Annotated in this window: 59 protein-coding genes (2 of these 59 running past the window's edge); 17 read left to right on the top strand and 42 right to left on the bottom strand. The window is 40.4% G+C overall.

Features of this window, described 5'->3' with window-relative positions; all coding sequences use genetic code 11:
* Positions 1-601, bottom strand: the 5' portion of a protein-coding gene (locus ACGHEH_RS00545) for a response regulator (RefSeq protein WP_390440805.1). It extends 404 nt beyond the left edge of the window; the window shows 601 of its 1005 coding nt (coding positions 1-601); the start codon lies at positions 599-601; the stop codon falls past the left edge of the window.
* Positions 602-794: 193 nt separating this feature from the next.
* Between ACGHEH_RS00545 and tpx the strand changes: the two genes are divergently transcribed.
* Positions 795-1412 (top strand): thiol peroxidase, encoded by a 618-nt coding sequence (tpx, locus tag ACGHEH_RS00550; protein ID WP_390440808.1) that lies wholly within the window; start codon positions 795-797, stop codon positions 1410-1412.
* A 54-nt stretch (positions 1413-1466) separates the two neighbouring features.
* Here tpx and adk read toward each other — a convergent pair whose 3' ends face one another.
* The 4 genes from adk to ACGHEH_RS00570 form a co-directional block, all read right to left on the bottom strand.
* Positions 1467-2111, bottom strand: coding sequence for an adenylate kinase (gene adk / locus ACGHEH_RS00555; RefSeq protein ID WP_390440810.1), 645 nt, complete (start codon positions 2109-2111; stop codon positions 1467-1469).
* A 153-nt stretch (positions 2112-2264) separates the two neighbouring features.
* Positions 2265-4178 carry a molecular chaperone HtpG gene (htpG, locus tag ACGHEH_RS00560; protein ID WP_390440812.1) on the bottom strand — a complete coding sequence of 638 codons (1914 nt, stop codon included), beginning with the start codon at positions 4176-4178 and terminating at the stop codon, positions 2265-2267.
* Between the two features lie 126 nt (positions 4179-4304).
* The gene (locus ACGHEH_RS00565) at positions 4305-5372 is read right to left on the bottom strand and encodes an AI-2E family transporter (protein ID WP_390440814.1); all 1068 of its coding nucleotides are present in this window, start codon (positions 5370-5372) and stop codon (positions 4305-4307) included.
* Position 5373: 1 nt separating this feature from the next.
* Positions 5374-5595, bottom strand: a complete 222-nt coding sequence (locus ACGHEH_RS00570) for a hypothetical protein (protein ID WP_390440815.1) — start codon at positions 5593-5595, stop codon at positions 5374-5376.
* Between the two features lie 127 nt (positions 5596-5722).
* Here ACGHEH_RS00570 and ACGHEH_RS00575 point away from each other — a divergent pair, with 127 nt between their 5' ends.
* Genes ACGHEH_RS00575 through ACGHEH_RS00595 form a run of 5 tightly spaced genes read left to right on the top strand, consistent with a single transcriptional unit; the run spans position 5723 to position 9234 of the window.
* The gene (locus ACGHEH_RS00575) at positions 5723-6394 is read left to right on the top strand and encodes a hypothetical protein (protein ID WP_390440817.1); all 672 of its coding nucleotides are present in this window, start codon (positions 5723-5725) and stop codon (positions 6392-6394) included.
* A 1-nt stretch (position 6395) separates the two neighbouring features.
* Complete coding sequence (locus ACGHEH_RS00580) at positions 6396-7844, top strand: M48 family metalloprotease (protein ID WP_390440819.1); 1449 nt, start codon at positions 6396-6398, stop codon at positions 7842-7844.
* Positions 7845-7895: 51 nt separating this feature from the next.
* Positions 7896-8243, top strand: a complete 348-nt coding sequence (gene arsC, locus ACGHEH_RS00585) for an arsenate reductase (glutaredoxin) (protein ID WP_390440821.1) — start codon at positions 7896-7898, stop codon at positions 8241-8243.
* On the top strand, positions 8243-8794 hold the full coding sequence (gene wrbA, locus ACGHEH_RS00590) for an NAD(P)H:quinone oxidoreductase (protein ID WP_390440823.1): 552 nt from the start codon (positions 8243-8245) through the stop codon (positions 8792-8794). Before arsC ends, wrbA begins: the two co-directional genes overlap by 1 nt.
* Positions 8791-9234 carry a DUF2069 domain-containing protein gene (locus ACGHEH_RS00595; RefSeq protein ID WP_390440825.1) on the top strand — a complete coding sequence of 148 codons (444 nt, stop codon included), beginning with the start codon at positions 8791-8793 and terminating at the stop codon, positions 9232-9234. The genes wrbA and ACGHEH_RS00595 overlap by 4 nt, the downstream gene beginning before the upstream one ends.
* 95 nt (positions 9235-9329) lie before the next feature.
* On the opposite strand, the gene ACGHEH_RS00600 is transcribed toward ACGHEH_RS00595, so the two are convergent.
* Positions 9330-10658, bottom strand: coding sequence for an ankyrin repeat domain-containing protein (locus ACGHEH_RS00600; RefSeq protein ID WP_390440827.1), 1329 nt, complete (start codon positions 10656-10658; stop codon positions 9330-9332).
* Between the two features lie 165 nt (positions 10659-10823).
* Between ACGHEH_RS00600 and ACGHEH_RS00605 the strand changes: the two genes are divergently transcribed.
* A complete protein-coding gene (locus ACGHEH_RS00605) occupies positions 10824-10985 on the top strand; it encodes a DUF2897 family protein (RefSeq protein ID WP_130256720.1) in 162 nt (53 codons plus the stop codon).
* A 30-nt stretch (positions 10986-11015) separates the two neighbouring features.
* Here the strand turns inward: ACGHEH_RS00605 and ACGHEH_RS00610 are convergent, their stop codons facing one another.
* Both ACGHEH_RS00610 and bamC read right to left on the bottom strand, forming a co-directional pair.
* Positions 11016-12386: a YjiH family protein gene (locus ACGHEH_RS00610; protein WP_390440830.1), complete on the bottom strand. Its 1371-nt coding sequence runs from the start codon at positions 12384-12386 to the stop codon at positions 11016-11018.
* 66 nt (positions 12387-12452) lie between these two features.
* Positions 12453-13514: an outer membrane protein assembly factor BamC gene (bamC, locus tag ACGHEH_RS00615; protein ID WP_390440833.1), complete on the bottom strand. Its 1062-nt coding sequence runs from the start codon at positions 13512-13514 to the stop codon at positions 12453-12455.
* A gap of 525 nt (positions 13515-14039) precedes the next feature.
* Between bamC and ACGHEH_RS00620 the strand changes: the two genes are divergently transcribed.
* On the top strand, positions 14040-14573 hold the full coding sequence (locus tag ACGHEH_RS00620; protein ID WP_390440835.1) for a glycine cleavage system protein R: 534 nt from the start codon (positions 14040-14042) through the stop codon (positions 14571-14573).
* Positions 14574-14581: 8 nt separating this feature from the next.
* The gene (gene bcp / locus ACGHEH_RS00625; RefSeq protein ID WP_390440837.1) at positions 14582-15055 is read left to right on the top strand and encodes a thioredoxin-dependent thiol peroxidase; all 474 of its coding nucleotides are present in this window, start codon (positions 14582-14584) and stop codon (positions 15053-15055) included.
* 56 nt (positions 15056-15111) lie between these two features.
* Here bcp and ACGHEH_RS00630 read toward each other — a convergent pair whose 3' ends face one another.
* A complete protein-coding gene (locus tag ACGHEH_RS00630; RefSeq protein ID WP_390440839.1) occupies positions 15112-15996 on the bottom strand; it encodes an NAD(P)-dependent oxidoreductase in 885 nt (294 codons plus the stop codon).
* A gap of 65 nt (positions 15997-16061) precedes the next feature.
* On the opposite strand from ACGHEH_RS00630, the gene ACGHEH_RS00635 reads away from it, so the two are divergent.
* Positions 16062-16646, top strand: coding sequence for a glutathione peroxidase (locus ACGHEH_RS00635; protein WP_390440842.1), 585 nt, complete (start codon positions 16062-16064; stop codon positions 16644-16646).
* A complete protein-coding gene (locus tag ACGHEH_RS00640) occupies positions 16612-17592 on the top strand; it encodes a 2-hydroxyacid dehydrogenase (RefSeq protein WP_390442371.1) in 981 nt (326 codons plus the stop codon). Before ACGHEH_RS00635 ends, ACGHEH_RS00640 begins: the two co-directional genes overlap by 35 nt.
* Positions 17593-17604: 12 nt before the next feature.
* Here the strand turns inward: ACGHEH_RS00640 and ACGHEH_RS00645 are convergent, their stop codons facing one another.
* From ACGHEH_RS00645 to rpoE, 11 genes are all read right to left on the bottom strand, one after another.
* Positions 17605-18444: a kinase gene (locus ACGHEH_RS00645; RefSeq protein ID WP_390440844.1), complete on the bottom strand. Its 840-nt coding sequence runs from the start codon at positions 18442-18444 to the stop codon at positions 17605-17607.
* A gap of 72 nt (positions 18445-18516) precedes the next feature.
* A complete protein-coding gene (pdxJ, locus tag ACGHEH_RS00650) occupies positions 18517-19251 on the bottom strand; it encodes a pyridoxine 5'-phosphate synthase (protein WP_390440847.1) in 735 nt (244 codons plus the stop codon).
* A gap of 4 nt (positions 19252-19255) precedes the next feature.
* On the bottom strand, positions 19256-19945 hold the full coding sequence (gene recO, locus ACGHEH_RS00655; protein WP_390440849.1) for a DNA repair protein RecO: 690 nt from the start codon (positions 19943-19945) through the stop codon (positions 19256-19258).
* Positions 19946-20845, bottom strand: coding sequence for a GTPase Era (era, locus tag ACGHEH_RS00660; RefSeq protein WP_390440851.1), 900 nt, complete (start codon positions 20843-20845; stop codon positions 19946-19948).
* A complete protein-coding gene (gene rnc, locus ACGHEH_RS00665) occupies positions 20835-21512 on the bottom strand; it encodes a ribonuclease III (protein WP_138482104.1) in 678 nt (225 codons plus the stop codon). Before rnc ends, era begins: the two co-directional genes overlap by 11 nt.
* 1 nt (position 21513) lies before the next feature.
* Positions 21514-22449: a signal peptidase I gene (gene lepB / locus ACGHEH_RS00670; protein ID WP_138482106.1), complete on the bottom strand. Its 936-nt coding sequence runs from the start codon at positions 22447-22449 to the stop codon at positions 21514-21516.
* Positions 22450-22461: 12 nt separating this feature from the next.
* Positions 22462-24249: a translation elongation factor 4 gene (gene lepA / locus ACGHEH_RS00675; protein WP_390440855.1), complete on the bottom strand. Its 1788-nt coding sequence runs from the start codon at positions 24247-24249 to the stop codon at positions 22462-22464.
* A gap of 69 nt (positions 24250-24318) precedes the next feature.
* Complete coding sequence (locus tag ACGHEH_RS00680; protein ID WP_390440857.1) at positions 24319-24768, bottom strand: SoxR reducing system RseC family protein; 450 nt, start codon at positions 24766-24768, stop codon at positions 24319-24321.
* A complete protein-coding gene (locus tag ACGHEH_RS00685) occupies positions 24765-25715 on the bottom strand; it encodes a MucB/RseB C-terminal domain-containing protein (protein ID WP_390440860.1) in 951 nt (316 codons plus the stop codon). Before ACGHEH_RS00685 ends, ACGHEH_RS00680 begins: the two co-directional genes overlap by 4 nt.
* The gene (locus ACGHEH_RS00690) at positions 25715-26320 is read right to left on the bottom strand and encodes a sigma-E factor negative regulatory protein (protein WP_390440862.1); all 606 of its coding nucleotides are present in this window, start codon (positions 26318-26320) and stop codon (positions 25715-25717) included. The genes ACGHEH_RS00685 and ACGHEH_RS00690 overlap by 1 nt, the downstream gene beginning before the upstream one ends.
* 2 nt (positions 26321-26322) lie before the next feature.
* Positions 26323-26904, bottom strand: a complete 582-nt coding sequence (gene rpoE, locus ACGHEH_RS00695) for an RNA polymerase sigma factor RpoE (RefSeq protein ID WP_058030117.1) — start codon at positions 26902-26904, stop codon at positions 26323-26325.
* 235 nt (positions 26905-27139) lie between these two features.
* Here rpoE and nadB point away from each other — a divergent pair, with 235 nt between their 5' ends.
* Positions 27140-28735 (top strand): L-aspartate oxidase, encoded by a 1596-nt coding sequence (gene nadB, locus ACGHEH_RS00700; protein WP_390440865.1) that lies wholly within the window; start codon positions 27140-27142, stop codon positions 28733-28735.
* Positions 28736-28771: 36 nt separating this feature from the next.
* Here the strand turns inward: nadB and ACGHEH_RS00705 are convergent, their stop codons facing one another.
* The 17 genes from ACGHEH_RS00705 to yceD form a co-directional block, all read right to left on the bottom strand.
* Positions 28772-29146, bottom strand: coding sequence for a hypothetical protein (locus ACGHEH_RS00705; protein ID WP_390440868.1), 375 nt, complete (start codon positions 29144-29146; stop codon positions 28772-28774).
* A gap of 49 nt (positions 29147-29195) precedes the next feature.
* Positions 29196-29447, bottom strand: coding sequence for a succinate dehydrogenase assembly factor 2 (locus ACGHEH_RS00710; protein ID WP_390440870.1), 252 nt, complete (start codon positions 29445-29447; stop codon positions 29196-29198).
* A 114-nt stretch (positions 29448-29561) separates the two neighbouring features.
* On the bottom strand, positions 29562-33185 hold the full coding sequence (locus ACGHEH_RS00715; RefSeq protein ID WP_390440873.1) for a two-component regulator propeller domain-containing protein: 3624 nt from the start codon (positions 33183-33185) through the stop codon (positions 29562-29564).
* Positions 33186-33260: 75 nt separating this feature from the next.
* The gene (locus ACGHEH_RS00720) at positions 33261-35117 is read right to left on the bottom strand and encodes a metallophosphatase (protein WP_390440874.1); all 1857 of its coding nucleotides are present in this window, start codon (positions 35115-35117) and stop codon (positions 33261-33263) included.
* Between the two features lie 5 nt (positions 35118-35122).
* Positions 35123-35902, bottom strand: a complete 780-nt coding sequence (locus ACGHEH_RS00725; protein WP_390440877.1) for a TatD family hydrolase — start codon at positions 35900-35902, stop codon at positions 35123-35125.
* 8 nt (positions 35903-35910) lie between these two features.
* Positions 35911-36237 (bottom strand): PilZ domain-containing protein, encoded by a 327-nt coding sequence (locus ACGHEH_RS00730; RefSeq protein WP_058030124.1) that lies wholly within the window; start codon positions 36235-36237, stop codon positions 35911-35913.
* A 9-nt stretch (positions 36238-36246) separates the two neighbouring features.
* The gene (gene holB / locus ACGHEH_RS00735; protein ID WP_390440881.1) at positions 36247-37146 is read right to left on the bottom strand and encodes a DNA polymerase III subunit delta'; all 900 of its coding nucleotides are present in this window, start codon (positions 37144-37146) and stop codon (positions 36247-36249) included.
* A complete protein-coding gene (gene tmk / locus ACGHEH_RS00740) occupies positions 37146-37775 on the bottom strand; it encodes a dTMP kinase (protein WP_390440883.1) in 630 nt (209 codons plus the stop codon). The genes holB and tmk overlap by 1 nt, the downstream gene beginning before the upstream one ends.
* On the bottom strand, positions 37765-38754 hold the full coding sequence (gene mltG / locus ACGHEH_RS00745; RefSeq protein ID WP_390440886.1) for an endolytic transglycosylase MltG: 990 nt from the start codon (positions 38752-38754) through the stop codon (positions 37765-37767). The genes tmk and mltG overlap by 11 nt, the downstream gene beginning before the upstream one ends.
* On the bottom strand, positions 38747-39538 hold the full coding sequence (gene pabC / locus ACGHEH_RS00750; RefSeq protein WP_390440888.1) for an aminodeoxychorismate lyase: 792 nt from the start codon (positions 39536-39538) through the stop codon (positions 38747-38749). Before pabC ends, mltG begins: the two co-directional genes overlap by 8 nt.
* A 64-nt stretch (positions 39539-39602) precedes the next feature.
* Complete coding sequence (gene fabF / locus ACGHEH_RS00755) at positions 39603-40841, bottom strand: beta-ketoacyl-ACP synthase II (protein WP_390440890.1); 1239 nt, start codon at positions 40839-40841, stop codon at positions 39603-39605.
* A gap of 86 nt (positions 40842-40927) precedes the next feature.
* On the bottom strand, positions 40928-41164 hold the full coding sequence (gene acpP, locus ACGHEH_RS00760; protein ID WP_058030130.1) for an acyl carrier protein: 237 nt from the start codon (positions 41162-41164) through the stop codon (positions 40928-40930).
* A gap of 220 nt (positions 41165-41384) precedes the next feature.
* A complete protein-coding gene (fabG, locus tag ACGHEH_RS00765; protein ID WP_390440892.1) occupies positions 41385-42131 on the bottom strand; it encodes a 3-oxoacyl-ACP reductase FabG in 747 nt (248 codons plus the stop codon).
* 13 nt (positions 42132-42144) lie between these two features.
* A complete protein-coding gene (gene fabD, locus ACGHEH_RS00770; protein ID WP_390440894.1) occupies positions 42145-43071 on the bottom strand; it encodes an ACP S-malonyltransferase in 927 nt (308 codons plus the stop codon).
* Positions 43072-43114: 43 nt separating this feature from the next.
* Entirely contained in the window at positions 43115-44170 is a 1056-nt protein-coding gene (plsX, locus tag ACGHEH_RS00775) for a phosphate acyltransferase PlsX (protein ID WP_390440897.1), read from the bottom strand.
* 12 nt (positions 44171-44182) lie between these two features.
* Complete coding sequence (rpmF, locus tag ACGHEH_RS00780; protein WP_058030134.1) at positions 44183-44353, bottom strand: 50S ribosomal protein L32; 171 nt, start codon at positions 44351-44353, stop codon at positions 44183-44185.
* Between the two features lie 10 nt (positions 44354-44363).
* Positions 44364-44888 (bottom strand): 23S rRNA accumulation protein YceD, encoded by a 525-nt coding sequence (gene yceD / locus ACGHEH_RS00785; RefSeq protein ID WP_390440899.1) that lies wholly within the window; start codon positions 44886-44888, stop codon positions 44364-44366.
* A 119-nt stretch (positions 44889-45007) separates the two neighbouring features.
* On the opposite strand from yceD, the gene ACGHEH_RS00790 reads away from it, so the two are divergent.
* A complete protein-coding gene (locus ACGHEH_RS00790; protein WP_390440902.1) occupies positions 45008-45619 on the top strand; it encodes a Maf family protein in 612 nt (203 codons plus the stop codon).
* Here the strand turns inward: ACGHEH_RS00790 and ACGHEH_RS00795 are convergent.
* Both ACGHEH_RS00795 and rluC read right to left on the bottom strand, forming a co-directional pair.
* The gene (locus ACGHEH_RS00795) at positions 45560-46231 is read right to left on the bottom strand and encodes an HAD-IA family hydrolase (protein WP_390440904.1); all 672 of its coding nucleotides are present in this window, start codon (positions 46229-46231) and stop codon (positions 45560-45562) included. The genes ACGHEH_RS00790 and ACGHEH_RS00795 overlap by 60 nt on opposite strands.
* On the bottom strand, positions 46231-47184 hold the full coding sequence (gene rluC / locus ACGHEH_RS00800; protein WP_390440906.1) for a 23S rRNA pseudouridine(955/2504/2580) synthase RluC: 954 nt from the start codon (positions 47182-47184) through the stop codon (positions 46231-46233). The genes ACGHEH_RS00795 and rluC overlap by 1 nt, the downstream gene beginning before the upstream one ends.
* A 500-nt stretch (positions 47185-47684) precedes the next feature.
* Between rluC and rne the strand changes: the two genes are divergently transcribed.
* Entirely contained in the window at positions 47685-50864 is a 3180-nt protein-coding gene (rne, locus tag ACGHEH_RS00805) for a ribonuclease E (protein WP_390440908.1), read from the top strand.
* Positions 50865-50921: 57 nt separating this feature from the next.
* Here rne and ACGHEH_RS00810 read toward each other — a convergent pair whose 3' ends face one another.
* Together ACGHEH_RS00810 and ACGHEH_RS00815 are read right to left on the bottom strand one after the other, a co-directional pair.
* A complete protein-coding gene (locus ACGHEH_RS00810; protein WP_390440911.1) occupies positions 50922-52268 on the bottom strand; it encodes a transglycosylase SLT domain-containing protein in 1347 nt (448 codons plus the stop codon).
* Positions 52269-52321: 53 nt separating this feature from the next.
* The gene (locus ACGHEH_RS00815) at positions 52322-52900 is read right to left on the bottom strand and encodes a hypothetical protein (protein ID WP_390440914.1); all 579 of its coding nucleotides are present in this window, start codon (positions 52898-52900) and stop codon (positions 52322-52324) included.
* 187 nt (positions 52901-53087) lie between these two features.
* Between ACGHEH_RS00815 and ACGHEH_RS00820 the strand changes: the two genes are divergently transcribed.
* Genes ACGHEH_RS00820 through ACGHEH_RS00830 form a run of 3 tightly spaced genes read left to right on the top strand, consistent with a single transcriptional unit; the run spans position 53088 to position 56379 of the window.
* A complete protein-coding gene (locus ACGHEH_RS00820) occupies positions 53088-54782 on the top strand; it encodes a hypothetical protein (RefSeq protein ID WP_390440916.1) in 1695 nt (564 codons plus the stop codon).
* A 12-nt stretch (positions 54783-54794) separates the two neighbouring features.
* Entirely contained in the window at positions 54795-55409 is a 615-nt protein-coding gene (locus ACGHEH_RS00825) for a penicillin-binding protein activator LpoB (protein WP_390440917.1), read from the top strand.
* Positions 55357-56379: a hypothetical protein gene (locus tag ACGHEH_RS00830; RefSeq protein WP_390440919.1), complete on the top strand. Its 1023-nt coding sequence runs from the start codon at positions 55357-55359 to the stop codon at positions 56377-56379. Before ACGHEH_RS00825 ends, ACGHEH_RS00830 begins: the two co-directional genes overlap by 53 nt.
* Before the next feature lie 15 nt (positions 56380-56394).
* On the opposite strand, the gene ACGHEH_RS00835 is transcribed toward ACGHEH_RS00830, so the two are convergent.
* On the bottom strand, positions 56395-57671 hold the 3' portion of the coding sequence (locus ACGHEH_RS00835) for a diguanylate cyclase (protein ID WP_390440922.1). It continues 211 nt past the right edge of the window; only the last 1277 of its 1488 coding nucleotides appear in the window; the start codon falls outside the window, past its right edge; it ends in the stop codon at positions 56395-56397.

Raw genomic sequence — 57671 nt, forward strand, 5'->3', positions numbered from 1 at the left:
GACATACGCCTGATGTCGATGCATTTGCATCGATAGCTTGAAGCGCCATGTGAAGCTCGCTCACTTCTAGCACATTAACATTTGGTATCGGTAATTCAACAAATACGTTTAGTAGTCGTGCAAGTAAATCACCAGCTTGTCCCATTGCTACGTTGGTTAACTCTTGATAAATATCTCGTAACTCAGAGTCGACTTGTTCACCTAGTTTATGAACTAGGCTTTCACGGATTGCTCTATCCCGAATGCCGTGTTGCTCAATAATTTCAATCAGCTTTTCTCTATCACAAGGCTTACGGATAAAATCAATTGCACCTAATGACATTACTCGTTCATGAGCATTTGGCTGAATATCACCAGACACCACTACAGTAAGCACATTTAATTGCTGTTCATTGATAGCCTGAAGTACTTCATAACCATCCATATGAGGCATGTTAAGATCTAAGAAGAGAATTTCTGGAGAGAACTGTTTGATTTTTTCAAGACAGTCTAAACCGTGCTCTGCGAATTCAACTTTTATATCCCAATCTTCTGGTAACGAACGGGCCAATTGCCGACGCGCAAGTTTGGAATCATCACAAATTAATACCAATGTTGACATAAAAGCTCTCTTCACTGTTGAACTACAATTTATCGTAATTCTCTTTTGATTATAATTATTTGAAGTGCAGAACGATTGCAAATGTTAATAAATTTGGCTTAGATTTACAACGCAATTATTCTTAGTAACATATCATCTGAATATAAGTATAATACAGTTAAAACAATTAAGTTAACCCAATAAGGAATACTTTATGCTGAAAAAAGTCATACTGGCATTGAGTTTAGCTTCATCAGCAACTCTTGCACTAGAAATTCAAGAAAATCAAATCGATAAAGGCAAGGTATTTGCGCAAGGTAAAGAGGTTACTTTATTGGGTAAAGGTGTAACTATCGGGCAAAAAGCGCCAAATTTCAAAGTAGTTGATGCACAGTTTAAAGCGGTTTCATTAAATGATTTTTCAGGCAAAGCGGTACTATTAAGTATAGTGCCTAGCCTTGATACAGGCGTATGTAGTTTACAAACTAAATTCTTTAATCAGGAAATAGCACAGAAATACAACAACATAGCAATGCTCACCATTAGTGCAGATCTTCCATTCGCGCAAAAACGCTTCTGTGCAGTTGAAGGCATAGATAAAATCCAAACGTTATCCGACTCTGTTTGGCGAGATTTTGGCAAACAATATGGGCTTTATATTAAAGACATGGGCCTTTTGAGCAGGGCTATTCTGGTTTTAAACGAAGAGCACAAAGTGACATATAAACAACTAGTGTCAAACCTTGCAACCGAACCAAATTACGAAGATGTTATCACACACCTCAATGAACTGTCTGGAAAAAAAACAGAGCCCAAAACTGACACAAAATAAAACGAAAAAGCCGCGAATGCGGCTTTTTTAATTACTGGCTAAAAAACAAATTAATTAACCTAGTAACTCACCTAACTGAGCGCTTACCGCTTCTACAGCCTGTGTACCATCTAAACGGTGGTACTGAGTGTTACCCTGCTCTGCTTCTACTTGGTAGTAATCAACTAGTGGCTTTGTTTGATCGTGGTAGATACCTAAACGCTTGCACACTGTTTCTTCAACGTCATCATCACGAATGATAAGGTCTTCACCCGTTACGTCATCTTTGCCTTCCACTTTAGGTGGATTGTAAACTACGTGGTAAACACGACCAGAACCAGGGTGAACACGACGACCGCCCATACGCTCAACAATGATCTCATCTGCAACGTCAAACTCAATAACGTGGTCAATAGCAATGCCATTTTCTTTCATTGCATCCGCTTGAGGAATTGTGCGTGGGAAACCATCTAGTAAGAAACCATTTTCACAATCAGCTTTAGCAATACGCTCTTTAACTAGACCAATGATGATTTCATCAGAAACTAGCTGACCTGCGTCCATTACTTTTTTAGCTTCAAGACCCAGAGGCGTGCCCTCTTTGATTGCAGCACGTAACATATCACCAGTTGAGATCTGTGGAATGCCGTATTTGTCCATTAAAAATTGAGCTTGAGTGCCTTTACCTGCACCCGGCGCGCCTAGAAGGATGATGCGCATAGTGTGTTCCTCTTATTCGGGAGTTTATTTGAAGTTGTTGGGATTTTTTCACAAGCTGCATGTTATCTCAAGCAACTTATACTAATTGCTGATTAACTGCACAAAAAAAGGGGCCAAAGTGATACTTTGGCCCCTTTAATATTCAAAAAGCGGTTACTTGCTTAAATCAAGCATTAGCTTATTAAGTTTCGCTACGAATGCAGCTGGGTCTTTTAAGCTACCGCGTTCTGCTAACAAGGCTTGATCTAGTAATACATCAGACCATTGTGCAAATTTATCTTCATCTTGCTCGACGTTTAAGTGTTTCACAAGTTGGTGCTCAGGGTTTAGTTCAAAGATTGGCTTCGCTTCTGGTACTGCTTGGCCTACTGACTCCATCAGCTTTTGCATTTGAGAGCTCATGTCATTGTCATCAACAACCACACACGCCGGAGAATCAGTTAAACGGTGCGTGAAACGTACTTCTTTTACTTTTTCGCCTAGTACTGTTTTAATGCGCTCAACTAAGCCTTCAACTTCTTTCTCGCTCTCTTCTTGCGCTTTCTTTGTTTCTTCGTCGTCTAAGTCGCCTAGATCTAAGTCACCACGAGTAATTGATGCAAACTGCTTTTCGTTGAATTCAGTTAAGTGACTCATCATCCACTCATCAACGCGATCTGCCATCAGTAGTACTTCGATGCCTTTCTTGCGGAAGATTTCTAAATGAGGAGAGCTCTTCGCCGCTTCAAAGCTATCTGCAACAACATAGTAAATTTTATCTTGGCCTTCTTTCATGCGCTCAATGTATTGTTCTAAAGACACATTTTCCATGCTTTCGTCAGTATGCGTTGAGCTGAAACGAAGTAGTTTCGCGATAGCTTCTTTATTAGAAATATCTTCAGCAGGGCCTTCTTTTAATACCTTACCGAATTCATTCCAAAATGTTTGATACTCTTCGGGTTTGTTCTTGCCCATGCGATCGAGCATTTTAAGTACTCGTGATGTACAGCCTTTGCGGATCGCTTGAGTGATCTTATTATCTTGTAAAATCTCACGTGATACGTTTAATGGTAAATCGTTTGAATCTAGCAGACCTTTTACAAAACGCAGGTAGCTAGGCATAAACTGCTCTGCATCATCCATAATGAATACGCGCTGAACATATAGCTTCAAGCCACTTTGACGGTCACGGTTCCACAAATCGAATGGTGCTTTTTTAGGAATATAAAGCAAGCTCGTATACTCAGTCTTACCTTCTACTTTGTTGTGTGCCCAAGTTAGAGGCTCTTCCCAGTCATGACCTACGTGCTTATAAAACTCTTTGTATTCTTCGTCAGAAACTTCTGATTTGTCACGCGTCCAAAGCGCTGTCGCACGGTTTATTGCTTCCCATTCGCCTGGTTGCGCCGGAATTTTCTCGCCATCAGGGCCTTCAGACTCTTCAACAGGTTGTTTGTACATTTCAACTGGAATTGAAATATGATCTGAATACTTAGTCACAATGCTACGTAGACGGTACTCTTCTAAAAACTCTGTTTCGTCTTCACGTAAATGAAGGATAATATCTGTACCGCGCGATGTTTTTTCAACTTCAGCCAGTGTGAATTCACCTTCACCTTTTGAATGCCACTCTACTGCCTTTTCTTCGCCAGCCTTACGTGTCAAAACCGTTACTGCATCAGCAACAATAAATGCTGAATAGAAACCAACACCAAACTGACCAATTAATTGTGAATCTTTGGCTTGGTCACCAGATAAGTTTTGAAAGAATTCTGCAGTACCCGACTTTGCAATCGTACCCAGTGAGTTGATCACTTCTTCGCGGGTCATACCGATGCCGTTATCTGAGATAGTCACGGTTTTTGCATCTTTATCTGCACTAATACGAACGCGTAAGTTTGCATCACCCTCGTAAAGATCGCCGTTTTGCAGCGCTAAAAAGCGAAGCTTGTCAGCTGCATCCGATGCGTTTGAAACCAATTCACGTAAAAAGATCTCTTTATTTGAATATAAAGAGTGGATCATTAGGTTTAGTAATTGTTTGACTTCTGTTTGAAAGCCTAATGTTTCTTTTTGAGCTGTGGTCATCTTTATCTCCGATTAAACCAGTATTTGCACAGTGTTATGAGGTATATGGGGCGAAGAAAAATAACTTCAAGAGGAAATTTGAAATTTTTTGCGCTGCAAAGACAGCAGCGCAAAAAAATAGCATGTTTAGTTTTGAACTTGGGGCTTCCAACTATCTGACCAAGCATTGAACAATGCTTTCACAAGCGATGCCATTGGGATTGCAAAAAATACCCCCCAAAAGCCCCACAAACCGCCAAAGAATAGCACTGCAACAATAATAAATACTGGGTTCAGGTCTACCGCTTCAGAAAATAATAGCGGAACTAACACGTTACCATCTAAGGCTTGAATGATCCCATAAACAATTAAAATGGTCCAAAATTGTGTGTCTAACCCGAATTGGAACATGGCTACCGCCGCAACCGGAATGGTCACTAAGGCTGCTCCTACAAATGGAATAAGTACAGAAAAACCAACCAGTGCCCCTAATAGCGCCGCATAGCGTAAATCTAAAATCCAAAACGCGACAAACGTGGCTGTACCAATAATGAGAATTTCTAGCACCTTACCACGTATGTAGTTCATGATCTGATGGTCCATTTCATGCCAAACTTGCTGTATAAGACGTCTGTCTTTAGGCACTAATACAGACATACTTTTAGTGAGTACATCTTTATCTTTCAGCATAAAGAAAACTAGTAATGGCACTAAGATTAAATAAATCATCCAAGCGACAATATCTTTAATAGAGGTTAGTGAGAACGATAAGATAAGTTGGCCGGCTTCAAGAATTTTATTCTCTGTACTGGCCACTAATGCTTTTACTTGTTCTCCTGAGATAAGCGTAGGGTATTGCTCTGGAAGATGTAAAAGCAAGTCTTTGCCCTCTTCTAACATCACTGGCGCTTCTTGTAATAAATTACTCAGTTGTTGCCATAATACAGGGATAAGGCCCAACGCCATAGTCAATAACACACTAGAAAAAAGCAGAATAATGAAGCTTGTCGCCAATACTCTACTTTTTATAACGTTTTCAATTTTAGCAACTGGCCACTCTAATAAATATGCAATCACCAAAGCCACCAACACAGGAAGAATAAATGGGCCAAATAAATAGAGCGAAACAGCCAACCCCAACACAATAAACAAAAGCGTGACAGAATTAGGATCAGAAAATTTATTCTTGTACCACTTTGAAACAAGTTCAAACATATTAAAGATTCACCTCTATATAAGGATAAGGTTTAGCATCATGATGCTGAGTGTAGCTAAACTTTTTTGCTTCTAAAAAAACTAGAATGTCATTTACCAGTTGCTTTTGTTCATAAATAAAACATACAGATTGCTTCTTTACTTGTGCTTGCTTTAACTGAAGTTTAAATTGCACAAATAGCTGTGGGCACTGATAAGGACTTAAATCAATTGTTAAACACATAACCGCTTTACCTAATTTTACCCGCGACAGTGTAACATTAAAAAATTACACATAACCATCTACAAAGTAGATAGCTCAGCCACAATCGTTTATTCTATAAATAGTTTTACTTTTTTTACGCGTATTTATGGCAAGAGTTAACAACAAAGCAAAGTTACCTGATAACCCGACACTTAAAGACATCAACTGGTATAAGAAACAGCTTAACTGGGGTGAATTACCGCCTTTCTATCATTTAGTTGCCTCTTCCGTCAGCGAGAGTGATGGGCTATTCCAACACGGGTTTGATAATGCTGTTACACGCCTAGTTGATAAGCGTAATTGGAACTTAACGCGACTTGATGGTTATGAAGACGATAATGGCAACATCTTTTGCGACAACAAGCCAAAAATTGCCATAGACCAAGTGTTTACTGACCGAGGGTTTGAATTATGGGCAATCCCATACGCAAAAGATAAACCTTTAGAAACAGATATATTAATTAAAGATAATAAGTTTCTAGAATTTAATACTTGGGACCCTCACTCGATGAAGACGCTTCTGCGCTTTAATCAACTACATAAATTTATTGCATTCTATTTCGATCGTGGGGATGTTGCAGACAAAGCCCTTATCCTTCATTCTCATAAAGTAGTGCATAGAATTATTACGTATCTAAAAAAAGAAATGAACGTTGTTACAGTTAAAGGGGTCTCAATAAAAGAATTCTATCAACTGTGCGAAAAAGACAGCCGCATGTGTAGTGATGAGATTGACTTAGCTCAGATCATGCTCGGACTTAGCGGCAATAAGGAATAACATGCTCAAAAGCTTATTGCTGAGTGGTTTGCTCAGCACTATGCTACTGTTTTCAAGTAGTTCAAACGCCCAAACAGACTTTAAACTTCCAGACTTAGGTTCATCTGCTTTAGAAGTACTCCCAATAGATAAAGAAAAAGCATTGGGTAAAGTCATGATGATGCAGATAAGAGGCGGTTCACCACTCGTACAAGACCCTGTTTTAGACGAATACATATCATCACTTGGTAATAAACTTGTCGCAAATGCCAACAATGTGCGCTTTCCTTTCACATTCTTTATGATCGACAATCAAGCGATTAATGCATTTGCTTTTTATGGTGGTCATGTAGGTATTCATACCGGGTTAATTGCGCAATCAGATAACGAAAGTCAACTTGCCTCGGTACTAGGACACGAAATTGCTCACGTCACTCAGCGACACCTAGCAAGACGTCTACAACATCAAAAAGATAATTCAGCTTTAACCGTCGCGGGCATTGTGACTGGTATCCTTGCTACGATAATTGCACCGGATGCAGGCATGGCTATCCTGTCAGCAAGCACTACTCAAGCTGGGCTTAGTCAACTCTCCCATAGTAGAAAGGCAGAGCAAGAAGCAGACCGCTTTGGTATGCAAACTCTATACAATGCCGGCTTCGATCCAACTCAAGCTGGTGCATTTTTAACTAAATTGTCAAACCAAGTACGTTTTCAAACCAAGCCGCCTGCATTTTTACTGACCCACCCACTGCCTGATTCTCGGGTATCTGATGTGAGATTAAGAGCGCAACAATATCAACCTAGGCAGCTTCAACCAAGCAAAGACTTTAATTTAGCTAAAAGTCGTGTCATTGCGAGGTATCAATTAGATAGCAAAGATGCTCAAGCTTATTTTGAGAATGAAATTCGTAAATCAACTTCGCTAGATAAAAGGCATCTCGAATATGGCCTTGCCATCAGTTTACTGGACCAAAAACAAACTAAAGAAGCTGAAAAAATATTGCTACCTCTACTTGATGGCGAACCTAACAACTTATTTTATCTAGATGTTTATACCGATATTTTGATTAGTCTTGGGCAATCAGAACAAGCGGTAGAAGTATTAACCAAGCATAATGATTTACGACCAAATAATCAGGTATTGGCATTAAATTACGCAAACTCAGCAATTAAAGCGAAGCAGTATGATATTGCTGAGCAAACCCTAAAATTATTTCTACTAGATGAGCCAGAACATTTACTTGCCAAAGAATTGCTCACTGAGCTCTATAAGAATAATAGCAACCAGGCTGCTTATTACGAAGCCAAAGCAAGTGTGCTAGCTTCTTACGGTGCTTTTCTCAAAGCTGCTGATGAAATACAACGAGCGCTAAATCATGTTGATACTTTAGAAACCGTCAAGAAAACCAGACTCAAAGCACTTTTAAAACAATATAGACAGATGCAGAAAGAGCTTGCCAAACTTTAAGTCTTTGCCTCGTTCACTTAAAATACGAAAAATTTAATTTAGGAAATAAATATGTCTGTAACCATTTATCATAACCCGCGTTGTTCAAAGTCACGTGAAACGCTCGCTTTATTAGAAACGAATGGTGTGACACCAGAAATCGTTGAATATTTAAAAACGCCCGTTGATTTAAACACTTTAAATACTTTACTTGCTCAGTTAGGTTTTGAATCAGCGCATCAACTTGTACGTAGTAAAGAAACACTTTACAAAGAATTGGGCCTGAATAAAGACACAGATGAAACAGCACTTAAACAAGCAATGTTAGAAAACCCAAAACTAATTGAGCGCCCTATCGTAGTAAAAGGCGCTAAAGCAGCAATTGGTCGTCCACCAGAGTCTGTATTGGCTATTCTTTAATGGCAACATTACTGGTTCTATTTCATTCTAGCCACGGCTCTGTAAGAGCCATGGCTAATGAAATTGCAGAAGCTGCTGAGGCATTAGACGCAAAGGTTTTACTTCGTACTTTCGAGCAAAGAGAAACTCATGACATCGTCGTCTCAAAAGAAGACTTGTTAAATTGTGATGCGCTTGCATTTGGCACTCCGACTCGGTTTGGCATGATGGCAGCACAAGCCAAACAATTCTGGGAAACAACCAGTGATATATGGTTAAAAGGTCAGCTAATTGACAAGCCGGCTTGCGTATTTACTTCTTCAAGTAGCATGCATGGTGGTAATGAAGCTACACTACTTAACCTGTCACTGCCATTACTGCATCATGGTATGATGTTATTAGGTGTTCCCTATGATGTGCCTGAATTATCTCAAACTACCACTGGCGGTACACCTTATGGTGCCAGTCATGTCGCAGGCACTGCAAATACATCAATGCTCAGTGAGACAGAAACGAAAATCTGTCGCTCTGTTGGAAAACGTCTCATCACTATTGCTGAAAAATTAAAATGACATCTGTAGAAAAAAAGCCGCTAACTAAGCGCTTTCAAAATATGGCTTTAACAGGCTACGTAGGTTTGCTGATTTTAATGCCACTGTGGTTATTTGTACTTTCTCCTAGAGAAGGTCACAGCCTCGGGTTTATGTTTACGGTATATATTCTTCCGTTGCTATTACCGTTGCGAGGGTTTATAAAAGATAACCCTTATACTTACGCATGGGCAAACTTCATTGTATTGATTTACTTCTTGCATGGATTCACATTGTTGTGGATTGCAACTGATGAGCTACTTTGGGTGCTGTTAGAGCTACTCTTTGCAAGTTTAATGTTCGTTGGTTGTACATATTATGCAAAACACCGTGGTCAAGAACTGGGGTTAAGAATTCGTAAGCTCAAACAAGATCTCGCTGATGAAAAGACAGCGCACGAACAAACTGAAAATCGAGACTGATACCAACATTAATAATACACAGCTTTAATATAAAAGAAGAGCACCAACTGGTGCTCTTCTTATTTGCAGTCTTGCATTTTAAATCTGAAGATGAATTAATTTGTTAAAACAGTAAATAGCACAAGTAGTGATAACATCACTTGTAAGCACATACTCAAATAAGCTTTACCGTAAAGAAGCTTTAAAGACCAAGGGTGGCGTTTAACAGGATACAAGGCCCCTCTTTTAATTTCTCGAGATAGAGCAATAAGCGCAATGCTCAAGATAGAAAAAAGCCACACACTTTCACTTTTATAATCAAAAGTTTCACTAAAAAATAACGATAACTGAAGTGGAAATGCAAAACATACTATTGCCACAAATATGTGCACTAGTCTGATTTTATTATATTGCTCCCCTTCTGACAGCTCTTTAATACCATGCTGTTCAAACGTCTTCTTCGCGATAAATGCGCCATGCTTCAATGCTAAGCGGTAAGGTGTTTGCCCTAAGTCATTAACAACTTTTGCCTTACAATCATGCTTAAATAGTAAAGAAATCATGGCGGAAGAATTAGATAGAACCGCGAAGTGCATTAATCCATTTCCGTGTTCGTCTTTTTGGCTAAGTTCTTGTGAATCAATAAGTTGTTCGACGATACTCACAAAGCCCAGCTCGATAGCATACATAAATGCGTTTTTGCCATGCTCGTCAACTAATGTCGCTCTTGCACCTTGCTTAATATATTCAATCAGTTCTGCTTGTTTTACATGCTCTGAGGTGATCAAATTGAGCAAAGCTTGTTCTATGAGACTTTTGACTTCATCTTCATCAATTAAGTGACTCAGTAAATCAAAAACAGGCTCTTCTGTATTAGTCTGAGCAAGTAAATATTGGGTCGTTTCATCAAGGTTCAGCAAACAATCAGGAAGAAGTGCTATTAGAGGCTCTTTTAAAACGTCTTGTCGCCAACAGGTGAATAGTTGTTTTGGTGACAAATTTACGCCGTTTTGAATCGTCCAAAGTATGACATCAGCCATAACTTTATCAGACAACAACTCGAAAAAGTCAGGGTCTGAAACACAGTTGAGCTGGGCATTAATTTGACTGTATTGCGCTAGACGCTGAATGAGCATTAACACGATTGCTTGATGATCGAGCCCTGCCTGATTGAAATGAGAAACCAGCATTTCCGTATACGTGCGGTGTTCTTCTTCATATTCATCGATATGTTGAAAATGACACGCTTCAAATGGGTCTAGTGGTTTAAGCCAAATCAAATAGAAAACTGGCGGTAAAATGGTACTTTCAACGCCTTGCTCATCGGTTAAGGTCTGACATTCAGGCCAAGCTTCTAGTGCATCGAGAATGAATGCGCCATTTTGCTCCGCAAGCCCTTTAAGAAGTAATGGATATTGTGCAGGCCAAATTAAAACTTTTTCCATCAATTACTCACAAAGTTTGAAGCTATATGTATTAATCTTAAATGCGCAAATCATAGCAGCTCATATATATAAAATCTTATTTTTTCAGCTGAATTTAAGGTATCTTAATGAAACTTTCGAAATTATAATGACAATATAATTTGAAACAGATTTAAAGGCCCTATCATGGCATCAACTAAATTCGAGACTTGGCAAGTCATCCTTATCATTATTGGTGTTCTAGGTATTATTTGGAGTAATATCGCGCTGCTCAAATACTCAGCTAAATTTGATATAAAGAAGAAAATTGATAAGCAGATAAAACCAGATAATGAAAAAGAAGAGTAAAGCTTACAGCCTTTACTCTTCCTGAATAACTTACACTAACCAATGCGCCATTAAAGCAATCACGGGTAAAGTTACTAACGTTCTTAGAATAAAAATTGTGAATAATTCTAGGATGTTAACTGGAATTTTACTACCCAGAAGTAAAGCCCCAACTTCAGACATATAGATAAGCTGTGTCACACTCATCGCTGCAACAATAAAGCGCGTTACATCACTTTCAATGCTGCTTGCAGCAAGAATTGAAGGAATAAACATATCAGCAAAACCAACAACGATAGTTTGTGCTGCTTGGGCCGCTTCTGGCACTTGTAACAGTTCAAGGTATGGAACGAATGGCATCCCTAAATACTGAAAAACAGGCGTATATTCAGCAATGATCAGTGCAAACGTACCCACAGCCATCACCACTGGAAGCACGGCAAACACCATATCGAGTGCGTTGGTCATCCCCTCTTTCAATGTGCCTTTAACACCCGGTGCTTTTTCAGCTTTCTCTAGTGCTACAGATAACGCATGTTGAAACAAGGTTTTACCTTCTGGTACGGCTTCTGCGTCGTGCGCAGGTTCGGTGCCATCTATATAGGTTGATTTTTTAAAGCTTAAAGGCGGTAATCGAGGCACGATAATCGCAGCGACAAAACCAGCTAAACATACGGTTAAATAGAAAGGAGCAAATAAATGCTCAAGCTTTACTTGGCCAATGACCACTAAGCAAAAAGTAATCGAAACCGCAGAGAAAGTCGTTCCGATAATGGCAGCTTCTTTTTGTGTATAGTATTTTTCTTCATATTGACGAGCAGTCATTAAAATACCCACACTGCCATCACCTAACCAAGAAGCCACACAGTTAACCGCACTTCTACCTGGTACTCCGAATAATGGACGCATTACTTTAGTAAGCAAAGTACCCACCAGCTCTAGTAAACCGAAATTAAGCAATAAAGGTAACAACAATCCCGCGAGTACAAACACAGAAAATAACACAGGTAACAGGTCGTTCAGTACTAAGGCGCCGGTATGCTCAGCATGAATAAAAGCAGGACCCACTTTAAAAAAAGTCATTAATATAAATGCTGCACCCAATAAACGGGTAACTAACCAAATCCAACTAACATCAAACAAATGTTTAAACAGCGAGAACTGCATCAGAGCATTTGGTTTCAATAGTTTAGCGACTAGACTTAAAACAGCTGTAACACACACAACCCCCACAATCATGGCATGAATAAAAGGTGAAACAAAAGCCTGTAATTCTTTAGCTAATTTTGCAATGGGGATAGTCATTCCCTCACCTTCTGAGACCGGTGTCATAAACAAAAATACACCGATTAAAGAAGGTACAATAAACGCAAACAAAGTACGCCAGTGCACTTTATTTTGTTGATAAGGTTGAGTTGTCATTATTATTTACCTATAAAAACGCAGAAAAGAGCCGCAGCTCTTTTCTGTTCTTTAAATATTACTTGTTTAGATTGATAAGCCTTTGTTACCAATTGCATTATTGAGCTTCTGTTGCAATTCACTTAACAACTCAGCGGTTAAAGCTTCACCGTCATTGTTTCGCCATGTGACTGATGACTCTTTATCTGATAATGAAGCTATTTTAATACGGTAATCACCTTCTTCAATTGGTAGAATAGTCACTTCATCGCCCCAAATAGAGTCCCATACGCTATCTTCAGGCTTTTCATATCTAACATGTAATTCGTCTTTTTCACCATCAACACTGATGATAGTAAAATTAAGACGTTCTAAGACATTAGCTAGATTTGCAATCACAATATTAAGTGGTTGTGCTGCAACCATAGCAGCATTGCCTTTCGGGTCAAAACCCATATCTAATGCCAATTGTCCTTGCTGTTTACGAAGTTCAACAAGTAATAAACGGTATTGATAATCGAACTCAGCAACAACTTGATTCAGCGCACGTACTTCCAATTGCTGTTTAAGTAGATCTGTCAATTCAACTTCATCACTTTGGTAATCGACAAGTTCAGCACTTAACGACGCGGTTCTTTGGTGTTCACTTTGAGAAACCGTGAATTTATATTTTTGTTTCGACGGCGTAGTCTCTTCTTGCCAAAACCACTTTGAAGAAGGCGTTATCACTGAATACCAATCGGTAAGTGCCTCACCTTGAGCTTTGTTCATACTTTCAAAACCAATTTGGTTTTCAGCAACAACGAAATTAACCGCTTGCCAAATGAATGAAGTTAAATCTTCAATGCCATCGTTTTTATCAAAAAACACTCTCGCGAGCTTGTCATTTTGTTCAACCCAAGAACCTGCAGCAAGTGTTAATACCTGTTGAGGCGGGCGTAATGCAAGTGACTCAGTATCGTTACTGTACTGCGCTTCTTGCATAACATACGTTGGATCTTTATAAGGCTGCTTTAAGTCACCCGGAACTTGAACTGCTTTATTGATACGGTAATTTCTTTCGTGGTGGGTGTCATTTGTGAAAACACTACATCCAGATAAACCAAGGATCACGCCTAACGCGACCGTTTTTGGGATCCAATACTGCACTGATTATTCTCCTTAGCAGACCCTGTTATTTAGTTATATGAGTCGGGCATGCTTAGTTTGGTTCACTGTAAAAGCGAAAATTATTATTGTGACTAAACTTTCTTATAAATTTTAATCACTTATAATCTTTTACTTAAAAAATTCTCAATATGTTACTTGTCTATCAGCACAAACACAAGAAAGGGCAGCTTTTAAAAGTTGATAACCACAGTTTCTGTGCGTTGTTATGCGTATTGTGATACACTCCCGCGCGGCTTTTTCATTGGAAAGGGTTTGTTAATGTTTAATACATTAACAAACACATAATCTGTATTCTTAGATGGCTTTTACTCAGAACAATGCAAAAAGTAATTTATCGAAAATTTTAAAATTCGACATGCATGATGAACTTGCGCCAGCTCAAAGCATGTAATGTTCTATTGTGTCGAAATAAAGCATTAAGAGAACGCATTTACCTTTTAGAAACAGCATTGTTGTTTTATCGTTTAGATGCATACGAAACAAATAAATTAATTTGGCGACTTAATGACCGCATTTGCAAACCAACAATTAGTTTTAACCGCTATTGGCGAAGACCGCTCTGGTATTGTTAGCGAGCTCACCCAGCTCGTAAGTGACTGCCATTGCAATATCATCGATAGTCGTATCGCTATTTTAGGGCGAGAGTTTACCTTCATAATGCTTCTTAGCGGCGATATGGCCGCCATCAGCCGTGTTGAGCATACCCTTCCTATTAAAGGGATGGAGCTCGGTTTGCTTACCATGATGAAGCGTACCAGCTCTCATACTGAAGACGATTATATTGGGGCTTACAATTTAGAATACACAGGTATAGACGCGCCTGGTACACTCAGTAAAGTGACACGCTTTATCGCAGAGCATAATGTCAGTATCGCATCGTTGAAATCTGACACGTATGAACAAGATAATGAATTACATATGCGATGTGAATTAGAATTAAATTTACCTACGCAGATCGATCTTGACGATTTCAAAGTACAATTCGAAGCACTTTCAAGTACACTCAATGTAGATTACATTTTAAGACGTATTCGCTAAGGATATATATGAACACATTAAAAGCAGGTGACAACGCACCTTTATTCTCGTTACAAAACCAAAATGACGAAACAGTCGAGCTAAAAGCCTTATTAGAATCAAACCAAGTTTTAGTTTACTTCTATCCCAAAGCATCAACGCCGGGTTGTACGGTACAGGCAGAAAACCTGCGTAACGAAAAAGCACAACTTGCTGAACTTAATACTGTTGCGGTTGGTATTAGCCCAGATCCAATCAAGCGTTTAAAGAACTTCGAAACTAAGAAAGAGTTAAACTTTGACCTATTATCTGACGAAGATCACGCCATTGCAGATGCGTTCGGTGTGTGGGGATTAAAGAAGTTTATGGGTAAAGAGTACGACGGTATTCACAGAATTAGCTTCTTAGTATCTCAAGACGGTAAAATCAAACATGTGTTTGATAAATTCAAAACTAAAGACCATCACGAAGTAGTTATAAACTTCCTAGAAGAAAACGCATAATCGTATTCTTGTAAAAACAAAAAGGTATGCTAAAAGCATACCTTTTTTGTTTTACGTTACTTCTTGTCGTGAATCGCATCTAAGCGTGCTAATAAGCTCGATGTATCAAAACGGCCACCACCTAGAGCTTGAACGTCAGCATAATATTGATCAACCATTGCTGTCAGTGGAATACTTGCGCCGTTGTTTCGCGCTTCATCAAGCGCAATGCCTAAATCTTTACGCATCCAATCCACCGCAAAGCCGAACTCGTATTCACCCGCTAGCATGGTTTTATAACGGTTTTCCATTTGCCATGAACCAGCAGCACCTTTTGAAATTGTCTCAATGACTTTTTCGCCATCAAGGCCTGCTTGCTTAGCAAAATGAAGTCCCTCTGCTAATCCTTGTACTACACCTGCAATACAAATTTGATTAACCATTTTACAGGTTTGACCTGCGCCAACAGGCCCTAATAACTGGCTAAAACGACTAAAAGAAGCCATAACAGGTTGCACTTTATCAAATACTGACTGTTCACCACCGACCATAACGGTCAACACGCCATTTTCTGCCCCTGCCTGACCACCTGATACGGGCGCATCAAGAAATGTAACTGATTGCTCTGTCGCCTTTTCAGCTACTTCTTTCGCGACTTTTGCTGATGTGGTTGTATGGTCGACTAAAATAGCACCTGACTTCATACCCGCAAGCACGCCATCTTCACCATACACAACCGAGCGTAAGTCATCGTCATTACCAACGCACATAAATACAATTTCAGCCTGCTCAGCTGCCAATTTTGGCGTAGTTGCAAAATCTCCGCCATGCTCTTTAGCCCAAGCTTCAGCTTTGGCTGTGGTGCGATTAAACACGGTTACCTGGTAACCCGCTTTCTGTAAATGTCCAGCCATTGGAAAGCCCATGACACCTAAACCAATAAAAGCCACATTCATTGACATAAAATTGTCCTATTTGTTTGTTAGGGTATGAAGATTGGAAGCTTTTATACCCAAGACGCTTGGGTATGGCAAATGAAATAGACACATGCGGATTAAAAATAAAAAGCAATCTACTCGCTTTGGATGTATTAATTATGGATAACATTTATAGATACAGTATTGATTTACTTAATGGCAAAAAACTTCCAATGAGTACCTTTGAAGGTAAAACCTTGCTCATCGTAAACATTGCCAGTAAATGCAGCTTTGCAAACCAAGTTGCCGGATTAGAGTCTCTCTACAAAGAATACAAAAAAGATGGTTTTGAAATATTAGCAGTGCCCTGTGATCAATTTGGTCATAGCGAGCCTTTATCAGGTGAGCCTTTACTCGACTCTTATAACAAGTACTTCACAGCCAGTTTTTATATTTCTCAAAAATATCATGTGCTTGGCCCTGATGCACACCCTATTTTTAATTATTTGAAAACGCATACACGTGGCATAGTGCAAAATCGGGCAATTAAATGGAATTTCACTAAGTTTTTAGTAAATTCAAAAGGTGAACTCGTCGCACGTTATGCGCCTAGAACTAAACCAGAATCACTAAAAACAGCTATTGAGAGTCAGCTTTATGATGAAAGTCGCCTTGTTCAGCTCGCAAAGATATGAACAACCCTATTTCGAACACGCATTATCAAATACCAGCAATATTAGCGTTTCGCATTTTAGCGAAGCATTAAATGTGCAAACTGCACCACTATGTTCGGGCTTTCAAGCTGTCTGTGTCTTTGTAAACGATGACTTATCAAGCCCTGTATTAGAATTATTAGCTGAGCAAGGTATACGCTGTATCGCATTAAGATGCGCAGGCTTTAATAATGTCGATATAGCATGCGCTAAAAAACTCGGGATCACCGTAGTTCGCGTACCAGCCTATAGCCCTGAAGCCGTTGCAGAGCATTGTATTGCCTTAATGTTGACGCTGAGTCGTAAAACCCATAAAGCTTATAACCGAGTAAGAGAAGATAACTTCGACCTAAGTGGCTTACTCGGTTTTAATCTGCATAGAAAAACGATCGGTATTGTTGGTGCTGGGAAAATTGGCCAAGCCTTGATCCGAATTCTCAATGGCTTTGGTGCAGAGGTTTTAGTGTTTGATCCCAATGTTGGCGAAGGCTCTTATACTCAAGTTAGCCTAGATATGTTATTAGCCCAAAGTGACATCATTTCGTTGCACTGCCCTTTAAATGAAACCACTCATCATATTATTGATGAAACTGCGTTTAATAAAATGCAAGACGGAGTCATGCTAATTAATACTAGCCGCGGCGCGCTCATAGATACTCAAGCCTGTATTCAAGCACTTAAATCAAGAAAATTAGGTTACTTGGGACTAGATGTCTATGAACAAGAGTCTGAAGTGTTCTTCAAAAATCGTAGTGAAGAAATTTTGCAAGATGACTTATTCGCTCGGTTAGTGAGTTTTCCTAATGTACTTATTACAGGTCATCAGGGTTTTTTTACTGAAGAAGCACTGGAGCAAATTGCTGATGTGACTATCAGTAACCTGAGCGACTTTAGTCAAAACAAACCATTATTGAATGAAGTTAGTTAATTTAAACTATGTTTAAGTAGCCACACTAAATTGACGGTTTTCATCAAGCTTGATGTGCAAGTCGCTACGTGCACTCAAGCTTTCAATGCCCCAACACGTTAATCGCTCAAAATATTGAATAAAGACAGTGACTTCTTCGTCACTCATGCCAGTTCCTGCTCGGTTAATCAACTGATGTTCTTGCTGCAAACGCCAGCTGTACACACGCTCGAAGCTTTGCGCATTCAAAAAGACTAATTTATCGAAAAGTGCAAACAAGGCTTGATACTCATCCGATAAAAACTGGTTCACTCGAGCACGATACTTCCCATTTGAGTCTTTCGTTGCTTCAAGATCATTCACCGGTACCTTTAACTGCGCAGGACTTTGAGGCAGTAGCCCTAAGCACCAACCTTCAAAAATAAGCACCTTGGGCTTATTTGTGCATGTTAACCACTTAGCACTGCTATATGGCTCATCGGTCGCCTTATTAAAACGAGGTAAGATAAAATCCTCACCATTGTTAAATCGTTTTACTTGCTCAATAGCAAAAGTAATATCGTGCGTTCCTGGCACGCCTCGTACTGCAAAAAGCGGGTGATATTGAGTTGCTCGCTCTGCTCTTTGTGCTTTTGATAAATAAAAGTCGTCTAAAGAAACAATCTCAGTGACAATATCTTGGCTCTCTAAATAACTCTTTAGATAAGTTGATAATGTTGATTTACCACTACCTTGAGCACCGTTAATGGCTAAACAAAATGGGGCCTTTTGATGTGATAACACTGGCTCAAGCCAATCGATCACACATTGCACATTTTCTGAGTAACTGTTTAAAAGAGCATGTTTCTCTATAAACTCTGTTTGCCAACGCATATTGACCTCTTATAAATGAAACACATATAGAAAAGGCCACATGGGCGGCCTTTTAGAGTAAATGCAAGCTTATTAAGCTTGTCTTGCTTCTAACATGATACGTTTCATATCACGCACGGCTTTTTCAAGGCCGTCAATCGCTGCGCGTGCGATAATGGCGTGACCAATGTTTAGCTCATAGATTTCAGGCATTTCAGCAATCGGCTTTACATTGTGGTAATGCAGACCATGACCTGCATTCACTATGATCCCTAGACCATGCGCATATTTCACACCTTCGCGAATACGCTCAAGCTCTTGTGCCATTTCTTTGTCTGTTTCGGCATCGGCATAAGCACCTGTGTGGATCTCAATATAAGGTGCACCCGCTGCTTTTGCTGCATCAATTTGTGCTTTATCAGCATCAATGAATAACGATACTTTAATACCTGCAGCTTCTAGTTTGCTTACAGCGTCAGTGATTGCTGCTTGATGTGAAATAACATCAAGGCCACCTTCAGTGGTTAATTCTTCACGCTTTTCTGGGACTAGGCACACATATGCGGGTTTCACTTCAAGCGCGATATTGATCATTTCTTCAGTCAGCGCGATTTCAAGATTCATGCGAGTTTGAATGGTTTTTGCCATCACATAGACATCTCGGTCTTGAATATGACGTCTGTCTTCACGTAAATGTATGGTGATACCATCAGCACCGGCATGCTCAGCAACCGCTGCCGCATGCGCTGGGTCTGGATAACTAGTGCCACGAGCTTGTCTAAGCGTTGCAATATGGTCGACGTTAACGCCTAATAAAATATCTTTCATTGCCTTACCTTGATAAAAATAATTCTCGGCTCTTTAAAGCCTTGTTTCCTAAAAGTGGTTTTAATAAATACCGACTTAAATACTTTGCAGGTTTGCGCACCTCAGGATCTGCAAACTCCCCACTTGCCATACGATTAAGTACTTTACCATTAAACCCCATTTGCGGGTTGTCGGTAACAACAAAGCCTAATTCTGGAATATATTGGTAATAATATTTATCTTTTATCTCATCACCATCGGCATCCATGTCAAACTCAACCCCAAATCCCAAAGCTTCAAGTAACTGATACTCATAAGAACGTAATACGGGTTCAAAGTCATTACAGTCTACTAGTTTTTTTAAGTGTTTTTGATATAGCTCGTAAATGTACTCTTGTGGCTCACTGCTTGGGATCACTCTATAACTGAGCTCATTCAAATAAAACGCACAATATAGCGGCTTGCCTTTTAAAGGAAGTGGGTTTTGTACTAATTCGAATTGATTTAAATATTTAAGGTCGTAGTTGCCAGCATAACGGCACAAAATTGGGGTGAATGGTTGAAGTTGGGCACTGTGTTTAACCGACTGTTTGCCTTTGAGTCTGGCTAACATGGTTAGATGGCCGACACCTTCAACAAGCATACTTAGCATGGCCTGAGAGTCACTATAAGGACGTCTATGCAGCAAGTAAGCTTGTCGAAAGTCGTTATGCAATCAGTCTTCTCCGTAGCCTAGAGAGCGAAGTGCACGCTCATCGTCAGCCCAGCCAGACTTCACTTTTACCCATAACTCAAGAAATACTTTGTTATCAAGCATATCTTCAAGGTCTTTGCGCGCTTCGCGACCGATAACTTTTAGCTTTTCGCCTTTATTACCGATTACCATACGCTTTTGTGATTGACGTTCAACTAAGATCAAACCATTGATCTGCCAAACGCCATTGTCTTGCCATTTAAACTGTTCGATTTCTACGGTCACAGAGTAAGGGAGTTCGTCACCCATAAAACGCATCAGCTTTTCACGAATAATTTCAGCCGCTAAGAAGCGCATTGAGCGATCGGTCACGTAATCTTCAGGGAAGTAAAACTCACATGCAGGAAGACGTTTGCGAACCTCATCTTTTACCATATCGATATTCTTACCGTTCTTAGCAGAAATTGGTACGATGCCAACAAAGTTGCCTTGCTCACTCAACCACTGCATATGTGGAAGCACGGCTTCTTTGTCTTTTACGTTATCCGTTTTATTCATAACGATAAGCACTGGACGACCACTGTCTTGGACTTTTTTTAGTACCATTTCATCGTCTTTCGTCCACAGCGTGCCTTCAACCACAAAAATGATCAGCTCCACATCACCAATTGAGCTTGATGCTGCACGGTTCATTAAACGGTTAATCGCACGTTTTTCTTCAATATGAAGACCCGGCGTGTCGACATAAACGGCTTGGTAGTTGTCTTCCGTATGAATACCCATAATGCGGTGACGAGTAGTCTGCGGTTTACGCGAGGTGATACTTACTTTTTGTTCAACAATTTTGTTTAGTAACGTTGATTTACCCACGTTAGGGCGACCAACAATTGCGATCATGCCGCAGTGCGTATTAGGCGTCATTCTTTAATATCTTCAATGCTTGCTCTGCTGCTTTTTGTTCCGCCTTACGACGTGAACTGCCCACAGAAATAATGCTTTCCATCCCTTCCACTTCACATTCAACCGTGAATGTCTGGTTATGTGCCTGACCTTTCGTGTCGATCACTGTGTAATTAGGTAAAGGCAGTTTTCGAGCCTGTAGAAACTCTTGCAATAATGTTTTCGGATCTTTTTGATTGTGACCCGGAGAAATTGCCGCCAAACGAGATTCATACCATGTCAAAATAAGCTTAGTACAAGAATCAATATCTGAATCTAAGAAAACTGCGCCAATGATCGCCTCAACAGCGTCGGCGAGTGTTGATTCGCGTCTAAAGCCACCGCTTTTTAATTCACCTGGGCCTAAACGAAGGTAATCACCTAAATTAAACTCAACACCAAATTCAGCTAAAGTTTGACCGCGTACAAGCGTCGAGCGCATGCGGCTTAAATCGCCTTCACGTGCTTTAGGAAACTTTTTGTATAACGCATCGGCTATCACGTAGCTCAAGATAGAATCGCCTAGAAACTCCAAACGTTCATTATGTTGGCCTTTGTGACTACGGTGAGTCATGGCTTGTTCAAGCAATGACTCGTCACTAAATTCATAGCCTATTTTTTTATATAATTCTGCTACACTTCTTTTCATTTTATTGAATATTACCTAGGCGTTCAAAACGAACACCGGTTGGAACCCACCCTGGTAACAGGCTATCTGGGCCATTATCAAAATCAAAACTCATCCAAATAAATACAGCTTTGCCCACTAAGTTTTCTTTAGGAACAAACCCCCACATACGACCATCTTGACTGTTATTGCGATTATCACCCATTACAAAATAACTGTCTTTCGGAACAACCCACTCATCTTTACGAGTACCAGTTTGCTGGTAATAGCGATCAGTAGATTCTAAAGCCTGTGGATTTATAAGAATGTCATGTTGTGCACCTGGTAAGTCTTCAGTCAATCTTACCAAAGGCATTGGTCCTTGCATAAATTCATCACGGTTTACGATATCAAGACCTATTTTATTATATTCACCACACACTAGGTTATCAGTGCGCTCTTTACCAGCTTCACAATTAGGCTTGATAAAAAGTTGGCGGTTACGATACACAATACTGTCTCCCGGTAGGCCAATGACGCGTTTAATAAAGTCAATTCGCTCATCCAGAGGGAATTTAAATACCGTAATATCGCCGCGCTCAGGTTCACCGACTTCAATCATCTGTGAACGCCAAACCGGATCTTTAATGCCATACGCATATTTTTGAACCAAAATAAAATCACCATCTAATAGCGTTGGCATCATGGAGCCTGATGGTATTTGAAATGGTTCAAAAATAAACGAACGGAAGATGGTGATCGCAGCAATCATCGGAAAAATTGATTTTGCACCCTCTACAATGGCAGGCTCAGGGGCAATCTGCGCAATCACATCATCATCAAGAGGAGTCTGCGTGGCACCTTGTGCCAACGCAATTCGTTCTTTTCGCTTTGGTGCGAACATGTAGTGGTCAATCAACCAAATCAAGCCTGACCCAAGAGTCAAAAGCACCAAGAATACAGAAAAATAGCCTGCCATTAATAAGTCCTGTTATTTACCTACTTTAAGGATTGCTAAGAATGCATCTTGAGGAACTTCAACGTTACCCAATTGCTTCATTCGCTTTTTACCTTCTTTTTGTTTTTGAAGTAACTTTTTCTTACGACTCACATCACCACCGTAACATTTCGCGATTACGTTCTTACGTAACTGCTTAACTGTTGTACGCGCAATAACATGCGTACCGATAGCTGCTTGGATCGCAATATCGAACATTTGACGAGGAATTAGCTCTTTTAACGCATCAGCCAACTGACGGCCACGCTGCTGAGAGCCTTCACGGTGCGCTATAATCGCCAATGCATCAACACGGTCGCCGTTGATTAGAATATCAACCCTAACCATATCAGAAGCTTGGAAGCGCTTAAAGTTATAATCTAGTGACGCAAAACCGCGGCTTGTTGACTTAAGCTTATCAAAGAAGTCCATCACAACTTCCGCCATTGGTAGCTCATAAGTCACAGCAACTTGCTTACCATGGTAAGCCATCTTAGTTTGAACACCACGCTTCTCGATACATAGTGTAATTACATTACCAAGGTATTCTTGCGGAACCAGGATATTCGCTTCCACTATCGGCTCACGAATTTCGATGATGTCATTAACTGGAGGTAACTCTGACGGGTTATCGATTTGAATAACGCCATCTTTAGTTTCTACCTCATACACTACTGTTGGCGCAGTAGTGATAAGGTCCATGTTATATTCACGTTCAAGACGCTCTTGAATAATTTCCATGTGAAGCATGCCTAAGAAGCCAACACGGAAACCAAAACCAAGTGCCGTTGAGTTTTCTGGCTCGAAGAATAATGATGCATCATTCAGGCTTAGTTTATTAAGCGCATCACGGAAAGCATCATATTCGTCTGAAGCAATCGGGAACATGCCCGCGTATACCTGTGGCTTAACGCGTTGGAAACCAGGTAAGCGTTCAGGCGCTGCATTTTGTGTCAAAGTAATTGTGTCACCTACAGGCGCACCATGGATATCTTTAATACCCGCAATCACAAAGCCTACTTCACCAGTTTTCAACACTCCAGTATTTGTCTGCTTAGGCGTGAAAATACCAACATGATCAGCAATATGTGTTTGATCTGTTGACATAATCTTAATTTTATCACCTTTACGTAATTCACCATGTTTAATACGTACTAGTGATACAACACCTTGGTATGGGTCAAACCATGAATCGATAATAAGCGCTTGAAGAGGTGCTTCAGGATCGCCTACTGGCGGTGGTACATCGCGTACAATGTTTTCTAATACGTCTTTAATACCAATACCTGTTTTTGCTGAACATTGAACGGCTTCTAACGCATCAATACCCACGATTTCTTCAATTTCTTCAGCAACGCGAAGTGGATCGGCCTGAGGTAAGTCAATTTTGTTTAAAATTGGAATAACTTCTAAGTCCATTTCAATCGCGGTGTAGCAGTTTGCAAGGGTTTGTGCTTCTACACCTTGACCCGCATCTACAACTAATAGTGCACCTTCACACGCCGCAAGTGAACGTGATACTTCATAAGTGAAGTCAACGTGTCCTGGCGTATCAATGAAGTTAAGTTGGTATGTTTCACCGTCATCAGCCGTGTAGTTTAACGTTACACTCTGTGCTTTGATTGTGATACCACGCTCACGTTCGATGTCCATCGAATCCAGAACTTGCTGCTGCATTTCACGATCTGTTAAACCACCACAGACTTGGATTAAGCGGTCAGACAAAGTTGATTTGCCATGGTCGATATGGGCGATAATAGAAAAGTTACGGATATGCTTCATATTTCTGGATTCTAAACTTCTTAAGTCATTAAATTAGATATTAGGGTAGGATTTTACATTTTATTTGCGCTAATCACCATCTATTTGCTTCACAGAGAAACTAATTGGGTAAATTTTTACCACTTTTACTTGGTGTTTAATGCGACTAACTCGATATCGTGCTAATAAAAACCCCAACACACCACCCATTAACGCAAACAAAATCTGTAATGGTTCAGATAAATTTAACAACAGCGCGCCAATGAACATCATGATGAATGCGCCAATTAATGGTGCCATATAGACCCACGCACCGTGATTTACTAGCTGACTGTCATCAAGAGAGAGTTTTATTTTTTGACCTACTTCAACAGATTCACTTAGGTCAATGGGAAAGAGTTTCTTATGTGTTCCAAAAAGGCGGCTAAATATTTGTGAACCACATTTACCATTACACCCTTCACAGGCTGGTTTTGGTTCGGCTTGAAGATAAGCAGTCGTGCCGCGAATTTTCGCGACACTCAAGGTTTGTTCTATCATAGAGCTCGTTTTACAGACTCAGCAATGCTCTTCGCTGTTTGCGGTGGAATTTTACCTACCACAGACACATCAAAAGCACCAGAGTTGTGAACATAAACAGTTGTTGCTCCCGATGATAACGCGCCACTGGGCCTTTTACCAGCAAGCGGTCTTTGCACAAACACTGAAAACTCAACTAACCCGTCTGAAAATAAATAATAATCTGCAAGCTCATTATTTAAATCTAATTTATGTCTATCGGCTTTTAACAAGGTAAATCCTTGCGGTAACCAATCGATCTGCCAATTAGACTGAGATTGTGGGCTTATCACATTTTCGCTAACTAGAGTTGGGTCAGGGAACTCTCTGTCTAAGAGCTCGACAAGCTGTTGTGCAGGCTCAGGCGTAACACTAATGTGTGTAAGCTGAAGTTGTTCGAGCAATTCACCCGCTTGATTCACATAAGCCGCTTTTAACAACAGTGATGATTCGGTATCAATCCAAAGCCAGTAGTTGTATTTACCACTATCTTTTGATTCTAAACGAACGAGCTGGGCAGGACGTCCTGCGATCCGCCCTTTGCCGCCAAGAACAAAATCATAATCTTGTTCTAAAACCGCTATGTCTTTAAAAAGCACTTCAGGGATTGGACCAGCAATTGTGTCAGTTTTAATTGAATAAGGTGTCGATTGTGGCTCAAAGTAAGTGACCTTGTCATCAACACGGACAATTTCAAGGCCCGCACCATTAAGTAAACTTAGCAGCTCTAACTCTTGATTTTGATGTTGTGCATGTAACCAACGATATGGCTCCATGCCCTTTTCTTTCATCACTACAAAGGATGCATCAAAATTTCTTTGATGCACAGCAGTTGCCATATTTTGTAGTAACTGTTTTGCGGAAAGTAGCTCAGAAGCCTGAATTACTATAGAAAAACATAAACTAATAAAAAAAATAAACGGCTTCATTAATTAGATTCTTTACTCTCTTCTACTTTTTCAGTTTTTGCCTGATGTAAAGCATGGGCCATTCTAGATTGGCGTTGATGTTCAAGAACAAGTGCGCCAATACGTTGCTGCTGAAGCTCTCTTACCCCTTGCTGGGCACTTTGTAATGCGGAACCCTCAGATGAGAAACTCACAGGCGCAACACCACCCGCCACAGGAATAGACTGCAGTACAGGTAAATCATCACCAGCTACAGGTACCTGCTGCATGGTGTTCACACCTAATACCGCCACTAATGCAACGCTCGCCGCTATCGCGATTTGAGAAAACGGCTTTTTCCAACTACTTATACTAACAACATTAGATTGCGCTGGCTGACGAGCGACCTCTTCAATACCTTTTACATTGTGCCAAGGTTCATCTGCCAATGCTGCTGCAACGCTTGCAGTAATGTCAATCGTTATTGCATTGTCGCTTTTGGCTCTCAATGCATCACCTATCATGGCATAACGCGAAAACTTTTCAGAGTCTAATTGACTTAAACTTGCATCATCTAGGATACGCTCACCGTCAAAGATCTCTGAAGTGCTTACTTGTTCATTCTCAGCTTTATTAGCTAGGGCCATATTTAAGACTCACTAATCATTGGGTTTAAATTATTATCAATTGCTTCTCGCGCTCTGAAAATTCGCGATCTGACTGTGCCAACTGGACAGTCCATAATCACTGCAATTTCCTCATAGCTCATCCCCTCTATTTCTCGAAGGGTAATGGCTGTTTTTAAGTCATCAGGCAAGCCATCTATGGTTTTATAAATAACTGCTTTAACTTCATCACTCAGCAATAAATTCTCGGGTGATGCATTTGAGCGAAGAGAATCTGCGTTGTCGTAGAGTTCAGCTTCTTCAGCATCAATATCGTTGGCTGGCGGTTTACGACCTTGAGCCACCAAATAATTTTTAGAACAGTTAACCGCAATACGGTATAGCCAAGTATAAAATGCACTCTCACCTCTAAAATTAGGCAGAGCACGATACGCTTTTATAAACGCTTCTTGTGCTACGTCAGCTATATCGCTTTGATTTGATACATATCGTGAGATAAGACCGGCGATTCTGTTTTGATATTTGGCAACTAAGAGGTTGAAGGCGTTTTTATCTCCTTGCTGTACCCGCTTGACCAATGCTAAATCCAATTCCTGCTCGCTCATTCGAGCCGGTACTCCTCTTTTTTATAATTGTAACTAAATGTGAGTTGCCATCTTTCACAGCAATTGAGACACACTAATAAATAAAAAGTTCTGTTTTTTTGAAATTTTTTTTAAAATATCGTTCAAACGCCTAAAATAACTTCTTTTTGAAAGTCTATTTTGGCCTAACGTTCGTACTTTTACGATCATAGTACACTTGTTAATGTACATCACATAGAAAAACGAAGATTCGAATATGAAACAAATCAATAACCATGAAACTGACGTGGTTGTCATTGGTAGTGGTGCTGCCGGATTGAGCCTTGCACTTTCACTTGCTGAGCACTGTAGCGTAACGGTGATCAGTAAAGGGTCATTAAAAGAAGGGTCTACACTTTATGCTCAAGGTGGAATAGCAGCTGTTTTTGATAAAAAAAATGACAGTATTGAATCGCACGTTGAAGACACGTTAGCAGCCGGCGGCGGTTTATGTGACAGGGATGCTGTGCACTACACGGCAAGTAATGCAAAAGCTTGTTTAAAATGGTTAATTGAACAAGGTGTTCCCTTCGACATGGAATTTGATAGCAAAGGTAAAGAGCGCTATCACTTAACGCGTGAAGGTGGACATAGTCACAGGCGTATTCTTCATGCCGCGGATGCAACAGGTAAGGCCGTTCAAACTACCTTAGTTAGCCAAGTACAATCTCATAACAATATTAAGCTGCTTGAAAACTACAATGCCATAGATTTGGTAAAAGATACTGAATGTGACATGCAACCTGTAAAAGGTGTGTATGTTTATAATCGCCTTGCCGACAAAGTAGAAACGATTTCTGCTAAGTTTGTTGCACTTGCCACCGGTGGCGCGAGTAAAGTTTATCTTTATACTTCTAACCCTGATGTGTCTAGCGGTGACGGTATCGCAATGGCGTGGCGCGCTGGTTGTCGTGTTGCGAATATGGAATTTAACCAATTTCATCCTACTAGCCTCTATCACCCCGAGTTGCAAAACTTTTTGATAACAGAAGCGATGCGAGGTGAAGGTGCCCACTTAAAGCGCCCTGATGGCACACGATTTATGTCTGATTTTGACAAGCGCGAAGAACTCGCACCGCGTGATATTGTTGCCAGAGCAATCGATTTCGAAATGAAACGTTTAGGTGCTAATTGTGTTTACTTAGACATCTCGCACAAAGAAAAAGACTTTATCATTGAGCACTTCCCCACAATTTATGCGAAGTGTTTGAGTGTAGGGCTCGATATTACAAAAGAGCCAATTCCTGTTGTACCAGCAGCACATTATACCTGCGGCGGTGTAATGACGGATTTTAATGGTCAAACCGACTTACAAAATCTCTATGCGATTGGAGAAGTCGCTTATACAGGCCTGCACGGCGCGAACCGTATGGCGAGTAACTCATTACTCGAGTGCATTGTTTTCGCACATGCAGCAGCCAAGGATATTTTATCTAAACTCGAAAAATCACAAGCCCCTGATGCGATCAATCAATGGGATGAAAGCCAAGTAGGCAATTCAGACGAAGAAGTCGTGATCACCCATAACTGGCACGAACTGAGATTGTTTATGTGGGATTATGTCGGCATAGTTCGTTCAACAAAACGCTTAGAAAGAGCATTACGACGAGTTGAGCTTTTACAACAAGAGATCCAAGAATATTATGCCAACTTCAGAGTTAGTAATAACTTATTAGAACTTAGAAACCTAGTACAAGTTGCTGAGTTAATTATTCGTAGTGCCTTAGAACGTAAAGAAAGCCGTGGCTTGCACTACACACTCGACTATCCTGAACAGAGTGACAACCCTACACCCACGGTTTTAAAACCATAGACAAAAAGCGGTTCTCGCTCTTCAAAACCGATCCTCTTAAATGTTCGAATCATTTTTGAGGATTGGATTTCTTTCATTCAAAGCGAATCGACACATTCTTCGCCAATCTTTTTCACTCATTGAAGAAGCTACAAAGTGTATGGTTTCAGTTTTTTGCTGAATTGTTCTGACTTGTATAGATAAGACAGCAAGTTGAAGGTTTGCTGACATAACTTGCCCAGATACTGCTTTTTCACTATGCACTTCGATATAGTTATCTGCACAATCAAGTAACAGCGTTCCACTAAGAGGCGTCGTATTTTGGGTAATTTTATAAAAAAGTAGAAACGTTATAACTGCAGCGATGCTAATAAACAAGAAAGAAATCAGATGTGCAGAAACGAGAAAGGTGGCAAAGCTTAAAACCGACAAGAACAGCGCTATGACCTTAAAGTCTTGCCGGTTATTTGTAAATATAATTTTATACTTTGACGCGGCCAAGTATAAACTGAACCATTTTGTTTAGCTCTGGATCAGGACACTTTTCATGGCCCATAAACCAAGCAAATAAATCAGGATCTTCTACTTCGAGTAAACGTTGAAAAATTAGTTTGTCAGGGTCAGGCAACTCGTCAAAAGCTTCATCAACAAACGGTCCAAGCAGTACATCTAGTTCTAGCATTCCCCTTCTACAGGCCCATTTTAGTCGTGATTTTGGAAAAAGCTGAGTCATCTATAACCTCAAAGTAATTAGAATAATCTAGAGTGGTGAGTATATAAAATCAGATAACACATTAAAATGCTACACAGCCGAAAAGTTAATATTAAGCAATGTATATCAGTAATTTTAGAGTAACTCGACAGGCAGTTTCAGTTTTATATTGATGCCCTCCCCTAATGTGGAACTACACTTGATTTCCCCTTTTAAAAGCTGCGTTATCAGGTTATAAACTATATGCATGCCCAAACCGCATCCGCCTTGATTCCGTTTAGTGGTTACAAAAGGGTCAAACACTGTTTTAAGCATTTCAGCACTCATTCCCTTACCATTTTCATCATAACTCAGATGCCAAAATTCACCTTCTTGGTGAATAGAAACTTTGATATTGCCAGAATCAACGCCTTCAAAACCATGGATCATCGAATTGTTTAATAAATTAGTCATTACTTGATATATTGCACCAGGGTAGGTGTGCAATTCAAAATCTTCGCCTTCTATATTAATGTCTATTTGCTTTCCTTTTGTTAAGGGGACCAATGAATCAAATACCTCTTTTAGATATGATTTTATGAAAATGTTTCTTGCTTGCTCACTCGATTGATCAACTGCAACTTGCTTGAAATTACTAATTAAGCTTTGCGCCCTATCCAAGTTTCTTAAAATCAGTGCATAGCCTTGGTTTTGTTCATTGATTGCATTATCTAAGTCTTGCTGCCTCAGTGATTTATCCTCGAGCTTATGCTCTATCGCTGCCAAACTTTCTTGGTTGTATGTGAGAGCCGTCAATGCAACACCTAAAGGCGTATTTATTTCGTGGGCAACTCCGGCGACTAAACTACCTAATGACGCCATTTTTTCACTTTCGATCAGTTCTTGTTGTGTATGTTGCAACTCCATCATCGCTTGCTCTAGTTTCTGATTCTTTTTGTAAAGCTCATCTGTTCGCATTGCGACGTTAATCTCTAGCTGTTCATTTAGCTTCTGGAGTGCTTCTTGATTTTTCTTTAGTTCTGCAATGTCCTTTAGTGCCCCTGCTATACGTGTTGCTTTACCACTCTGGTCACGCTTAACAACTTTGCCTCTATCAAGTACCCAAGTCCATTGCTCAAACAAATCTTTAACCCGTATTGCTATTTCGTAGCTGTCTGTTTTACCTTCTATACATTCACGAACTTTCTCTTCAATCAATATACAATCTTTTGGATGGACGAATTGATCAAAATCGTCAATAGTCATCACTGTGTCCGCATCACCATAATCAACTTTCGAAGACACTGTATGACGATATATTTGATTGCTGTTAACATGCCAATCCCACAGCTCGTCACCACTTGCCCAAAGTGACCACTCTAAGCGCTGCCTCAACTCTGACATTTTGATATTGTCACCAACAACTTTTTTGTATCTCTGTTGGCGGGCATAAACAATAGAGGCTATGAGGGTTAATACTAAAAAGATATAAAAGCTTTTAGAGCCAGTATTCCACCACCAAGGCGCTGCAATACTGAGTGAGAATTGATGAACTGGTGAAGCAACATTAAAACGGTTAATGGTATAAGCTTCGACAGTATAATTTCCAGGTTTAAGTTTTAATAAGCTTACTTGTCTTACCCCATTTGCAAGTTTTAACCATTGCTCGCTTAAACCTATAACGCGATAATAAAACTGATTTTGCTCTGCGCCATAGTCCAAGCTGGAATAGTTCAAAGAAATAATGTCTTGGTTATGTTTTAAGTTTAGCTCCTCTGCCAATTCTGGGGCCACAGATAATACAGAGCCTTCTGCAGGCTTAAGTGACTCGCCCAATAACTCAACTTCACTAACCAATAAGGGTCTTGCTGAATTATCTACATCGAGTTTCTGCGGGTAAAATTGATTGAACCCTTTTGCACCACCAACAAATAACCGCCCATCCGGTGCAAGCCATGCAGCATTATAATTAAACTCATTATCTTGAATGCCATCGGTCGGAGAGAAGTTGTGTACATTGAAATTACTAATATCAATTCGGCTTAGCCCACCACTTGTACCAGCCCAAACATGCCCTACTCCATCATAAATAAGACCCCAAATCGCAGTATTACTTAACCCTTCATTTTGTGTGAAAGTACGGTCAATACTAAAGTCACTATGAACTAGGGTGATCCCTTGCTCACTGGCAACCCATACTCTGCCATAAGCATCTTGAACAAGCATGAAAACCAAATTAGACAGTAGTCCATCTGACGTATTAATTTGTTGAAGTTCATCCCCTTTATAGCGGAATAACCCATCGCCAATACTGCCAAACCAGAGCTCTTCTTTTACAATAAGCAATGAAGAAACATGAGAAGGTGCATCGAGTGAACTTGCAAAATATGGCATTAACTTACTCGTATTTTCATTAAAAAACATCAAACCCATTGTTCTTGAAGAGAGTAATAACACACCGTCATAAAGAGTAATATCGTTAAAACTTAACTCCGGCCCATTACCAAAATCGGGCTTAAAATGGTCAAGGGTCTCTGTGTCAAATGAGAACCGAAAGACACCATTACCTCGTGTTGTTATCCATAAATCGCTGCCATGCATAAATAACTTAGTTATAAAACTGCCTTGTACAGCAACTAACGCCTTATAAATAAATTGAGACTCGATGAACCCTTGCCCATTAAAAACATAAACACCAGCAGAGGTGCCTACCCAAACTCTATCTAGTTTATCGATGGCAAAACTGCGAGTGTCTGGCGTGGCCAAAGGTGAATCTGGATAATTATCAGTACTGACATGTCCAAACGATTCGCTCAGTTGGCTAAAAAAATGTAAACCTCGGGTTTCTGTACCAATCCAGATGCCTTTATTGTCGTCTCTCATAACGGACAAAATATTATTATCTTGAAGGCCATTTGCTTGCTGACGTTTGTACCAATGATTTAACAAGGTGCCATCAAAATGGAATAAATAAACACCGTTATTTGTCGCGAGTAATATTTCATTGGTCGAAAGATACAAGTTATTGAGGGTGATGTTCGAGACTTCAGCAAACGTTTTCGACCACAAAACTCTGCTGTATAACAAATCATAAACTATCAGCTCTTCACTTTTCGTCAGAAGGAATACTCTTTGCCCCCTAACCTTGAGCATTTTGAACTCACCTTCGAATAGCAATAGCGACTGTTGCTGCTCGTTAATTTTCATTAAACCTTTATCGGTAAGATAATAAATATTATTATTTTGTGTCTCTGGTGAGCGAATGAAATTACCGACAACTGGAGAGCGGCTTACTTCTAATGTACTTTTGTTAATTTGATAACTTTCACCGTTGGCGGTCGAAACCAATACATGCGCGCTTTGACAAGTTAAATCATTCACTCTGTCAGAGGTTATCGCGTCATAGTCACTTGCCAAAAAAGAATGAAACCGGCCATTTTGCGTATTGTATCGACTTAACCCTGTGTGTGTACCTATCCATACATCTTGATCACTGATACAAATGTCGGTGATGAAACCACCAGAGAGGCTATTTTTATCTTGCTGCTTTGGTTGAAACTGTTTGAATTCATGGCCATCGAATCTATTCAAGCCCGCTTGGGTGCCCACCCAAATATAACCAAACTGATCTTGAGCTAGCGCTGTAATAGAGCTCTGCGTAAGGCCTGCACTATAATCGTAAGAACGCATGATCTGAGCCGTATCGGTAAACTGCGGCACAGCCAGTACCAATTGACTAGAAAAAAGCAGAAATAAAAAAGATAGAATTGTCGCTCTCATACCCTGCCATCAAACACACCAAAGTGTTTTAAATATAGCAAAGCTATTAAAACTCACTAAAAAATAAACAAGTTTTTAAAGTTCGAAATCGCTTTTTGACCCGTCAGCATGCAACAGGTAGTAGCCTGCGAGTTTGTTATTTTCAAGCTCAATAAGACTGATTGAAGCGTGAGATAAAAGATAAGGTGAGCGCAAATGTTCAGAGCGACAAAGATGCTTTGTCACTTTCATTTGCCAGCGCTTGGTAAAAAAGTTGAGCGGACTCCATCTTGCGTATAAAAATGAGTCTAAATGATCAAAACACTTCAACAAGGTTTTAGGGAATTCATTTTTAATCCCTGACGCAGTTAATTGCCAAATACGGTTATCATGTTGACCAAAGCGTGCTTGCACAGAAAAACAAAACGAATAATGTACGTCACCAGACAAAATAATGGTCTCTATCGGCGTATCACTTCGCCTAAAAATGTCCATTAGTTTTCTTGCTGCGCCTTCATGGGCCATCCAGTTTTCAACATCGACAACCAAAGGGTGACCACAGGCGTTAAAAATGGCTTGCACCGCTTCAATGGCTTTTACCCCAAATACTGGCGCAGGAGACACTATAATTGTCTCTTTTTGATGCTGAAGCTGAGTTTGAAGAAACATAAGCATTTCCCAGTCCATCAAGCCACTGGGCTCATTAAAGTCTTGCTCATTACGCCAGCGGTGGGTTCTTGTATCTAATACAACCAGCTTCGGCGTTGTTTCAAGGCAGTAATGCCAATTATCAAACTGATGAAGGTGCGTATCAAATTTTGTCAGATGCCATTCACTTGACTTTAGACTAGAGCTGAAATAGGTTAAAAGTGTTTTTGACACTGAACCTGCGTCATTACCAAGCCCTTGGAAGAGCCAATAAGAGAGCAAGCCATTGCTGATAATTCTTTGACTGGCAGGGTTAGACGAAATGTTTTGTTCCCACTGTGCGGTTAAATTCCAATCGTCGGTAACATCATGGTCGTCAAACATCATTAAAGTTGAAATGTTAGCAAATAACCTAGCTACCTTTGGTAAACTCTTTACAAACCCCTTTAGGCTGTTTTTTTGTAATTCATATAACTCAGTTTGTTTGGCGTTGGCAGTTTTAAAATGTGCTTTTTCAAAATCAAATAACCGCCAGCAAGCTTCACTATGCGCCAATAAATAATAAGCAACAAACTCTTCAAGATAAATGAGGTGATTCACCGCATGGCTGCTGGTGAAGTGTGGGTCATCTTTACGAAGCCAATATCCTAAACTACGTTTTGAACGTTCTTGCCACGGTGTTTTTGGTAAGTACGGCGTTCTTGCAAATAATTGCTCAGATAAACTATCAGGTAAATTGATATATTCAGTTCGAGCTTCTTTGAACAAACCTAGTTGCTCTATAACAGCATAGATGGCTTGAAGCATTGGCCCGGCCACATCATCAGCATAGATTTGATCGCCTGAAAGCAATAATAAGGTTGGTGTTGTTGTTTGATTGAGTCTCGCCTGAGAAAGCGTTTCATCTGCACTCGCTAGCGAATCTTCAACAGGGTAATGCGGGTTGCGACAAGAGCCGTGTAATACCTGCTTTAAAACATTTGGGATCACAAATTCAGGCGAGTCGGCGTGAGGGTAACAATAAGCTGATAAATCCTTTTTAATCTCATCGAGATACAACGTATAGCCTATTGCTGTATCAGCAATAAGCTCACCACTTTTTGGTTTCACATTCACTATGTAGAAAAAACAATACTTACCCAGTGGTATTTCGAGTACTTCGTTTTCAACCTCAGTGCCTTTGAACTCAAAGCGCACGGCCCGAGGCATTGAGGTAACAAGTTGCAAACACACATTATTAACTTCGGCCCGACGAACCATCGGGCCAAGTAAAAGTTCTGGAAGATGTTTGTTTACAACTGACATAACGATTATTTGCGCTTGGCTAAGCTAAATAGATCATAGAAATTATTGGTTGTTGCTGTTGCGAGCTCTTTATATGTGATGCCTTTTAGGTCAGCAATATAATAGGCAACGTCCTGTACATAGGCAGGCTGGTTTGTTTTGCCACGATAAGGCACTGGCGCAAGGTAAGGTGAGTCAGTTTCGATGAGTAATCTATCTAGTGGAATTTGCTTCACAACCTCTTTTAATTCAACCGCGTTTTTAAATGTCACAATACCAGAGATTGAAATATAAAAGCCTAAATCTAGTGCTTGCTTTGCCATGTTCCAATCTTCAGTAAAACAATGCAAAACACCACCGCATTTATCGGCACCATGGGCTTTCATTAGATCTATGGTATCAGTTCGGGCATCTCGGGTATGAATGATCAGCGGCTTTTGTAGTTCATTAGCCACCTCAATATGTCCAACAAAACTCTCTTGTTGCACAGAATGTGTGTCTTTTGAGTAGTAATAATCTAGACCCGTTTCACCAATCGCAACAACTTTATCGTGTTGAGCCAATGACAATAACTGACTTTTATCCAAGGCTTGATCTTGGTTTAAAGGGTGCACACCACATGAGACTGAAATATCATCAAAAGCTTGTACTTTGTCAAGCATACTCGGAAATTGATCTAATGTGACGCTCACACATAAAAAGTGCTCGACTTGCTTTTGTCTTGCTTCATCTAATGCTTCTGGGAGTGATAAACCAAGTTTATCAAAATCTAATCTATCTAAATGGCAGTGCGAATCTACAATCATAACTACTCTTACATGGTGTAGGTGGGTTTTTCTGAATTAAGTGCTGTCCCCAGCAACTTTATGATTTTATCGTTGACTGTTTCATTCCCCTCAGAAAAGCCAACGCCCACGCCTGGTGGATTTGAATTTTGCGCGCCTTGCGGTGTTATCCATACTACTTTACCTTCAATGACATCTTCTTCTAATGCATCTGGCAAAGTTACGCGCAGCGATAAAGGCTGCCCCATATCAAAACGAGAGTTAGTTTTAACAAACAAGCCGCCGTGCTTTAATGCGGGCATATAACAACGATATAACTCGTCAAAATCTTCAAAATCTAGAAGTAAAACTTGCATAGTGCTCCCCTACTGCAAAGCCTGTTTTAGCGCTGTAAATAACTTAAGCAAGGCTAATTGTAAATTCAAGCCTGGGATCTGTTGATGATCCTTTATAAAGTCAGCCAAAGCCTGTTGTGTGACTGTCATTTTCGAGAAGTCAGCACCATTGTATAAAGCTTGCTTTATTCGCCTTTGAACAAAGCGCCCCATTTCATTGACCAATTCTGGCGATTTTACCAATAATTCAACACATTGCGACACATCAGCAGTATGATTGAGTGTTTCAATACTACGGAATAATTGGTTAATTTGTTCAACTTGACCCGTTTCAAACCAATGCTTAATTTTCAAAGGTTGTGATATAAACAAGTTAATCCATGGCAGTTCACCGTAATCACCTAATTGCTGCGTCAACCAAGCCCTAACTTGCTGCTCGGATTGAAGCGCTATATTGCTCTTTGCACAGCGACTAACAATCGTCGCTGGCAATTGCGCGACATCATCACAAGTTAAAATTAAAAAGCGTTTTGCGTTTGGCTCTTCAAGGGTTTTTAGCAGTGCATTAGCCGCTGAATGCGTCATTTTATGCGCTTGGTGAACAATAACCACTTTGTTGCCACCTTGCTGCGCTGAATGATAGATGAAATCGGCGATTGCTCTTATTTCATCGACACCTATGGTCGCCCCCTCAGAACTAACAAGCAGTTTATCAGGGTGAGTTTGCGCTGATATTAAAGCACAACTTTTACACTGACCACATGCCAAAAGCTCTGAAGTATTTTCACACAAGATGGCATCAGCTAGACCCTGTGCTAATGCTAACTTGCCTACTCCTTGCAACCCTGCAAATAACTGAGCATGATGAAAGCGACCCGCTTTAAAGCTCGTATTGAGCTGTTGCCAAGGACGCTCTAACCAAGGCATCATCAGAGATTAACCTGCTGATAAAAGTTTTCTAGTGCCGTCAGAATGTCAGCGTGCACTTTATCCATCGCTTGCTCTGCGTTTATGACCACGCAGTTCTCATCCGATTCAGCTAATGCCAAATAACGTGCGCGAGTTTTCTCGAAAAACTCAATCGCCTCTAACTCAATTCTGTCTAATTCTCCGCGTCCACGTGCGCGCGATAAACCCATCTCTGGTGAAATGTCCAGATATAAAGTCAGATCGGGTTTTAAACCTTGTAGCACAATATCAGAAAGACTATTCAATATTGCTTGAGATAAACCTCTACCACCACCTTGGTAAGCTTGCGAAGACATGTCATGTCTGTCACCCAATACCCACTTGTTGGCAGCAAGGCTAGGTCTGATCACATTATGTAGTAACTGCGCACGTGCAGCATACATAATAAGTAGCTCAGTTTCACCTGCCACTTCTTCTTCATACTGGTTTTTAACGAGCGTTCGAAGTGCTTCAGCCATTGGCGTGCCACCCGGCTCTCGGGTGTTAATAAAGTCAATTTGCTTGTCTGCAAGAAACTGTTGGCAAATTTGCATTGCTGTTGATTTACCAGCCCCTTCAAGGCCTTCAATCACAATAAATTTAGCTGTCATTACTTCTCTTTAAAATATACTGTCTTACGGCTTTATTATGATCCGTTAAGTTTTTAGAAAACAGATGCTGGCCATTGCCTTTGGCAACAAAATAATAGTAATCAGTTGTATCAGGTTGCGTCGCCGCAATGATTGCCTCTTTCGATGGCATGGCAATGGGTGTTGGCGGCAAACCATTTATTCTATATGTATTATAAGGCGTATGCTCTTTTAAATCTTTGCGTTTAATGTCACCATCAAAGCGTTCTCCCAATCCATAAATTACTGTAGGATCAGTTTGCAAACGCATTTTCTTATTGAGTCGGTTAATGAACACTGAAGCGATTTTTTTGCGCTCCCCAGCATAACCCGTTTCTTTCTCAATGATCGATGCCAATATAAGGGCTTCATAGGCATTTTGCAGCGGCAAATTAGCCATTCTATCTTCCCATACTTGCGTAAGTTCTTTTTTCATTGCGTCATTTGCGCGTTTCACAATCGACAATGCGCTGTCGTTTGCATGATAAAAATAAGTTTCGGGTAGCAACCAACCTTCCGCATAGTTAGTCACTTCTAATTGCTCTGAAAGCTTAGTCTCTTCAATATTGTAATTGATGAAATCAGCCGATTTGAGCTTATTGAGGACCATTTTTAAAGTGTCACCTTCGATCACGGTAAAACTAAACTGTTTTTGCTGACCTCGGTGAATTTTGTCTATGGCCTCTAACACAGTTAAATTTTGTAACTCATATAAGCCTGGTTTTAGCGAGGTATTGGCAGGATATAACTTGGCATATACTTGCAGTGCAAAACACGAATCAATATTACCTTTCGCTAACCACTCATTACAAAGTCGATGAACACCTTTACCACGTTTCACTTCGAACAACTCAGGGATGTTTGTCAACTGTAACTGCTTAAAGTGTGTTATTTGCTGTTGAATGAATATGGCAGCGAATAACATCAAGAGCACAAAGACTGCGGTTATCTTCTTAAGCATGTAAGGAACTCATTAAACTCTGTTTGACGATTAAGGCTACTTCAAGCTCAAACTGTTTTGTATCTAATTGAATAATTGGCACTAACTCCATCAAACTATTACAAGTGAACAACGCCTCCATGTCAGTCCAAAAACCGATACTTTCTTCAACTTCAGTAATGGTATTTACTTGCTGTAATACACTTAAGTAAACACCTTTTATTCCTGCCTTGGACAATTTTGGCGTAAAAAACTCACCATTTTTAAAACCAATCAAGTTTCCAGCTGATGTTTCAATCACTTGATTATGAATGTCTAACACTATCACATCATGGCTATCAGTAAACCGCTTAGCATCTTGTTTGATCAGCACTTGTTCAAGTCTATTCAAGGTTTTTAAGCCCGCCAACAATGGCTGATGACCAAGTTTTACGTTTGAAGTACTTACATTGATCCCCTGAGCTTGCCAATCAGCATAATGTGTGGGAAAAGGAAGTACGGATACAATAACATTGAGACTTGGCTCATCAGGGGCTTGATAACCACGACCTCCTTCACCTCTGGTGATAACCATTTTTAATACGGCTAATTCATGCTCTATCACTTGCTTTTCACACTCAGATTGCACCAGTTGCCAATCAATTTTTGGAAAGTGGAGTGCTTTGGCACATGATTGCAGGCGTGTGAGATGAAAATCCCAGTGTTGGACTTTGCCTGATTTAATGGCTGCGGTGGTAAAAAAGCCATCGCCATATTGGAAGCCGCGGTCTTGAGGTGTGATTGTGGTTGTTATTTTTAAGCTCATTTTAATCACAAAAAAGCCCGGCATCGCCAGGCTTTCTTTAATAGTTTGTCGCCGTATCTAAGGATTATACCTTTTTAAATAGCAACGAGCCATTGGTTCCACCAAAACCGAATGAGTTACATAAAGCATACTCAAGTTTTGCGTCACGACCTGTGTGAGCAATATAATCTAGATCACACCCTTCATCTGGATTATCTAGGTTAATGGTCGGTGATACTTTTTGGTCGTGCAAAGATAGCGCTGTGATAATTGACTCAACAGAGCCTGCAGCGCCAAGTAGGTGACCCATCATTGATTTAGATGAACCAACCATCACTTTATCAGCAGCAGCACCGAAGATAGACTTAACCGCTTGCGTTTCAGCTTTGTCGCCCGCATGCGTTGAAGTACCGTGTGCGTTGATATAGCCCACTTCTTCTGCGTTTACAGTCGCGTCTTTAAGAGCATTTTCCATCGCAAGCGCCGCACCTGAACCATCTTCAGGTGGTGACGTCATGTGGAATGCATCGCCACTCATACCAAAGCCAACTAGCTCAGCATAAATTTTTGCGCCGCGTGCTTTTGCATGTTCGTACTCTTCAAGTACCATCACGCCCGCACCATCTGCAAGTACAAAACCATCACGGTCTTTGTCCCAAGGACGAGAAGCAGCTTGTGGATCATCATTACGTGTTGAAAGTGCACGTGCTGCACTGAAACCACCCATACCAATTGGCGTAGATGCTTTTTCCGCACCGCCTGCAACCATCGCATCTGCATCACCATAAGCAACCATGCGGGCAGCATGACCGATGTTATGCAAACCAGTTGTACAAGCAGTAACGATTGAAATATTTGGACCTCTCAAGCCGTGCATGATAGACAAGTGACCTGAGATCATATTGATAATTGTCGAAGGCACATAAAACGGTGACAGCTTACGTGGGCCACTATTAAGTAGTTTTACATGGTTTTCTTCGATTAATGTTAAACCACCGATACCTGAACCTACAGCTACACCTACACGTGCTGCATTTTCGTCAGTGATTTCAAGACCAGAGTCTTTTAAAGCTTGAACCCCTGCTGCAACACCATATTGGATAAACAAGTCCATTTTTTTGGCTTCTTTCTTCGGCATGTACTCAGTGACATCAAAGTCATTGATCAGACCTGCGAATTTAGTTCCAAAATTTGTGGTATCAAAGTGCGTGATGTTAGAAATGCCACTTTGGCCTTCTAGTAAGCCTTGCCAGGTTGATGCAACATCATTACCTAGCGGCGTCAACATACCTAAGCCAGTTACTACGACTCGACGTTTAGCCACGGTTTCCTCCAAAAGGGATTGATTATTTTTATGAGGGGGTAGAAAAGACTAAGGGCAGCGAATGCTGCCCCAAGTGATACGTTTGATTACTCAGCGTGAGCAGTAACGTAGTCGATCGCTGCTTGAACAGTAGTGATTTTCTCTGCTTCTTCGTCAGGGATCTCAGTGTCGAATTCTTCTTCTAGAGCCATTACTAGCTCAACAGTGTCTAGAGAGTCAGCACCTAAGTCGTCCACAAAAGACGCTTCGTTTTTAACTTCTTCTTCTTTAACACCTAGTTGCTCAACAATGATTTTCGTTACGCGTTCTTGGATATCGCTCATTCTTCTTTCCTTTATTAAAACGCATTTGCGTTATTTTCAGATTGCGGCGTAGTGTACGGCGCATAATTCTGGGTTTCAAGGATTTGCTCAGATATTTTGATCTGGTCAAACCTGTTATAAATTAATTTATACTTTTATCGCTTATTTTAATAGCAATTTCAAGTAAGATTGCAGCAAGATCACAAAAAATTAATTGAATCTTTTTTATGATCTACAGCAATTAAACCATGTACATCGCACCATTTACGTGCAAAGTCTCACCAGATACGTACGCAGCCGCATCAGACGCTAAATAACATACTGCTGCAGCGATCTCTTCAGGCTGACCCAAACGACCTGCTGGCACGTTAGCAAGCGTTGCTGCTTTTTGCTCGTCAGTTAACTCGTCAGTCATGTCAGTTTGAATGAAACCTGGTGCAATAACGTTCACTGTTATACCGCGAGAAGCCACTTCACGTGCCAAAGATTTAGAAAAACCAATTACACCCGCTTTTGCAGCTGCATAGTTTGCTTGACCTGCATTACCCATTGTGCCCACAACAGAACCAATGTTGATTATACGGCCCGCTTTTTTCTTCATCATAGGACGAAGAACCGCTTTAGAAAGACGGTAGATAGAGCTTAAGTTGGTATCGATGATATCGTTCCACTCATCGTCTTTCATACGCATAAGTAGGTTATCACGAGTGATGCCAGCGTTATTAACTAGCACGTCAATATCACCAAAATCAGCTTTAATTGCCGCTAACGTTGCTGTGATTGAATCAGCATCCGTCACGTTTAGCGCGTAACCTTTGCCGTTTTCGCCTAAATATTCACTAATTTTTTCAGCACCAGAATCGCTCGTCGCAGTACCAGCAACAATCGCACCTTGTGCTACTAATGCATTAGCAACAGATTTACCGATACCACGGCTCGCACCTGTTACTAAAACAATTTTACCTTCTAATGAAAATAGATTGCTCATTATTTATCTCTTCTTATTTAGCAGATTCAATTGCTGCTGCATCATTTACAGATGCACATGCAATTGACTTATCAATTCGTTTAACTAAGCCACTCAGTACTTTACCTGGGCCGAATTCATAACTTTGTGTAATTCCAAGCTTTGCAAGTTCTTGAACTGTTTCAGTCCAACGAACAGGGCTATAAAGCTGACGTACTAGCGCATCTTTAATCGCTGCCGCTTCAGTTTCAATGGCAACATCAACGTTGTTGATCACGTTTGATTTCGGAGCATTGAATGCAAGTGCTTCTAAATCAGCAGCAAGCTTCTCTGCCGCAGGCTTCATTAACTCACAGTGAGAAGGCACGCTTACCGCTAATGGAAGTGCGCGTTTTGCGCCCGCTTCTTTACAGGCTTCAGACGCTTTTTCTACCGCTTCTTTGTGACCTGCGATAACAACCTGACCAGGAGAGTTATAGTTAACTGGCGCAACAACTTGCTCACCCGAAAGCTCAGCACAAATTGCTTGGATCTTGTCATCATCAAGACCGATAATTGCAGCCATTGAACCTACACCAGCAGGTACAGCTTCTTGCATGTAAAGACCACGTTTCTCAACCAATTTTACGGCTTCAGCAAGACTTACTACACCTGCACACACCAAAGCTGAGTACTCACCTAGGCTGTGACCAGCTAGAACAGTCTCAACTTCTGCATTGCTTGCTAACCATTCACGGTAAACAGCAACGCTCGCAGTTAGTAATGCAGGTTGTGTGCGATGAGTTTGATTTAGTTCTTCAGCTGGACCGTTAACAACGAGATTTGCTAAGTCATAACCCAGCGCTTCTGATGCTTCTGCAAATGTTGCTTTTACAATTTCTGATGATTCAAGTAACTCTGCAAGCATACCAACTGCTTGTGAGCCTTGACCTGGGAATAAAAGTGCAATTTTCTGTGACATATAATGCTCTTTATAATAATAGTTATGCCACCCTCACCCCTAGTCAGTGATTTTCGAGGGACGATGGCGAGTGTTCTTCATCTAATGCAATTTGTTCGAAGGTCGCTTCTATTTTTTCAGGAACCTGTTTTTCAACTTCTCTGATAGCTTCTTCGATTGCAGCAAGAAACGCCTTGTTCGAAGCATTTCCGTGACTTTTCACAACAATACCACGCAATCCTACCAGACTTGCACCGTTATACTGGTCGGGGTTCACCCTTCTGTAGAGTTTTTTTATGATTGGACTGAGCAATACGGCTAATAATCGATAGAAAAAACGTTTTTTCAACGCTTTTGTAAACTTATGCATAATAAGTTTAGCAATACCTTCACATGTTTTTAGAGCAACATTACCCACAAAACCCTCACAAACAACAACATCGGCCTTACCGGAAAACATATCACTGCCTTCACAAAACCCTGTGTAGTTAAGATAAGGCGTTGCCTTCATTATATTCGCGGCTTCTTTAATTGTGTCATTGCCTTTAATGTCTTCAGAGCCAATATTAAGTAAACATACTTTTGGCCGTTCACCTTTACAGGTCTCGCCAGCAACAATGCTGCCCATAATACCAAACTGAAACAATGTCTGTGCATCACAATGCACGTTTGCACCAAGATCAAGTAAATAAACAGGTTGTTTTTTTTCTGTAGGTACAGCAGAAATGAGAGCAGGTCGTTTAATGCCAGGAAGCATTTTTAACACAAAGTGTGCAATCAGTAACAGTGCACCAGTATTACCTGAACTTACGCATGCTTGTGCTTGTTTGTTTTTTACTAAATCTAAAGCGATACGCATTGAAGAATCTTTCTTGTTTCGAAGTGCTTGCGCAGGTTCACAATTATTAGAAACGACTTCACTACAGTGCTTAATTATCAATCTAGGGTGTTTGTCTGCTTTATGTTTTCTTAAAGCATCAGAAATGCATTTTTCATCGCCACAAAGGAGCAATGTAAGATTGGGGAACTTATTTACCGCAGAAATGGCGGCTGGAATAGATGAACGGGGGCCGTAATCGCCCCCCATCATATCTAACGCAATGGTTAGATGAGTCAGCATAAAAGCAATCTCTTATTTAGAAATTACTTTTTCGCCTTTGTAGTAACCATCAGCAGTCACGTGGTGACGAAGATGAGTCTCACCAGAAACCTGATCTACAGTTAGAGCTGGTCCACTGATTGCGTCGTGTGAACGGCGCATGCCACGTCTTGCGCGAGACTTTTTGCTTTTTTGTACAGCCATTAGCCTTCTCCTAAGAATTTTTCTTAAGTTGTTTTAAAATTTCAAATGGATTTGGTTTGCTCTCTGTTGCAACTACTTCACCAAAGCTCGCAGGCTCTTCGGAATAAGCGCAAGATGCTTCGTCGTGTGTTGGTACTATAGGAATCGCTAAAATAAGCTCGTCTTCTATAAGTTGACGAAGATTTATTTCACCTTCTTCATCCAGTTCAACCACATCGTAGCAATCAGGAAGATGGTCCGACTCATCACCCGATTTAACCGGTGAATAAGCAAAGTCATGTTCCAAATCCAACCCTAAATCTCCATTACAACGCTGACAAATAACGGTTAGATGTGCACGGAAAGAACCGCGAATTACAACCAACCCTTGTTCATCATTACTGCAATGAATGTCTACCGCTATTTCACCAGTTTGATCTTGCACAACTTGCTCTAAACGAGAAAGTTCTTCGAGCTGAACAACGCCGTCATAACTGAGTCTGCGTTGTGCGGCTCTGCAAGGATCAAGAGTGATGGGAATTTTCACCTTTTGCATAGGGGCTGCATCATATAGATAGTTAATGTTTTAGTCAAAATAAAAATCAAAGTTTCCTTTGTTTTTCGCTCTATTGCGCCCTATTCTAGCGCTATTGGTATTTTGACAACTAAGTGTTTATGAAAACTCCTCTTATTTTAGCGTCAAGCTCGCCATTTAGGCAGCAAATTTTAAAAAAATTAAACCTTCCTTTCTCATCATTTTCACCTGATGTTGATGAAAGTCATTTATGCGATGAGTCGCCTGACAAATTAGTGTCTAGGTTGAGTGTGTTAAAAGCAAAAGCAGCCAATGACAAATTCAAAGAAGGCTTGGTGATTGGCTCAGACCAAGTAGCTGTTCACGACGGAAAAATACTTGGCAAACCCCATACAAAAGAAAATGCCATCAAACAGCTGCAAAGTTTTAGTGGTAATAAAGTGAAATTTTTAACTGGATTGTGCCTATACGATATAGCAACGAACCGATATGAAGTCCTTGTCGAACCGTTCAACGTTCATTTTAAGAAGTTAACTCTCGCACAAATCGAAGCATATTGTGATGCTGAAACGCCCTATCAATGTGCAGGCAGCTTTAAAAGCGAAGGTTTGGGGATTTGTTTGTTTGAAAAATTAGAAGGCAGCGATCCAAATTCATTGATTGGGCTGCCATTAATTAGATTAACCGAGTTATTAGCTCGTTTTGACGTCGATGTGTTGCTCAGCCAACAGAAAAGTATGCAAGTCAGTTAGGCTGTCTAGTACTGTCAGCGCTTGCGTTTTTTCAAGCGCTGCTCGAGTTGCTGCGCCATGGGTCAATCCAACCGCTGCAATACCCGCTTGCTTGGCCATTTCGATATCTAATAATGAATCACCAATCATAATGGCATCTTCAGCAGCCACACCTGTCATTGCTAGAATTTGATTTAACATATCAGGATTCGGCTTCGACTGTGCTTCATCAGCTGTTTTAGTGGTAACAAAGTATTCTTCTGTCGATGTTTCAGCCATTAAGCGGTTTAACCCTGTACGAGACTTACCGGTCGCAACGGCCAGTTGCACCTGACTCGCAGCTAAAGCATCTAATAAGTCATTTGCTCCTGTGAATAAAGGCGTAGGCGTATCATCCCCTTCTTTATAAACCGTTTTATAAGCTTGAGCTAACGCTTCCCACTTATCTTCATCGTTTGGAAACAGCTTTGCAACCGCGGTCGGTAAAGATAAACCGATAATAGCTTTAGCAGCATCATCCGTCGGAATTGCCGCATCACATTGTTTGGCTGCAAGTTTTAAAACATTCACAATTTTTGGCACTGAATCCATTAAAGTGCCATCCCAATCAAAAATAACAAGCTTGAACTGCATTACTTTGCTCTTAATGTTTTCAAAGCATTATTTAATGCTTTATCTAGTGGTGCCTCAATATGCATGGTTGTTTCATGTTTCGGATGCAAAAAGCGAAGGTCATGGGCATGTAAGAATAAACGGCTCAGTCCCATTTCTCTCATACGGCTATCGAAAACTTGGTCGCCATACTTATCATCACACGCAATAGGATGGCCTTTACATTGAGTGTGAACACGAATTTGGTGAGTACGACCTGTCACTGGCGATGCTTGTACCAACGTGCAACCATCAAAACGCTCAAGCACTCTAAAACGAGTATGAGATGCTTTACCTTGCTCCTCATCTACTCGTACAACTCGCTCACCTGACTGTAAGGTATTTTTGCGAAGAGGTTCTGTAACATTTTTAATTTTCGCTGCCCACTCACCTACTACTAATGCCCAGTAGTTTTTCTCCATGGTTTTTTCACGGAGCTGCTCGTGGAGTCCTTTTAATATAGAACGTTTCTTTGAAATCAGAAGACAACCTGATGTATCTCTATCTAAACGATGCACAAGCTCTAGGTTTTTCTCTTGAGGCCTTAAAACGCGTAACGCTTCAATTAAGCCATAACTCAAGCCACTGCCGCCATGCACAGCCATACCTGAAGGCTTATTGATCACAATGAGATATTGATCTTCAAATAAAATAGCATCTTCTAGGGCTGATATTTTATCTAGATTTTTTGGTACAAACTCTTCTCGCTCAGCCACTTTAATAGGGGGAATACGAATTAAGTCGTCAATTTGCAATTTATAAACTGGCTTAACACGCTTTTTATTAACCCTTACCTCTCCCTTGCGAAGAATTTTATAAATTGCACTCTTAGGCACCCCCTTCAAATGGGTCACTAAGAAGTTATCAATTCTCTGACCTTGCTGATCTTCAGTTACGGTTACAAAGCTGACTTTTAAAGGAGATTTTTCTGACATTGCCTAATCACTGATTTGAGTAATAATTTAGTTGCTATCACGACGTTATTAATGGGATAATCGACGCGCAATTTTTTTGCGAAACTGCTTTTTATCGCAAAGACAATAATCGTGATGCACATCATGGGTGCCGATCATACAGATAGCAGCTTGGATTTCCAAAGCTTTTGTCACCCGAATAACACGTGCCTTTAGCTCACTTCGATGCGCGTAACAGATTGCAGTGAAGGCTAAGCATGATTAAAAAAGAAAGCAAAAATAGAAATAAATGTCTGATTGCGTAAGTAAAAGCCAAAAACGAGATTAAACTTATTCACTAAGAAGCGCCCTTACCGTGCGAATAAACTGGTAGTGATAACCGTCACCGTGCGCTTAAAAAATAAGTTGTAAGAACATTCCATTGACCCCAGTCGTGAGACTGCATCATTAAATATGGGGCACTCGTCAGGTCCACACTTTGCACATCAGACTCGACTTAATTTGAAAGTAGAGTTAACAATATGAAACGTATGCTGATCAATGCTACGCAGCAAGAAGAAATGCGCGTCGCACTGGTTGACGGTCAGAAATTATATGACTTAGATATTGAAAGTCCTGGCCACGAACAGAAAAAAGCCAATATTTACAAAGGTAAAATCACTCGAATCGAACCATCTCTAGAAGCTGCATTTGTTGATTATGGTGCTGAGAGACACGGTTTCCTTCCTCTAAAAGAAATCGCTAAAACTTACTTCCCAGAAGGTTACACATTCAATGGCCGCCCTAACATCAAAGATGTGATCAAAGAAGGCCAAGAAGTTATCGTTCAGGTAGACAAAGAAGAGCGAGGCCAAAAAGGGGCTGCTTTAACAACATTCATCAGTGTTGCAGGTAGTTACTTAGTACTAATGCCGAACAACCCTCGTGCAGGTGGTATTTCTCGACGTATTGAAGGTGACGAGCGAATTCAACTTAAAGAGGCGCTAAGCCGATTAGATTTACCAAAAGGCATGGGACTGATTGTTCGTACTGCGGGTGTTGGTAAATCATTTGAAGAACTAGAGTACGATTTAAAAGCACTTCTTGTTCATTGGGGTGCAATCCAACAAGCTGCTGACAGTGGTAAAGCACCATTCTTAATCCACCAAGAAAGTAATGTGATTTTCCGCGCGATCCGTGATTATTTACGTCGTGATATTGGTGAAATTTTAATTGATAAAGCCCGTGTTTTTGAAGAAGCTAAAGCACATATCGAGCGCTTCCGTCCTGACTTCATCAACCGCGTTAAGCTTTATCAAAACGACGTACCACTATTCACGCATTACCAAATCGAAAGCCAAATCGAATCAGCGTTCCAACGTGAAGTACGCTTACCTTCTGGTGGCTCAATTGTTATTGACCCAACTGAAGCACTAACATCAATCGACATCAACTCTTCAAAAGCGACCAAAGGTGGTGATATAGAAGAAACTGCTTTAAATACTAACCTTGAAGCGGCTGATGAGATTGCACGCCAATTACGTTTGCGTGATTTAGGTGGCCTAATTGTTATCGATTTCATCGATATGACTCCACCACGTCATCAACGCGAAGTTGAAAACCGTCTAAAAGATGCTGTACGTCCAGACCGAGCACGCGTTCAAATTGGTAAGATTTCACGCTTTGGTTTACTTGAGATGTCTCGTCAGCGTCTTCGTCCTTCATTGGGTGAAGCGAGCCAGCATTCATGCCCGCGCTGTAGTGGCCAAGGCACTATTCGCTCGAACGAATCTATCGCCCTCTCTATCCTCCGTTTAATCGAAGAAGAAGCAATCAAAGAAAATACTGCACAAGTCAATGCGCAAGTGCCAGTAGCTGTAGCAGCTTATCTTCTAAATGAAAAGCGCAAGTCTGTTCATCGTATCGAGAAACGTCATAACTGTAATGTATTCATCATTCCAAACCAGCATTTAGAAACACCTCACTATGAAGTGGTTCGTTTGCGTAAAGATGAAACACCAGAGACTGCAAGTTACGAGCAAATTGTTACACCGGAGCCGGAAGTAATCGAAGTTGCAGTTAACACAGCGCCTAAAGAAGAGCCGGTACTTAAGGGTGTTGTTATGCCTTCTGCACCAGCGCCCGCACCTCAACCGGCTGCAGCTACACCTAAATCAGAAGAAGTTAAATCTGAAGGGTTACTAACGCGCATAGGTAATTGGTTAAAAGGTCTGTTTTCATCAGAGGAAGAGCCTGAAAAGAAAGAAACAGAGAACAAAAACCAAGAACGTAAACCACGTCGCAATAATGATAATCGCCGTCGCAATCAGCAGAAGCGTCGCAATCACAAAAAACGTGATGATGTCCAAGCTAAAGACAATTCTGAAAGCAAAGACCAGAATGAGAAAAAAGAAGGTCAGGAAAATCGCAATAAGCGCCGTCGTCAAAATACGCGTCGTCGTCCTGACAATCGCTCTAATAAAGAAGCTGATGAAAAGCAACAAACTAATACTGAAGATACTGCAAATGCGGAAGTTCGCGTAAAACCGAGACGCCAACGTCGCAACCTTCGCAAAAAAGTACGTATTGCTGATCAAGAAGCGGCTATTGAAAATCTAGATAGTAACGATACAGCTGAAGCTTCTGAGTCTGAAAATACAGCTATTTCTCAAGAGCAAACTCAAGTTAAAACTCAGGGTGATGAAAAAGCCGCACGTTCTGAAACAAAGCGTGCTGAGAAGCCTAAAAAAGCAGTTCGAGCAGAAAATAAACCTGTAGAGGCTGTTTCTGAAGAAGCAACTCCAGTAACGGAAGTGACTACTGAATCAGTCGAGCAAGGTGAAGAAGCACCGAGAACACGTTCTCGTCGCTCTCCTCGTCACCTTCGTGCAGCCGGTCAGCGTAGAAGAAAGCCTGAATCTTCTGAGAAAGAGCAAGAGCCTGCATTCATCCCTGTAGCAGATCAAGCTGCAGCAGAGTACGAAGCAGAGCTTAAAGCTAAGAAGGTAACTGAAGAGGTTGTTGAAGCACCTAAAGCAGAAAGCACCGTTGAAGTAGCTGGAGCACCTCTAACAGAAAAAGCTGTTGTAGTAGCTGAAACGCAAAAAACAGAAGAAACTATTGAAGTAGTTGAAGTGCCTAAAGCAGAAGAAACTGTTGAAGTAGTTGAAGTGCCTAAAGCAGAAGAAACTGCTGAAGTAGTTGAAGTGCCCAAAACAGAAGAAACTGCTGAAGTAGCTGAAGCACCTAAAGCAAAAGAAACTGTTGAAGTAGCTGATGCACCTAAAGCAGAAGAAACTGTTGAAGTAGCTGATGCATCTAAAGCAGAAGAAACTGTTGAAGTAGCTGATGCATCTAAAGCAGAAGAAACTGTTGAAGTAGCTGAAGTTGAAGTGGTTGAAACGCCTAAAGCAGAAGAAACTGTTGAAGTAGCTGAAGTTAAAGTGGTTGAAACGCCTAAAGCAAAAGAAACTATCAAAGTAGTTGAAGCTCCAAAAACTGTCAACGTTTTGTCATCACTACCTCGCGTTCGTTTCCATGCCAATGCATCAGCGCCAATGACGAAAGCACAAAGCAGTGATGAGATTGATACATTTGAAATGCCATCTGCGATGCCTTTAGAACAACGTACACCTACCCATAACTCAGGTATGTCTGCTGGCTCTAAAGCACCTATGGCTAGAGCTAGTGCCGACATGGCCTCTCCTGCTCAAGTTGACTAATTATCACTTCTGACGAAAAAAGGCTGCAAATGCAGCCTTTTTTATTTCTTTTAAAAACTAGAGCCTATCCACTGCGTATAGCTTTTCTTTCTCAAGCACCTTATGAATGTACTTTCTAGTTTCGTCATAAGGCAAATTTGCGCTCAATACATCTAAAACACGCTCAGGAGACATAGAGTTAATGACTTTGCTGGCATTGCGAATACTTCTAGAACCATCGCTGTTAAAAGCTCTCGCTACATTACCAGCTCCAGTATTGTAAGCCGCTATCATGCAGTACTTTCTACTTAAAGGATCTGAGATATGTTTTAAGTAGCGTTTATCTAGTAAATGCAAGTAAGCCGATCCCGCTTCTATATTATTATCAGAAACGTATAAATATGGCGCTGACATAGGGGCGTCAATATCATACAAGAATCGATTCACATCAATTCCTGCACTTGTGGGCACAACTTGCATTAAACCGAAAGCAGGAATATGCGACTTCGCCATTGGATTAAAATGGCTTTCGGTATGCATCACAGCCAATATCGTTGCTGGAGGTAATTCAAATCTTACACTTTGCTTTTGTATCGGCTCAAGGTATTTCTCCGCACGCTGTGATACCTGATTGCTTTTAGGTAAGGTAATTACAAATTCAGTGATCAGCGTGTTCTTTGGTGCCTCTGAGATAATTTCAGGCACACTCTTTTTGAGATTAAGCATACGCTTTTGTTCTAACTGCTTTAAACCTGCTTTATCTTTTTCTAAAGATTTGAGCGACTGCTTATCTACATTTTCACTTACAAGCTGTTCGTCATACTTTTTATCAAGCGCTTGTTGTTGAAGACGCGTTTGTTTCTTTATCTCTTCTAGAGCCTTCTTCAATGCTTTCGCTTGAGATTTTTTATCGATCTTTGTGGTGTCTGCTCGTTTAAAGTCTCGCTCATCTAAAGATGACGGCTGACTGTTATAAAACTCTTGTAAAAGTGCTTGTTCAGAACGAAGGAATTGCTGAAATAACGCCTCTACTTCATGTTTTTTAGGTGTGATACCAGCATTATGCTTAACACTCAAAGTGAGTGTATTATTCTCAAAGTCGACATTCAGCCTGGCTGAATCATCCTCAGTATAACTCACAAACTGATTTTGGTTTGTTACTTGCGCATCGCCCCAAGATTTCAAAAGCTGATCCCTGAACTTATCATACTCCGCCATTTGCGTTTCAACATAGCGGTTAAAATCTTTTAAGTGCTGCTGTTTAAATGCCTCGAATTCAGATAAGTTTTTTTCTTGCGAGGGCTTTTGCTCTGCCTGCCAGGACTGCATAGCTTTATCGAGTTCAGTATAAAGAGTAGTAGGCGTGGCTTGCACCTGCAGTGCTAAAATGGGGGATGCTGCTAATAGCATTAATTGACGTTTCATTTACTTGTCCTCAATGACAAAAAAGCGCATCGAATGATGCGCTTAGAATTGCTTTAGTTTGTTAATCTAGCAATTTCCTTTTCTAAATCTTGCTCTGCTTTGAACGCTTTAAATTCTTGATATAAGAATTGTTCATCTTGAGGGTCGATTTTTTGCTTAGTTTCTTTAACTAAATCTTGGAAAAGTGTTTTTGTTAACTCAGGAGATAAAGTCGTTAATGCACAAAAATAATCTTTGCCAGCAATATCAACAATATCGGCTTTAACTACGCGAGAGCCACGTAAAGTTTGTTTGGTTAACTGCTTAGAGACAGAACTAAAAGTTGTGCCCACAGTTGTTTTATCATTTGCATCAACACGATTAGCAAACGTTTTATCTAAGCCTTCGATACGTGTCTCAATTTGTTGCGCTAATGCCAAACGTGCATTAGCAACTGCCATTTTTTGATCTATCGAGATATTTCCTGAGTATTTAATACAATCAGCAGCTGCAATACCATTTTCCACAACAGGGTTTAAAACCCAATCTGGTATATTTACACGAGAACTAGAAGCCGTGCTGTCTGACGTTGAACTACACGCTGATAGCATACCTGCCATGAACACTGATGCAATTAGTGGTTTAACTTTCATCTTGTTTTCCTTTATAGCCTTGAGCAATGTTAGAGTTACTGTAGCAAAGTTAATCAAGCTAAACAGTAATAAAGTGTAAAAACACCTTTTAACAATTTTACACTTTTAAATATTACTATTTTTCTTTAACTTACTTGATTATAAGTTACTATATTCTTTATTTATTTTCAGTGCAAAGGATGTGTCTTTGAAGGTATTTCTTTTTTTCCCATTAAAACAACTTTTGGTTTGCTGTCTGACTTTAATGTTTCTATCGGGCTGTAATACCATTCGCGCTAACAAAAGCGCCATCCTGCAAATAGAGCAAGGTCAATTTACCGAAGCAAAGCAGACTATAAAACAAAACTATTCGTCTGTGGGCCCAGATAGGCTTCTGCACGAATTAGAGCTTGCGACTATTCTTCATTTAGAGAAAGATTACTTGCAAAGTAATCAGCATCTTGAGAGAGCTAAGGCACACATCGAATCGTTTTACACGATTAGCTTATCTGAACAAGCCCTAGCAATGTTAAGCGGGCCCACTTTTGCCAACTATGAAGGCAAAAACTATTATTTACCCCTGATACATTATCTGAAAGCGTTGAACTTTAATTCACTCGCTCAACTTAACCCGAGTATGCGTGAAACCTACCTAGATTCTAGCCAAGTTGAAATGCGACAGCTTGATGTTTACATGGAAAATTTAAAGTCTGAAACGGGTGGTTACAACAGTTCTGAACAAAAAGATGAAGGCTCCCTTACCGATATCATTTATGACATTTTAAAACCAATCGCTGCACCTGAAGCACTTTTAGAAAACATTGAATATAAAGATGATGCTTTCATTCATTTATTTAGCGGGCTATTAAATGAGCAAAATAACGATTTAGACGCTGCTAGATTGCAGTACCAGAGAGCCGCTCACGCTTATGAAAATGGCTTCACTAAACAATACGGGTTAACTGATAGTACCGAAAAGCTTGCATTACAAAACCTTGCGCGAACGATGAAGTTAGCAGGTGGATATCGCTCAGAGCTGCAAACCTTGCTAGGTAAACATAGCTCTCTTGAAGTGCCCGATGGTGCACAAGTTACGATTATCCAAAACCTAGGGATTGCACCAGAAAAGAAACAGTTAAACTTTATGCTAAGAGCCGAAGCGCGATCTAAAGCCTTGGTGATGTACCCTATTTTTATTGGCTCAGAACAAGAAAAGCGTGAGCAGCGACTTTGGTTTCAAATGCTTTATGCTGATACTAGCTTATTTGACCTGATGCAAAATTACATACTCGGTGATGTAAGCGATGTACTGTTAGGAACCATGACTAAGCGTATTCCTTTAGGCTCTTTATGGGATGAAGCTGAAGATATCGGACTAATCGATGCCCTCGAGTATGGGGGTAGGATCTCAGTAAGTTATTTAGCTCCGCCCAAATTATCGGTCCGTAAAACTGAGATTTGGCAGGGCAATAAAAAATTAGCAGACCTTGAGCAATTTCATTCAATAAGCCAATTAGCCTTACAAAAGGCCTTGATTGATGCACAGTCTGAAATCCGTATCGCATTTACACGAGAAATTGTCAAAGCCTTAACCGCTCGCAAAGCGATGCAAGTAGCGGGCGCAGATCAAAACAACCTATTAGGAAGCTTTGTGAAAATTGCTTCAACCGCCGTGAATGCAATTACCGCATCGGCTGACACAAGACAATGGCAATCACTCCCTTCACAAATCAGGCTAGCCCAACTATCACTCGAGCCTGGGCTACAAAATTTAACAATAAAAACCACCCTAAACTCGGGACGAGTGATACAACAATCGGCTAACATAGACGTACAAGGTTCAATGACTGTTTGGCATACACGTACTTTTTTAAATGCAGCACCAACGGTTAATGCTCTATAAATGGAAAACACAATGCAGAGAACAAAAAACTTTTTAACCTATTCTGGTCTTTTACTTTCGGGCACTTTATTCCTTTCAGGGTGCCAAAGTACAAAGATTGAACGCGTAGACAGCAATCAAGAGATTGCTCTTTCTGACAACTGGAATGCTAAGGATTCGCAACTTGTCGCCGAAGCTATGGTCAATGATATGCTCACCTTTCCATGGGTTAGCGATCACTTAAAGTACCACAACAGCAAGCCTGCCATTATCATTCAAAGTGTTCGTAACAAATCTCATCAGCATATTGCCGTTGATACTTTTTTAAATGATTTAAAACGTGCCATTCTGAGAACTGGTCAGGCTGATTTCGTGGCAAACAGCAGTATTCGAAATGAGATCCGTCAAGAACGTAAAGACCAAGAACTCAATGCCTCTATCGAAACGCAAAATGAAATGGGACAAGAGCTAGGTGCTGATTATGCCCTATCAGGGAGCATCAACTCATTTGTAGATGAACAAGGTGGACAAAGAGTGACGTTTTACCAAGTAGACTTAAGATTAATCGATATGACAAGCAACCGTGAGGTATGGAATGGCCAGAAGAAAATTCAAAAACATCAAAAACGTTCGCGCTTTGGTTTCTAAAGCCCCTATAGCTGCGTGCTTATCTTTGCTGATGTTATCGGGTTGTCAGTCGACCTCTTCTAGCACTGAGCCTGTGACCCCAGCTTGGATCACACAAACTCCAAGTGCACCGAATGTGGTATATGGCGTTGGTCAGGCGCAGAATTATGGCGATTTACAGCAAGCTAAAAATACAGCAATTGAATCAGCCCGTGTTGCTTTGGCAAAGCAGCTTAATGTCGTTATCACTGCCGATACCCGTATTGTGCAACAAGCCAGTAAAGGCAGTAGTAAATTTAAACTTAACGAATTAATTCGTTCACAAGTGCCTGACTTAAAGTTACAAGGGTTACGCATTAGTGAAGAGTTTCAACAAGGCAATACCATTTATGCTCTCGCTGAGTTCAATAAAACCAATGCAATTATGCAAACCGAACTCGAGATTTCAGGTATTGATAGCCAAATTGCAGGTGTAAGCTTAACCCAGTCGACTAAAACACAACGTTTGAAATCTGCATTGAGAGTTAAGAAGCTTTTAGCTGAAAGAATTCAAAAGAATGAATTCTTGTCTATGCTGCAAAGCCAACAAGTGATCTTAAGTGAATCAGTATTTTATAAAGCCAAGCAAGCTGAAGAAGTGATTGCTGATTTAAGCTTCAATCTTGAGGTAACTTCTGAGAAAGAATCAAACTTAAGAGATCACCTAGCTAAAGCACTCACAGATCAGGGGTTAAAAGTTTCGACATTTAAACCGGATTTTATCATCAAGATCAGAACTGATTGGCAAAATATCAACCAAGACAGCACTCATTATAGTGTTGCGCAAACTTTTGTCTCTATCGTTGAAAAAGGGGAAGAAAGAGCGCATTTCAGCAGCAAAGTAAAAGCGGCTTCTTCCTACCAAAGTATGGCTAAAAACAAAGCCATGGATAAGATAGCTGATAATCTATCTGGGCAAATCGCTGAGTTTATCTCCTCATCTTACATGTAAGTGCACACTTACATATTAAGCTAATATTAACTTTATCGCTTGGTTTCGGCCAAGCGTTTTTGTTTCATGTAAGGCCGTATCAGCCAAAGCCAGTAGATCTGTGTAATTATGTGCTTTATTTGCTAAGGTCGTCGCAATGCCGATAGAGACAGTCACAAAGTCATTGTCATCGTTTTTGTTGTAACAGATTTTGCGAGATAAAATATTATTCTGAATGCGGTTTGCTATTTTTAGTAATTCTTTTTCTGGGGTATTGTGTAAAATCATCACAAATTCTTCACCAGAAAAGCGCCCTACTATATCCTCGCTTCTGCCTGCTGATAACACATTCGCAATGCCCATAAGAGCTTCGTCTCCTGCCGCATAACCATATTTAAGGTTATATTTTTTTAAGTCATCTACATCGATTAGAAATACCGTCAACTCAGTGCTATAACGGCAAGCTGTTTGCCAACTGCGTTGTAAAACACGTTCAATTTCACGACGATTATAAAACCCAGTTAATGCATCATGAGTTGCATAACCACTGATAATATCTAATTGATGTTTAGTGCGAATATGCATGGCTAACCTACCAAGTAAACTCTCTTTTTGTCTGCTTACATCAAGCATGTCAGATACACCAACGGCAAAACCTTGTGTCTCGATTTCATCGGTTAACTTATCGCTATAATAAATCACAGGGGTTGTACTTTGCGACATTGCACGAAACTGCTTACAGAACTCAAAATCAGGATCCGCTTGGTGTTCAACGAGTATCAAAGCACTGTTTTGCTTCAGCGCTTTACTTAATAAAGTATCTTTAGACTCAAGTTTATAAAAATCATATTCTGCATGAGACAAATAACTTGAAACTACTTGAGATGATAATGAGTTTCCAAGCATAAACACTTTTTCATTAAACTTAAGATTACAGGCACTGTACTGATCAACGTGTTGGACGGCTTCATTTTTAAAAAACGACCGTAAAGTACTTTCGTTTTGTAAACCTGTAATAGAATCTCCGGCTCCGTTCACCAAGACTGGGACTCTATGTCCAAACTCACCCTTTTCCCAATCCGATTGCCATTGTAATTGTTGTGCTTGCTGCTGCTCACTAAACTCAAATTCATCTACACCGTATTTAACAAGTAAAGAATCTAAAATTTTAGGGTCAGATATATCTAAACTCTCTATCCATAATGCTCGGTATAAAGCATCTCTAAACTCAAGGGCTTTATCAGGATAACTGCCTGATACAGCATTAAGCGTTTCATTCAGCATTGAGCTATTGACCATGAATTTAGGATTAT

The sequence above is a fragment of the Pseudoalteromonas sp. MTN2-4 genome, from assembly GCF_042848605.1.
In the GTDB taxonomy this organism is placed as follows: domain Bacteria; phylum Pseudomonadota; class Gammaproteobacteria; order Enterobacterales; family Alteromonadaceae; genus Pseudoalteromonas.

Coding starts and splice junctions, on each gene's coding strand:
- tpx (WP_390440808.1), top strand. CDS start 795: ATGCTGAAAAAAGTCATACTGGCATTGAGTTTAGCTTCATCAGCAACT.
- adk (WP_390440810.1), bottom strand. CDS start 2,111: ATGCGCATCATCCTTCTAGGCGCGCCGGGTGCAGGTAAAGGCACTCAA.
- htpG (WP_390440812.1), bottom strand. CDS start 4,178: ATGACCACAGCTCAAAAAGAAACATTAGGCTTTCAAACAGAAGTCAAA.
- ACGHEH_RS00565 (WP_390440814.1), bottom strand. CDS start 5,372: ATGTTTGAACTTGTTTCAAAGTGGTACAAGAATAAATTTTCTGATCCT.
- ACGHEH_RS00570 (WP_390440815.1), bottom strand. CDS start 5,595: ATGTGTTTAACAATTGATTTAAGTCCTTATCAGTGCCCACAGCTATTT.
- ACGHEH_RS00575 (WP_390440817.1), top strand. CDS start 5,723: ATGGCAAGAGTTAACAACAAAGCAAAGTTACCTGATAACCCGACACTT.
- ACGHEH_RS00580 (WP_390440819.1), top strand. CDS start 6,396: ATGCTCAAAAGCTTATTGCTGAGTGGTTTGCTCAGCACTATGCTACTG.
- arsC (WP_390440821.1), top strand. CDS start 7,896: ATGTCTGTAACCATTTATCATAACCCGCGTTGTTCAAAGTCACGTGAA.
- wrbA (WP_390440823.1), top strand. CDS start 8,243: ATGGCAACATTACTGGTTCTATTTCATTCTAGCCACGGCTCTGTAAGA.
- ACGHEH_RS00595 (WP_390440825.1), top strand. CDS start 8,791: ATGACATCTGTAGAAAAAAAGCCGCTAACTAAGCGCTTTCAAAATATG.
- ACGHEH_RS00600 (WP_390440827.1), bottom strand. CDS start 10,658: ATGGAAAAAGTTTTAATTTGGCCTGCACAATATCCATTACTTCTTAAA.
- ACGHEH_RS00605 (WP_130256720.1), top strand. CDS start 10,824: ATGGCATCAACTAAATTCGAGACTTGGCAAGTCATCCTTATCATTATT.
- ACGHEH_RS00610 (WP_390440830.1), bottom strand. CDS start 12,386: ATGACAACTCAACCTTATCAACAAAATAAAGTGCACTGGCGTACTTTG.
- ACGHEH_RS00620 (WP_390440835.1), top strand. CDS start 14,040: ATGACCGCATTTGCAAACCAACAATTAGTTTTAACCGCTATTGGCGAA.
- bcp (WP_390440837.1), top strand. CDS start 14,582: ATGAACACATTAAAAGCAGGTGACAACGCACCTTTATTCTCGTTACAA.
- ACGHEH_RS00630 (WP_390440839.1), bottom strand. CDS start 15,996: ATGTCAATGAATGTGGCTTTTATTGGTTTAGGTGTCATGGGCTTTCCA.
- ACGHEH_RS00635 (WP_390440842.1), top strand. CDS start 16,062: ATGGCAAATGAAATAGACACATGCGGATTAAAAATAAAAAGCAATCTA.
- ACGHEH_RS00640 (WP_390442371.1), top strand. CDS start 16,612: ATGAAAGTCGCCTTGTTCAGCTCGCAAAGATATGAACAACCCTATTTC.
- ACGHEH_RS00645 (WP_390440844.1), bottom strand. CDS start 18,444: ATGCGTTGGCAAACAGAGTTTATAGAGAAACATGCTCTTTTAAACAGT.
- pdxJ (WP_390440847.1), bottom strand. CDS start 19,251: ATGAAAGATATTTTATTAGGCGTTAACGTCGACCATATTGCAACGCTT.
- era (WP_390440851.1), bottom strand. CDS start 20,845: ATGACGCCTAATACGCACTGCGGCATGATCGCAATTGTTGGTCGCCCT.
- rnc (WP_138482104.1), bottom strand. CDS start 21,512: ATGAAAAGAAGTGTAGCAGAATTATATAAAAAAATAGGCTATGAATTT.
- lepB (WP_138482106.1), bottom strand. CDS start 22,449: ATGGCAGGCTATTTTTCTGTATTCTTGGTGCTTTTGACTCTTGGGTCA.
- lepA (WP_390440855.1), bottom strand. CDS start 24,249: ATGAAGCATATCCGTAACTTTTCTATTATCGCCCATATCGACCATGGC.
- ACGHEH_RS00680 (WP_390440857.1), bottom strand. CDS start 24,768: ATGATAGAACAAACCTTGAGTGTCGCGAAAATTCGCGGCACGACTGCT.
- ACGHEH_RS00685 (WP_390440860.1), bottom strand. CDS start 25,715: ATGAAGCCGTTTATTTTTTTTATTAGTTTATGTTTTTCTATAGTAATT.
- ACGHEH_RS00690 (WP_390440862.1), bottom strand. CDS start 26,320: ATGGCCCTAGCTAATAAAGCTGAGAATGAACAAGTAAGCACTTCAGAG.
- rpoE (WP_058030117.1), bottom strand. CDS start 26,904: ATGAGCGAGCAGGAATTGGATTTAGCATTGGTCAAGCGGGTACAGCAA.
- nadB (WP_390440865.1), top strand. CDS start 27,140: ATGAAACAAATCAATAACCATGAAACTGACGTGGTTGTCATTGGTAGT.
- ACGHEH_RS00710 (WP_390440870.1), bottom strand. CDS start 29,447: ATGACTCAGCTTTTTCCAAAATCACGACTAAAATGGGCCTGTAGAAGG.
- ACGHEH_RS00715 (WP_390440873.1), bottom strand. CDS start 33,185: ATGAGAGCGACAATTCTATCTTTTTTATTTCTGCTTTTTTCTAGTCAA.
- ACGHEH_RS00720 (WP_390440874.1), bottom strand. CDS start 35,117: ATGTCAGTTGTAAACAAACATCTTCCAGAACTTTTACTTGGCCCGATG.
- ACGHEH_RS00725 (WP_390440877.1), bottom strand. CDS start 35,902: ATGATTGTAGATTCGCACTGCCATTTAGATAGATTAGATTTTGATAAA.
- ACGHEH_RS00730 (WP_058030124.1), bottom strand. CDS start 36,237: ATGCAAGTTTTACTTCTAGATTTTGAAGATTTTGACGAGTTATATCGT.
- holB (WP_390440881.1), bottom strand. CDS start 37,146: ATGATGCCTTGGTTAGAGCGTCCTTGGCAACAGCTCAATACGAGCTTT.
- tmk (WP_390440883.1), bottom strand. CDS start 37,775: ATGACAGCTAAATTTATTGTGATTGAAGGCCTTGAAGGGGCTGGTAAA.
- mltG (WP_390440886.1), bottom strand. CDS start 38,754: ATGCTTAAGAAGATAACCGCAGTCTTTGTGCTCTTGATGTTATTCGCT.
- pabC (WP_390440888.1), bottom strand. CDS start 39,538: ATGAGCTTAAAAATAACAACCACAATCACACCTCAAGACCGCGGCTTC.
- acpP (WP_058030130.1), bottom strand. CDS start 41,164: ATGAGCGATATCCAAGAACGCGTAACGAAAATCATTGTTGAGCAACTA.
- fabG (WP_390440892.1), bottom strand. CDS start 42,131: ATGAGCAATCTATTTTCATTAGAAGGTAAAATTGTTTTAGTAACAGGT.
- fabD (WP_390440894.1), bottom strand. CDS start 43,071: ATGTCACAGAAAATTGCACTTTTATTCCCAGGTCAAGGCTCACAAGCA.
- plsX (WP_390440897.1), bottom strand. CDS start 44,170: ATGCTGACTCATCTAACCATTGCGTTAGATATGATGGGGGGCGATTAC.
- rpmF (WP_058030134.1), bottom strand. CDS start 44,353: ATGGCTGTACAAAAAAGCAAAAAGTCTCGCGCAAGACGTGGCATGCGC.
- yceD (WP_390440899.1), bottom strand. CDS start 44,888: ATGCAAAAGGTGAAAATTCCCATCACTCTTGATCCTTGCAGAGCCGCA.
- ACGHEH_RS00790 (WP_390440902.1), top strand. CDS start 45,008: ATGAAAACTCCTCTTATTTTAGCGTCAAGCTCGCCATTTAGGCAGCAA.
- ACGHEH_RS00795 (WP_390440904.1), bottom strand. CDS start 46,231: ATGCAGTTCAAGCTTGTTATTTTTGATTGGGATGGCACTTTAATGGAT.
- rluC (WP_390440906.1), bottom strand. CDS start 47,184: ATGTCAGAAAAATCTCCTTTAAAAGTCAGCTTTGTAACCGTAACTGAA.
- rne (WP_390440908.1), top strand. CDS start 47,685: ATGAAACGTATGCTGATCAATGCTACGCAGCAAGAAGAAATGCGCGTC.
- ACGHEH_RS00810 (WP_390440911.1), bottom strand. CDS start 52,268: ATGAAACGTCAATTAATGCTATTAGCAGCATCCCCCATTTTAGCACTG.
- ACGHEH_RS00815 (WP_390440914.1), bottom strand. CDS start 52,900: ATGAAAGTTAAACCACTAATTGCATCAGTGTTCATGGCAGGTATGCTA.
- ACGHEH_RS00825 (WP_390440917.1), top strand. CDS start 54,795: ATGCAGAGAACAAAAAACTTTTTAACCTATTCTGGTCTTTTACTTTCG.
- ACGHEH_RS00830 (WP_390440919.1), top strand. CDS start 55,357: ATGGCCAGAAGAAAATTCAAAAACATCAAAAACGTTCGCGCTTTGGTT.